Source organism: Candidatus Ichthyocystis hellenicum, from assembly GCF_001460935.1.
Classification (GTDB): domain Bacteria; phylum Pseudomonadota; class Gammaproteobacteria; order Burkholderiales; family 2013Ark19i; genus Ichthyocystis; species Ichthyocystis hellenicum.
In genome coordinates, this window is sequence record NZ_LN906597.1 from 416,439 (window position 1) to 474,109 (window position 57,671).

A 57,671-nucleotide genomic window follows, 5' to 3' on the forward strand; every position below is an offset into this window, starting at 1 on the left:
CATTCTCATTCCTTCCATTGGTTACTATTGAAATAACAACCATTAATAAATAGAAGGTTCTTATCTTATCTTTCTTTCGTTACTTGTTTTTTATTTATTTATAGAAATACTAATGATAATAGTATCCCTAAATCTGTATACAATTACATTGTTATTTTATTTATTAAGTACTTAGTATATGCATATGCTTGTTTATTTATGCCTATTTTTCCTGTTATCAAAATTTAACAATATTTGGACCTTCTAATAAATCTAGGTGTTGTTAACAGAAAGGACCAAGATACTAACTGATTTTTTGTAAAGCATTGCTCATATGTGGAAAATTCTATGAATAAACTGCCCATAACTGTTGATAAATGGGTGTTTTCTTTATGTGATACACTGAGTTTTATAATACCCACAGTCTGTTGATAAGTATATATGCGTTACTAATGTGCTGTGTGTGTAAGGGTTGTAAATTTTGCACAGTTTGCTGTTTTGTTGCCTGTAGCAGGGCTTCTGTTGCGGCAATTATCTGAGCTATAATGGTTTAGTAGTTTTTATGGGTTAATATTTGTTTTTATGTCTTTTGTCGTTTAGGCTTAGTTGTTGTTTTTTTAGGATGATATTTTATATGACTGCATCTGGAGTTTATGAGATTAATAATCTAACTGTTCCTTCCTGGGTGGAAAGTGAGGGGCTTGTATCCTGGGTTCGTGGGGTTGTTTCTGTCGTACAACCTAGATCAGTTCATTGGTGTGATGGCTCTCAGCAAGAATATGATGCTTTGTGTAAGTTGCTAGTTAAATCAGGTTCTTTTATTCCTCTCAATGATAAACATCATCCTGGTTGTTTTTTGGCTCGTTCTCACCCTGATGATGTTGCTCGTGTTGAAGATAGAACATTCATTTGTTCTTCAACTGAAGATGAAGCCGGTCCCACCAACAATTGGTATGATCCTGATGAGATGAAGATTATACTCGGTGAATTGTTCAGTGGATCTATGAGTGGAAGGACATTGTATGTGGTTCCTTTTTGTATGGGTCCCATTGAGTCTCCTTGGTCTGCTGTAGGTGTGGAAATTACCGATTCTCCATATGTTGTAGTTAGCATGAGAATAATGACGCGTATGGGTATTGCTGCTGCTAGGAGGCTGGGTAGCAGCGATTGTTTTGTTAAATGCCTGCATTCTTCTGGCTATCCTTTGGTTGACGGTCAGCAAGATGTCTCCTGGCCATGTAATGATACTAAATACATTACCCACTTCCCTCAGTCTAGGGAGATAATTTCGTTTGGGTCTGGATATGGCGGAAATGCCTTGCTTGGCAAGAAATGCTTTGCTTTACGTCTTGCTTCTTGCATGGGAAGGGATGAGGGCTGGCTGGCTGAGCACATGCTTATTCTTGGGTGTGAATCTCCTGAGGGAGACAAGCACTATGTTGCTGCTGCTTTTCCGTCTGCTTGTGGAAAAACTAATTTCGCTATGATGTTACCACCTGATGGTTTGGACGGATGGAAGTTTACTACTGTTGGGGACGATATAGCGTGGATTCACGTTGGCAAGGATTCACGTTTCTACGCCATCAATGCTGAGAATGGATATTTCGGTGTTGCCCCGGGGACGTCTCCCAAGACTAATCCTTGTGCTGTGGATACTTTGAGAAAAAATACTATCTTTACTAACGTAGCTGTTGATGGTGATGGTTGTGTTTGGTGGGAGGGGTTGACCGATGAACCTCCAGCTTGTTTAACTGACTGGCAAGGTAATCCGTGGAAACGTGGTGATTCTAGGGCAGCTTCCCATCCAAATGCCAGATTTACTGCTCCTATTTCCCAGTGTCCGAGTGTTGATTCAAGCTGGGAGTCACCTAATGGTGTTCCTATCTCTGCTTTTATATTCGGCGGAAGGCGTTCTACTACGATGCCACTAGTTTTTGAGACGGAAGATTGGGATTCTGGAGTTTACTTTGCTGCTACTATGGGATCTGAGACTACTGCATCATCTTCTGGTGAAGTTGGTGTGGTTCGTCGAGATCCTTTTGCTATGCTTCCGTTCTGTGGATATAACATGGGTGAGTATTTCCGTCATTGGCTAAGTATGGGTAAAAAAGTCCCTTTAAGGAATCGTCCTCCGATATTTTTTGTCAACTGGTTCCTTAAGGAAGATGAGAGGTTTTTGTGGCCTGGTTTTTGTGATAATGCTCGCATTCTTAAGTGGATAATTCAGCGCTGTAAGAAGGATGTTGGAGCGGAGAGAAATGAGATTGGTTTGGGGCCGTCATACGATGATATTGACTGGACTGGGATTGATTTTTCGCGCGACCATTTTGATAAGCTGATGGGTATCGATCCGTGTTATTGGGCTGAGGAGATGCAGCAACGTGACGAGTTTATTAAGAAGTTTGAAGATAACCTGCCTTCAGTTATAGTGGACTGTCATCGGCTGTTGATGAAAAAGTTTGTTCAAAAGTAGCCAATTGTTTTGTAGAGTGCACTACTTTTTCTACCTATGTTATAACGAGGTGTTATGACATATTTTCGCGACAGCCAATTGTCTACCATAAGTTTCAGGATAGTTGTTGTAGCCATTTCCCTGTTTTTGTTTGTTGCTATTGTTGTTGTACACCTTTTTGACATTCAAGTGCTTAGGCATTCTTTCTACAAAAAGTTGGCGGATGATAACAGGATTGTGTTGATTCCTGTTCAGCCTAGCAGGGGGCTTATCAAGGATCGGGATGGAAGGGTTGTTGCTGATAATAAGCTTCACTACACGTTGGATGTTAAAAGCAACTATCTTGCTTCTCATCCTGATTTGTTGGACCGTTTTTCTCTTTTTTTTCCAATTACTTCCGAAGACAAAAAGGCTATATTTGCTGCACTAAGAGGTTCTCAGCATGGTGATCAGTATATAACTATAAAGGAAGATTTAACTGATTCGGATGTTTCCAGTTTTTCTTCATATAGGTTTTTGTTTCCATACATTTATCTAGGTACTCACTTTTTTAGGTACTATCCTTATGGTGATGTTGCTTCTCACCTCATGGGGTACATGGGAAATATTTCTGATAAGGATTGGAAAAATCTGGAAGAGACTAATTCTGCTGGCAATTACCGTGGAACTATGTTTATAGGGCAGCAAGGAGTTGAAAAACAGTACGAAGCATATTTGCACGGATTTACTGGTTATTCAGCATCAGAAGTAACCGCGGCAGGACAAGTTGTCCGTCCAGTAGGGAATCATCCACCACAAGATGGTTCTGATATCTATCTAACCATAGATTTTCCTTTGCAGCAATTTGCGGACAGCTTGATGAAGGGTAAGCGTGGCGCCATAGTAGTTTTGCAGCCTAAAACAGGGGAGATTTTAGCCTTATCTAGTTCTCCCAATGTTGATCCTAATTTGTTTTCTCGGGGAATTGATTCTAAGCACTGGAAAAATTACATTCGCAATGTTAATCACCCACTTATTAATCGTGTTACCAGTAGTTTGTATGCTCCAGGTTCAACTTATAAACCTTACGTTGCTCTTGCTGCTCTGATGCTTGGATATAGAACGCAATATCAAACAATTGATGACACTGGATACTTTATTCTTGGGAACCATAAGTTTCGTGATGATACAAAAGGTGGACACGGTCGTATTAACATTTCGGATGCAATCGCTCTTTCTTGTGATGTGTACTTTTTTCAGCTTGCTCATGAAATGGGCCCAGATGTTATTCATGATTTTAATAAGCAGTTTGGGTTCGGCGATAAAACAGGCATTGACCTTCCGTATGAGCTTTCCGGGATTTTGCCATCACGTTCATGGAAGAAGTCACATATTCATCAAAATTGGTATGATGGAGATTCAGTGAGTTTAGGAGTGGGTCAGGGCTACAATGCATTCACACCGATTCAGGTAGCTCAAGCTGTTCAGGTTTTGTCAAACCACGGTGAAATGATGCAGTTGCATATTGTTAAAGCTATTCAAGGTCAGGATAGAGTGGTTCCTATTTTACCAATAAAGAAAAGGGTAATGAAGTGGGATGATAAGGTAGGAAATGTCATTATCCAGTCTATGAGGAGAGTATGTAAAAGTGGGACAGCTAGGGATGTATTTAAGAATGTTTCCTATTCTGTAGCAGGTAAAACAGGCACTGCTCAAGTAGTTAATATGAAAGGAAATTATAATCCTAATGAGGTTGATGAGTTTGAGAGAGATCATTCTTGGTTCATAGCGTTTTCACCTGTGGACAATCCTGAGATTGCTTTGGTAGTTTTGGTTGAGAATGGAGGGTGGGGGGCCAAATCAGCGGCACCTGTTGCTCGAAAAATTATGGATTTTTACTACTACCACCGTGATGATACTTAAAGGCTTCAGGTGTATTTATGGTTGATCATAAGTGGTACAGCGTTATTGATTTCAATTTGCTTGTTAATGCGCTTTTCATTTGTTGTGCCGGACTTCTTGTTGTTTTTTCTGTTAATCCTAGCAAGTTATGGTCTGCTTTTTTTCACATAGGAATTTCATTGGTTCTTATGTATTGGGCAGCAAGTCAGCCCATAAATAATTTACAGAAAATTGCGGTAAAGTTGTACTTGGTGTCCCTTATTTTGCTGATAGCTGTGTTTTTTGTTGGCGATGTTTCTAAGGGTGCCAGAAGGTGGCTTAATTTTGGAATTTTTAGACTTCAACCGTCAGAGCTCATGAAATCTTCTATTCCATTGCTACTGTCTTCTATATTTTCTCAAAAGGAAGGATGGAACGATGTTAGGACGCACGTTACAGCTGCTATTGCTTTGATGGTGCCAGTTACGTTGGTGCTTAGACAACCTGACTTGGGCACCGCTTTGCTAATTTTTTCATCCGGGTTTTGTGTTTTGGTTTTGGTGGGACTAAATTGGAAAATTTTGGTATTAGGTGCTGTTGCTTTGGTGTCAATTTATCCCTTTTTATGTGGGGTTCCTCTTCCATCATTTATTGACCAACCATTGTTGCACCCTTACCAATGCAAGAGAGTGATTACTTTTTTAGATCCTTATGCTGACCCTTTTGGTTCAGGATATCATACCATACAGGCCACAATAGCCATTGGTTCAGGCGGGCTGTGGGGAGAAGGGTGGCTTCGTGGAACTCAGTCTCATCTTGATTTCATTCCTGAAGCTCATACTGATTTTGCATTTGCTGTTTTTGCCGAGGAGTTTGGATTTTTTGGTTCTGCAATACTAATATTGTTATACGGAAGTTTGATTTTAAGGAGTTTCTGGATTGCTTGTGGGGCTCAGTCTGTTTTTTCTCGTCTGTTGGCAGGTAGCTTGGCTTGTACTTTTTTGATCTATGTATCTGTTAATATTGGTATGGTTACCGGTTTGCTTCCAGTGGTTGGTGTTCCTCTACCATATGTTAGTTATGGAGGCTCATCTATGATGACATTGTTTTTTTCTTTGGGATTACTTATGAGCATTCATAGGCAGCGCCATTTGGTTTCAGTGTGAGACATTAGTGTTATCCAATTGATTTTGTATTTGGTGTAAACTTGTCCGGGCCTTTTCTATTTCCTCATCGCGGAGGATATTTTACTTTTTCACGCTAACTTTTGAAGAAATTTATGGAAGTTGAAACGACGGTTCAGGGGTTTTGGTCTTTTTGCTTGGATAAGCTCCGTGGTGAGCTCCCAAATCAGCAGTTTTCAACGTGGATCAATCCGCTTTCTGTCGTTGATGACGGACAGGGATCTTCTGATGTTGTGTCTGTGGTTGCCCCGAATCGTTTTGTTTTGCAATGGATAAGAGAAAGATATCTTCCTCGTGTTCAGCAGTTGGCAGAAGAGTACTGGGGAGACTCTGTAAAAGTTGTTCTTGTTTTGCCAAAAACATCTTCCTCTAGGCAGCCTTCGTCCTTATCGGTTAGTGTGGCAAGCCCCACAAAAGGTGGTGATTTACGTCGAGACGATGGTGTAGTAGTTGCCTCGACAGAGTTTCCTGCTCCGGTTGCTTCTTCTGATCATTCGCGTAGTGCTTACGAACGTACACGTTTGAATATACATTTGAATTTTGCTGAATTAGTGAGGGGGAAGGCAAATGATTTGGCTAATGCTGCTGCTCGTCAAGTTGCTCAAAGCCCTGGTTATTCTTATAACCCTCTGTTTATTTATGGGGGAGTTGGCTTGGGCAAGACCCACCTTATACAAGCTATAGGCAACGAGGCTTTCAGAAACAATTCAGCTAGAGTGGTTAGATATATTCATGCCAACGATTATTATGCTGATGTTGTTAAGGCCTACCAACAAGGGTCTTTTGATTCATTTGCTAGGTACTACAGATCTTTGGATGTTCTTTTGATTGATGACATTCAGTTTTTTAATAATAAAACGAGGACCCAGGAAGAGTTTTTTCATGTGTTTAATGCACTAATAGAGTCAAAGAAGCAAATCGTTATTACATGTGATACCTATCCTAAAGATATAACAGGACTAAGTGATCGCTTGATTTCTCGTTTTGACTGGGGATTGACGGTTGCTATTGAGCCTCCGGAACCGGAAATGAGAGTTGCTATTCTTATGAAGAAAGCAGAGTCAGAAGGGATTATTCTTCATGAGGATGTGTCGTTCTTTATCGCTAAACACCTTAAGTCTAATGTTAGGGAGCTAGAAGGGGCGCTAAATAAAGTTTTGGCGTATGCTCGTTTTCATGGCAGAGACATTACTCTTGAGTTGGCGCGAGAGGCTTTGAAAGATCTTCTTAACACCTATAATAGACAAATTACCATTGATCTTATACAAAAAACTGTTGCTGATTACTTCAAGATCAAGGTGTCTGAGCTTTATTCTAAGAAAAGATCTATTGGTATTGCAAGGCCGCGTCAGATAGCTATGGCTTTGGCAAGGGAGCTTACACCTGCCAGTTTGCCTCTAATAGGAGAAGCTTTTGGTGGACGAGATCATACAACTGTACTTCATGCTTGCAGGCATGTTGCCAGTTTGCGCCAAAAAGATCCGCGAATAAATCACGACGTTCACGTTCTGCTCCAGGTTCTCAAAGGATAGGACTATATGGGGGTCTCGTTTGATGATGTTGGCTTAAGCTGAGGGGATAGCAGTATGCTGGCGAATACGGGGTACATTGCTGCTGATACAATTGGTGACACTACTATACCTATTTGTTGGTATTTGCCAGCAAATATTATGAACATTATTGCTGTTAATGTGTTTTTGATCGATAGTACTAGCAATATAAGCAGAGCTTGGGCCCTTAGTGGTAGAGATAAGAAACGCACCGATATTTTATTTGCAATGGCAGTTGTTACCGTATAGCAAAGGGCGTTCTGTCCAATTGTTGTGTTGAAGTAGAGGTCGGTCAGAATTCCAATCAAGAATCCTGTTCCTGATTTGATGATTCTGTTTTCGCGCAAACACCAAAAGAAAAAGACTGTGTCTAAAATATTTATGAACTCAGCGGCTTTTCCTATGGATAAATTGATCAAAAAAGAAGCTATGATGGTGGATTGAACAAATAATGGATTAACTGGGAGCAAAATTGTATGTTTTCCACGAAGAAGCGGCATTTTGTTACACCTCTGTCATTGTCGATAGATAGATTTTTGGGCAACGTAGAGTTTTTCTTCTCCTAGTTGTATTACCTTGCGCGAAGGAATTACTATTACATATGGCGATAGTTTTTCTGTTGCGATTGGCTCAGTTGTTGCTTCCACTGTGTTTGCGTTGCTATTTTTTACGACGCTTATTATAGTTCCAACGCGAATGTGCCTCGGGTACAGTCCATCTATTCCTGATGTAACTACGGTATTTCCTGGCTCAATGTTGCTGTTCTGAGGCATCAATATTACTGATAGTGATTTACCTCTACCAACTGTTATTCCGGTAACTCCGCTAGGAAGTATCTCCACAGGAGTTTCCTGGTTGATTGCAGATAAGAGAGTTACTTCTGCATAATGCTGATACAGTCTGGTGACTTGACCGATTAGTCCTTGTTCATTTATTACTGGGTTGCCAAGCGCAATGCCATCGGATAGTCCCTTATTAAGGGTTAATTCAGTTATAAAAGGGTTTAGCCCCACTTTTATGATTTGGGCTGTGATCGAGTGCAGGTAATGGTTTTCATTATTTAGTTTTAGAATCCTGGATAAATTGTCGTTCTGTTCTTTTAGTGAACTGGTGTAGGCTTCTTGTACTTTTTGTCTAGATAACTCCCTGGATAACTCTGATACTTTTTGTGCGTTTGTCATGGCATTAGCAAATGCCGATGAGACCCTATATGGAAGCTCCAAAAACTTCATAAGGGATTCTTGAAATGGCTTCACGCAAGATCCTACAAAGAACTTTACCTCCTCCAGCCTGTGAAGTTTGTAGTCCAATGTCATTAAGCTCAAAGAAAGAACCACGTAAAATATGACCCACATTTTCTCATGCAGCTCATTTCTCCTGAAGAAAATTCGTTCTTTCTCAATTGTTACTTTTTCAGGACAAGACATTGTTTACTCAGACGCAAATACACCGATCATTTTGTCCATGCGTTCTAAGGCGATCCCAGACCCTTGAACCACACAAGTTAGAGGCTCTTCTGAAACGAATACCGGCAGGCCTGTTTCTTCAGTTAGTAGCCTGTCTAAGTTCCTCAGAAGAGCTCCTCCTCCTGTTAGGATCATGCCACGATCAGCTATATCAGCTCCAAGTTCAGGAGGGGTTTTCTCAAGCGCAATTTTTACTGCCCCAATGATACTGTTTAAAGGTTCTGATATGGCTTCCAGTATTTCATTTGATGATATGGTAAAGCTTCTAGGTATTCCTTCGGCAAGATTTCTTCCTTTTACTTCAATGTCACGTACTTCGCGACAGGGGAAAGCGGAACCTATCTGTTTTTTTATGAGTTCAGATGTGGCTTCTCCTATTAACATACCATAGTTGCGGCGTATGTAATTGATTATTGCTTCGTCAAATTTGTCTCCACCCACACGCACCGAACCAGCGTAGACCATTCCACCTAATGAAATTATTCCGACCTCAGTTGTTCCTCCTCCAATATCAACCACCATCGATCCAGTTGCCTCCTCCACTGGAAGTCCAGCTCCAATTGCAGCAGCCATCGGTTCTTCGATTAGGTAAACTTGAGATGCTCCAGCTCCAAGAGCCGATTCTCTGATTGCACGTCGTTCTACCTGTGTAGAACCACAGGGGACGCAAATTATTATTCTAGGGCTCGGGGTAAAAATAGACGTTGGATGTACCTTTTTTATAAACTGTTTAAGCATTTGTTCTGTGACGGCAAAATCAGCTATGACTCCATCCTTCATTGGTCTGATGGCAACTATATTTCCTGGCGTTTTACCAAGCATCTGTTTTGCTTCTGCACCAACTGCTTGCACAGAGCGCTTTCCATTAGGTCCGCCTGCTTGTCTTATGGCGACGACAGATGGTTCATCTAGCAGGATGCCTTTACCTCTGACGTAAATAAGTGTGTTGGCAGTTCCCAGATCAATGGCAAGGTCGTTGGAAAAGTAGCTCTTTAAACTCTCAAACATAGAAAATAACCCCTGGCGAGATACATCGTTTCACTCGACATTATTGCATAATTGATTCTGTTTTTTGTAGATTACCTTAGATCTGATAAATATCTATTTTTATTTAATATATGCAGAAGGATATATAGGTGAGGTTTTTTGTAAAAAGTATTTTTACGGATTTTTTGTTAAGAGCTAATTTTCTGGTAGCATCGACTCGGTTGAATCTTTGCTTGCGGGATAGAGATGGAGAAAAAAGTTTCCATGGTAGTAACAGATGAAGATGTCTATGATCTGGCAGCAGTATCCAGGATTAGTTTGTCTGAGACAGATTGCCAAATTTTTAGGGATCATTTGGCTAATATTTTTTTGACTATAGATGAGTTGTCAAGGGTAGAATGTGATGGTGATACCGAGCCGTTAATTTACCCTCTAGGGGATGGAATTGAGGTCAGGGACGATGTTTCCTATGTATGTGACTGTAGTTCACAGCTAGGGAGCAAAGCCCCCCTTTTCGATAAAGGACTATACCTTGTTCCTCCTGTTATTTCCAAAAGATGAGTTCCATGTTTTTTAAATCAGCAGTTGATTTGTCCAAAGATCTTATTGAAAGAAGGGTGTCCTGTGAGGAATTGGTTTCCTTGTTTATGGATAGAATAGAGCAGCTTAATCCGATTGTTAATGCCGTTATTTCATTTAATCGAGAGAAGGCTTTGCAGAAAGCAAGGATCATAGACAATAAGCGCCTTAGAAAGTCTGAGGTTGTTTCGCGGTGTGCTGGATTGCCCATAATTCATAAAGACATCTTGTGTACCGTTGATTTTCCGACTACTTGTGGGTCGAGGATGTTAAAGGATTTTGTTAGTCCTTATGATGCTCATGTTGTTTCTGTGCTTGAGAAGAAGGGCTTGGTTTCTCTAGGAAAGTCAAATATGGACGAGTTTGCGATGGGGGCATCGAATGAAAACTCGTTTTTTGGTCCGGCCTGCAACCCTTGGGCTCTTGATCGCGTTCCTGGAGGTTCATCTGGTGGTTCTGCTGTTGTTATTTCGGCTGGGTTGGCGCCGCTTTCTACAGGCACAGATACCGGGGGCTCAGTTAGACAGCCGGCTGCACTTACAGGGGTTACTGCACTTAAACCAACTTATGGTCTGGTTTCTCGTTACGGACTGGTTTCCTTTGCTTCTTCTTTTGATCAGGTAGGTCCTATGGCCCGATCGGTGGCAGATTGTGCTTTTATTCTTCAGGAAATGGTGGACTATGATAGTAGAGACTCAACTCAGTCTAATAGGCCTCCGGTTAATTATTTTGATGACTTGATGGCACAGGGTGTGGACTTATCCGGCATTACTGTTGGTCTTGTAAAAGAATTTTTTCCGCCGTCGTTAGATGCGGATGTCCTTTCAGTGGTTGAGTTAGCTATTGATGAGTTACGCAAGATGGGGGCCAATGTTAAGCTGGTGTCGTTACCCAAGGTTGGTCTTTCTGTGCCTCTTTACTATGTACTGTCTTCTGCTGAAGCTTCCTCTAACATGGCTCGTTTTGATGGGGTTAGGTATGGATTTCGTTCTACCTTGCCGTTTAATTCTTTGGATGAGTTCTACTCCAATACGCGGGGAGAGGGGTTTGGGGTTGAGGTTAAGCGACGCATTCTTACCGGTAATTTTGTTCTATCTTCTAGCAATTATGAGCGTTATTATTTGCGGGCCCAGAAAATTAGGCGTCTTGTTTCACAGGAGATTATCTCTGTTCTCTCCTCGTGTGATGTTCTTGCGGGACCAACCTCTCCTACAGTTGCTTTTAGAATAGGAGAGAGGGCCGAGAATGCTATAGACATGTATTATTCAGATATTTTTACTATCCCGGCAAATTTGGCAGGTCTTCCTGCTATTACTGTTCCTTGTGGTTTTTCTAATAATCTTCCTGTTGGTTTGCAATTTATCTCTAGTCACTTTGGCGAGCCGTGTTTATTTCGTGTTGGCCATGCTTTTCAGTGTCGTACCGATTATCATAAACAATATCCCAATATTATCTCGTAAACTGATATTAATCAGCAATATATAAATGATAAATCCAAATTTAGTTGGCGAGTATTAAGTTTATGTGCTTAGTTGGTCTTTTTGTTTGATCATATTATTAACATTAAACATGAATTTAATCTTTTGACCTTGTGTTATTGTTTCGGTGATCTATTTATTTTTATTCTTGAGCCGGAAGATGTTGTTGTGACAGCGTGCGATTTATCTGCGGATGTAGTTTTACTTATATTTAAGGCGACTAGTAGCAGTAGGTGATAATTAAATTTTTCATGCTGCCAATGATAGATAATAGTTAATCAATGGCTGTTTTTATGCCGATCACTTGTGTGATGTTCTTCGTCATGAATTATTGAAGGGGTGATTCATGTAGATGAGGAATTATTTAGTGCTGAGTGGTTTTTTGTGCGGCAGAGAGCTATTTTTAAGTATAGCTTTCTACAAAATGATGTTTTCCTGTTAGAAAAGCCGGTACTAGACCCTCTAGAGTTAATACGTATTTGGTTTTGGCATAGGAATTTATAACGAAGGAAAACGGTTGTTTTTTGTAGAAGAGGGTTTTTGTTATCACTATGTGTTGATGTGGTGTTTTTGGTAAATAGGCGCTGTTGGGTGTTGTTAGTTAAGATTTAAATTACTATTGGTGAATTATATAACCAGGAAGGTATATTTTGTTGTTCCTGGTGTATTTATAGATTGTGTGTTTGCTGAAATTATTATGACAGGAAGATATTTTGATGAAAGCCAGGCATGAATTTATATTTTCTTCGATTGAATAATATTTTTGATACTCTCGTGCCACCCCCCCTGTCGACTTTCTAATAATAGATAGAAGGATGTAAGTGCTGCGGGCATAAACCCACAGGCCTTTTTACTACCCAAGCAAGATTGTCAGGACCTCCTGTTATATTTATGTGTGCTTAGGTGGGCTATTCCCATTTCATGTTGTGCGCATACTTAAGTGTTTCGTTGGGTACCGTAAGTGATGTTATGGCGAGGCAATAATTAAACTAATTAGTGAAGTGCACCGTAGCAATGAGTAATACTTATTTGGTAATTCTTGGTCATAAGTTGTAGGGTTGTTTGTGTAGTTGTAACAAGTGAGTTTTTAATTATATTGACCAAATGTGATTTATTTTTTATTTAATATAATTTACGGAATTATAACAGCATAAAATCTATTTGTAAGATCTATTGCTTTGTATATTGAAGGGTGAGCATTATGTCGAGTGTTAAGGAAGTGCCTTTTGATATTTGTGATAGTGATTTAATGCAGGGGGAAGGTGTTTTTTCTGATCTTTATGCGGACCTTATTCAGGAGGGCAGTAGAGGATTGGGTATAATTACCGGATATGTAAATAATGAAGGCGAGGGTCAGGGTTTGGTATCTGCTTGTAATGAATTGTCTGGAGTGGAAGGAGTTGTGGTCTTAGAAGGTGAGGAATTGTTTGCTGAGTTAGTAATAGAAGGAGATAGAGTAATAATCGACGGAGATAGGATAATTATAGAAGGAGATAGGATAGTAATAGAAGGAGCTGATGTAACAATAGAAACTGAAGGGGCTGAAGTATTAATAGAGGGTGCGGATGTAGTGTATGAAGAATCTAATCTCGGAGGGATAATAGAAAGGGCCGTTGGTTATTATTGTGATAATGTTGATGTGGGATCCCTAGTGAAAAAAATAATAAGAGATGTTTTGATTAGGTTTACTAGTGAAAATATTTGTGAGTATGAGTATAAGCAGATAGGCTCTTTATCTGGAGCAATTGGTGGTTTTTCCGATTTCGTATTTGATGCTGGTGGTGTAATAGAATGCCCTAGCCAGGAAGAAGTAGTAGATGCAATTCTTCGTGTGGCAGTTAATATTGTGATAGGAGTAGATGCTGGTTGTGGCTTTTTATCAAATGCCTCTAAGTTAGTGAGATTGTATTTTACATATAGTTTGGGAATTAGCGCTGGCGACTTAATTCGGACATTGGTAGATGGTGGAGAGGGAGGAGATGTTTATGTCCTTTCCGGGGAAGGATTTGATGTTGATACCGCTGGGCTGTTATATCATTTGTTAAGATTGGGGTTTAGCCAAGGAGAGGCATATAGTATCGCTTCAGACGTGGTGGTTCATTGGTTGGAGGATTTTAGTTTTTTGGTAAAAGTCATGGCGGGCACAGATGTTTGTTGTTGTAACAATAGGTATTTTGAAGACGTTTACTTTAGGTCTACTATCAACCCTGACAATGTAGCTATGTTACTGGGGGGGATTATCTCTTTACTGATTTTATTCCCAGAGGTGCTGCATCCAAACTTTGTGTGGGGCGAGATAGACGAGGAATTTTTTGGGCGCTGGTTTGCTCCAGAAGGATGTTGTTCCGTGAGGTGCGAGAGAGAGGGCTAGTTTTTATAGTCCGTATTCTCAGTTGTTTTGAAATTAATTTCTAGGTTCTTGTTGTGATGTGTCTCTATTTTCGGGGGGCTATTCCGTGAGAAATTAAACAGTGGCATCCGTTATCTGGTAAAAGTAATGGCGGGCGCATGTATTTATTGCAGCGGCAATATGTGTTTTATGGATGTTTTGTTTAAATCTTTTCTTAACGTGTATCTATGTTACTGGATCTAATTGTATCTCTGCTCGTTTTTTTCCCAGAGGTATTGCCTCCAAGATTTTCATGGATAGATATAGATAAAGAATTTTTAGCTCCTAGTTTGCTTTGGGTAGTTGTTATGTGAAGAGCTAGAGCACACACCTGAAAATAATCATAATTAACTAATTATAACTGCTGACTTATGTTTCAGACGTTGTTTGTTAACTGAAGGAATGGTATTCCATGAAGTTTTTCATAGTGTGATATGTACTGTATTTGTCTTTGCGGAGTGGAGGGAAGATATAGATTTTGCTATTATGACGTTGATTTTTGGCAAATTTGTTCTTTGTTATCCTGGATACTTGCAAAGCATGATCTCGGCGGTATTTTGTCGCTAACGGGGAGTGTATTCGCCCACTAGGGCGCGTTGGTTCTTTCTATTACAATGCTGCCTTCAGTTGTTTTAGTGTAAGGAAATTATTTTCTGTTTTTCCATTGAGTTGCAATTCATTTCTAGGTGCTTGGTGAGCTGTGCTTGTTTCTGGTATGTAGTGTATTATTTAGTGTAAAGTTAAGCAGTGATGCGCATTAATTATTAATGAATAATTGGTTATTATAAAACCTTAAATAAAAAAATTAATTTTCAATTTTAGATGTGAGGTGTGTTTTTATCATATATTTTTTCTTTTATTTGAGACAATCTCTCAGCCATTTATTTGTTTTTGCTAATGTTTATTGAGGGGGTGGTTTTTGTGGCTAATATTCGAGAGAGTTATCAGTATGTTGATGATAGCGACTGCTTAGAGGGTGGTGATTTTGCTGAAGCTCTTTGTCTGGGGGCGAGGAGGCTGAGCTATTTTTCTAGTTATAGTCCTATTGGTAGAGGAGCGCTAAGCCAGGCATCCACTTTTACTCCTAGATTGTCAGACATAACAGGTGTTGTTGGTGAAGAATATGAGCATTCCAGTCTTGATGAAATTATAGAACATAACGTTACTTCTCATTTTGAGAGAGGTAATTTTGGTTCCTTAGTAAAGGATTTGGTAAAGGGGGTTTTCCTTAAGTTTATTGGTGTAAATATATGCGAGCATGAGTATAAGCAGTTTATTTCGTTATCTAGTTCTAGTGCAGGGAGAGATTTTATACTTGACAGGGTGATAGGAACTGGCGGGGAGGCAGGATTACTTGCCCGTGAAGAAATTGTGGACCTAGTTCTTAGGGTGGCGGTTAATGTTGTGGTAGGGGTAGATCTGGGTTGTGATTTTTTATTAAGTGCATCAAGGGCAATCGTACAATATTTTATGTCTTGCTTGGGAATTAGCGCCGTTAAGGTAACTCGTGTATTTTTAAAAGCTAAGATGTCCGTAGGAGATGTCTCTGGTTTTTATGTCGGAGAAAAGGGTTGGAACGTCTCTGATTTTTTGGCTAGTCTTTCAAGGTTGAGGGCAGGAGATAGAGAGACATCTGGTGCTGCTTCAGAACTTGTAGTTGGCTTGTTGGCGGGACTTTTTTCTCTGGTAAAAGGGGTGGCTGGCACAGATGTTTGTTATTGTGATAATAGATATTTTGAGGATATTTCATTTAGATCTTCTCTTAATCCTGCTCATGTAGTTATGCTACTGGAGAAAATAGTATCTTTACTTATTTTGTTTCCAGAGGTGCTGCATCCAAAGTTTGTGTGGCGAGGTGGTATCGATAGGAAGGCGTTTTGTTCTTGGTTTACTCCTGAGTGTTCAGTGAAAACTCAGGCTCAGTTTCCATTATTCGATAAAAAGGGATTATTTTCTGGCATAGTGTGTGCAAGTGGAAAACATGAAAAGTTATCGCTGAGTGAGAGAATAGAGAGCACCCTTGCTTGTTATTTTGAGAAAGATCTTTTTGGTTGCTTGGTGAGAAAACTCATAAAAGATGTTTCGGTTAAGTTTACTAGTTGTAATATGTGTGAATGGGAGTATAAACGTGTCAGTATATTATCTGGGGAGAGGCATGATTTTGGCCCTGAAATGTGTTGTGTAATAAGATGTCCTGACCAAGAAAGAGTCGTGGATACTGTTCTTCGGGTGGCTGTTAATATCATGGTAGGGGTTGAATCAGGTTGTGATTTTTTATTAAATGCATCAAGGGCAGTTAAGAGACATTTTGTCTCTAATTTGGGAGTTAGCGTTGGTGAAGTGGGCCGCATACTGTTAGAAAGCGGGATTAATAAGAGAGATGCTTCAGGTTCTTCTGAATTAGCGCTGGATCGTCGTGTTTCAGAACTTTTAATTCGTTTGTCAGGGAGGGTAACGGCATCATCTCTGGAAGATCTTAAGAACGATTCTTCAGAGCTTTTGGTTCGCTTGTCAAGGCTGAGAGTAGGAGCTAGGGAGTCGATGGGTGTTGCCTCAGAGCTTGTGTCTTTTTTCTTGGGTGATGTTGCTTCTCTGGTAAAAGACTTTGCTGGCACCGATGTTTGTTCATTTAACAATAGGTATTTTAAGGATGTTTTATTTAGGGCCTCTCTTGATCCTGTTCGTGTATCTAAATTTCTGTACAGAATTTTATTATTGCTTGTTTTATTCCCAGAGGCTCTACATCCAAGATTTGTGTGGAGAGTGAAGCTCGCCCCAGAATTTTTTAATTCCTGGTTTACTCTGGAGGGGCGGTGTCCAGTGAGGTGATAGTAGAGGTCGCCCTGCTCTTGTTTAAAATTGACGCCCAAGTTCTGTGTTACAGAAAGAAGAGTCCTTCGTTTCATTGGCTATACCTGCCAACTGATTCTCTAGAAAGAGTTCCGTTAAGGCAAGCAAGGGATTTCCTGGGGCTTGTTATCATTGGAGCGATGTTGTTTTTCCGATATATGACTAAGGCCCGCCACCTGTCTTCAAATTTCTCGCAAGGATCGGTACCAATAAGATTATCTGCCCGCGGTTTGTTCACACAAGCGCGGGCTTTATTTCATGCCATCATTTGACATATTTTTGTAGTGCGTCACAAGCATTTTCTCCTACTGTAGCCGCATATATTGATTTGATTCGCCACGAAACTGATTAAACACAAATTAGATTTCCAGCTTGATGTGGTTTTTTTAACATGTAGTTTTTTGTTTATTTGAGATAGTTTCTCAATTTAAGTCAGAAGGTAGTCTGAGCTCTAGTGTCTCTGCTTATATTTTATTGCTGCAATTGAAATAGGAAAATTATGTCAAATGTTCAAGAACTTTGTCATGGAGATGATGATACATCTATGGAAGTGTATGATTGTTCCGAGGATGTTTTTCAGGAAGAGGGGGGGGGGTTACTCTCCAGCAGAAGTGGCAATGAAATCGATGGTCAGATTCTATTGTCATGTTGTAGCGAATTGTCCGGAGTAGGAGAGGGTGCTGTTGGTATTACAGGAGATAGTGCCCTGAAAGAAAATGAAGATCTTGTCGATATTTGTTGTGCGGGCAGTTCAAATAGTTTTGTTTCTGAACTAGAACTCGAGTCTGTTATGGAGGGTGTTGTTTGTAGTTACGGGAGGAATGATGAGTTTTGTTCCGTACTGAAAAGTTTGATAATGATAGTTTTTGATAATTTTCTCTGCCATAATGTGTGCGATTGTAAGCATAAACAGAAAAAATTATTCTTATTGTCCCGGCTGGAAAGTGATGTCGGTATTTATCGAAATCCTAGTCTAAAAGAGATTTCAGACCTTGTTCTTGGTGTGGCTGTGGCTATTGTTATGGGGGTGGAGGAAGGTTGGGATCTTCTACTAATGTCGTCTGATGGAATTAAAAGGTATCTTTTATCACATTTGGGTCTGGATAGTAAAAGTCTGACTTGTGCGTTGTTGGAGAGTGAGCTGGGATTTTTCGTCTACTCTGAAGAAAGTTTAAGAAAGGGGATTGTATCTACAGTTGTTAGTTTGTTAAGGGATGTGTCTGTTAAGTGTTGTTATCTAAGGAACAATCGGTTTTGTGATGATATTAGATATAGGTCTTCTCTTAATTTTTGGAATGTCGGTATTTTTTTGAGAAAAGTTATTGTATTACTTGTTCTGTTTCCAGAGAGCCTGCGTCCTGAAATTATTCATAATAAAGAATTGAGCGAGGAAAATTTTGATGAGTTTTTTCCTCCAGAAGGACGTAGAAGTTTGGAGTCCAGTGCGAGAGGGCTTTATAATTCTGATGAAAATGTTTTTGACGATTATATGTCATTCATTGCAAAGCGTGAGGTTAGTTATAGTGAAGATGAGGATGAAGCTCCAGAGTTGCCAGAGCCTTCTCCTCCGTGGAAAAAGCGTCGCGTGGAGTAGTCTTCAAGGAACTCGGGGTCTTGCGTAGACCTGTTTGGGGGAGCGCAGGAGGGATGGCTCCTCCGTTCCTGTTTTTGCTTTAATTGCTTTGCATTTTGAGTTGCATGAATTATGTCGACATGTTGCTGATAGCGATCAGTTGGTAGATTGCTTTCTTATTCTTCTGTCTCTGGAATCGAAATAGCCATGAACTGGTTATTTCTTCTACTCTCTTCTACTATTTGTTTACATAAAAAGAATAAGGATCAATGTCTGTTTTATGCAGGGGCTGTATTTTACTTGTTAAGATAAGATCGACGTATTTCTTAATTTAATGCTATCCTAATACCTGTCCCGTCAAATTAAATTCTCGGCTTAATCTATTTAACAAGTGATTGAGTATCTATCTTATTGTGTTTTTGCTCAACTTAAGGGTGAAGATTCGCTGTCTGATTTTTTTGCTTTGTATAGTTTATAGTTATTGGGAGGAGATCATGGATCGTGTTCGTGGGAGCCGTGAGTGTGTTGATGATGATGGTTCGTTAATGGATGCACTTGGGTATACTGGAGATCTTTTTCAGGAAGAGGTTGGTGATTCAGACGATTTCATTAGTTTTAGCAGCAATGAAAGTGATGACCAAAGTACTGTATTTGATTGTAACGATTTATTTGGAATGGAGAGAAGAATAGAACGTGCTACAGAAATAACAGGGGCTTGTGCTCAGAAAGAAAAAGGAGGTTTGGTTGACATTTGTTGCGAAAGCAGACCAAATAAACCAATATCTGAACAGGAGCAGGAGTATGTTATGGAAGGAGTTGTCTGTAGTTATGGGAAGAATGATGAATTTTGTTCCGCACTGAAGAATTTAATAATGACAGTTTTTGGTAAATTCACTGACCATAATATATGTGAAGATAAATATAAACAGAAAAGTTTATTCTCATCTGGATTGGAGAGTATTGTTGATGGTGATGAAGTTCCCTGCCTAAAAGAGATTGAAGATATTGTTCTTCGCGTTGCTGTAACTAGTATTATGGAGGCAGATGAGGGTCGCGATTTTTTATTAAAAGCGTCTAGCAGAGTAAAAAAATATCTTGTGTCACATTTAGGTCTTGGTGGGGTAGGGTTTGATGGTAAAAGCTTAACTTGTATTTTGTTGGAGAGTGAATTGGGCTTTTTTGTTTGCTCAGAAGAAAGTCTAAAGAAGGGAATTGCATCTACGGCAGTTAGCTTGCTAAAGGATGTGTCTGCTAAATGCCGCTATTTCAGGAGTAATCGGTATTGCTATGATGTTCAAGCTAGATCTTCTCTTAGTCCCTGGGCTATTGGTATTTTCTTGAGAAAAATTATTGTATTGCTAGCTTTGTTCCCAGAGGCTTTGCGCCCAGTAATTATTAATAATAATCTATTGAGTGAAGAAAATTTTTATGAATTTTTTCCTCCGGAAGGACATGGAGATCCAGAAGCCCACGTTATAGACATTTGTGATTCTGATGAAGATGTTTTTGACGATTACTTGTCATTTTGGGAAGAGGCGGGTAGTAGTTGTGATGAAAGTGATGATGACGATTTGGAGCTGGAGGAAATTTTTCCTACTCAGGGTCACGGCTTTTGGGAATAGAAGAAAAGTGGGTTTGGTTATTTTTGATCATCTTGGTGTTATTTGTGTTTTTGCATCTGTGGCGGGTAGAGTTTATTTTTTGCTAGGATTTGATTAGTAGCAGGTAGGGATTTTTTTATTGTGATTGCAGGAGGCAGATTTTATCTGCGTTCCTAATCTTTGTGTCCAGACAATAATATTGCTATGGGGTGATTTGGAGTTTGTGAGAAAATTTGCAGAGGTTGCTTCCTCTTGCAGTAAGGGTTTGAGAAATAGCTTTGCTAATGTCTGAGTGTTTTGCCAAACATGCATTTATAATATGAAGGCATTGCTTTTTCATGGCCAAGATAACTTTACCATTAGTTGTAGGTGTGATTCAGTGTTGTGTTTATTACAAGATTAATATGCATAAGGTTATATAACAACATTTATTCGATATAGAGGTAAATGTTTTTATCTTGTTGCGGGGAGGGTAAGTGTTGGTTTAATATTTTTCCAAAGCAAACTTTGATGGGTCAGTTTCACGTTTGTTTATAGGTTGCTCTGATGTGCTTTTAATGGTTAAGTCATCTTTTCTTGAGATATGTTTGATTAAACCGAATGAAGATGGAAACAACTATGTTTTCTTCCTATTTGTAGGAGATGGTTATGTCTAGTGTTCAAATGTATTACGTGTTCAATGGCAGTTCATTAACTGAACGAGAGGCAAAAGGTGCAAATAGTTCTGGCAGTGCTATTCGTCAGGAAGAAACTGAAGTTGAGGGCGGTTTTTCTAATTTCAGTGCCAATGTGCAGGGGGGGCAGGGCATAGGGTTTTCTTCTTGTGGGGAAGTGTTACCTGTGATGGCGGATGAATGGGATTTGCTTGTTTCCAGTGATCCAGTATCCGAATCTGGGGGGGTTGCATCTGACCCAGAACAAAAAGACGAAGCAGAAAGTGACTGGGAATGTTTGTCTCTGACAGATGAGTCTTTTTCCAGCGAACTAGCGACTGAATCTTGTGTGGTTATATCTAACCCAGAACAAAAAGACGAGGCAGAAAGTGACTGGGAATGTCTATCTTTGACAGATGAATCTTTGCCCAATGTAGATAAAGATGCCCATGGTATAGACAGTATGGTTGATAAATATGGTGTTGTTTCCTCCATGGAGGAGTTAATAAAAGCCATCTCAATAAAATTTACCAGTTGTGATATACGTGAGCATAAAAACAGAGAAACTGTTTTTTCTTTGCCTGCATTGAGAGGTGATGCTGAGATTAATGAAGAACCTACCCAGCAAGAAGTGGTAGAGGTTATTCTTGGTGTTGCATCTAATGTTGTTTTTGAGGTAAATGATGATTGCGATTTTTTACTAAAGGCATCTGACTTAGTTAAAAAATATTTTGTGTCAAGCTTGGGGATTAGCTCTAGAGAACTGACTCTTATTTTGCTTACTAGGGAGTTGGGTGCTCTGGTTTCTTCTGAAGAAGATATAAAGAGTATGAGGTCACATATGGTAATTAGTTTGTTAAGGGATGTGGCTGCGAACTGCTTTTATTTCAGAGACAGCCGGTATTATGATTATCTTCCCTCTAGAGCTTCTCTTGATCTTTGGTGTGCTGGTCTCTTCTTGAGAAAACTTACTGCTTTGCTTGTTTTCTTTCCAGAAGCCCTACATCCAAGGTTTGTGAGTTATGGGTTTAGTGAGCATTTTTTTGATGAATTTTTTACTCCGGAAGGACGTTGCAGCGTAAAATAGAGACCGAGGTATGGTTGGTTATTTAGTTTATGTGTCACACATATCGATGTGCTATATTTCTTGTATTGCGGATTATCTGAGTTCGTTTATCTTTGATTGAGTTTATTTGCGAATTTGTGCGAAGTCAGTAATAATTTGTTTCCTGTTAAGCGGTTCGGTTGGCGATTGGTTAAATGGAGGTAACAAAAATTAAGTTTAGTTGCTTCTTATGTGAGGTTTTTTGTGCGAATGTTATAGTTCCCGTCTTGATCTTCCGCGAGAGTAGTTGTTCCCCTGGGTAGTATTTCATAATAACGGTGCGGGTTGTTACTGGCATAGGTGTCGATGTTTTTCGCCCCCCATCTTTATATAACTATCGTTTCAGTGTAATTCGATGTGAGAGCCTAAATAATGATGCTTCTTCCGGGTTTAATTGACAGTTATTTGTTCCGGGGCGGTTATGCACATTACATGTGTGGGATGCCTTGTGACAGATCAACATTAAATCAACATATTTGGCGTGCTCTTTTTAATTTAAGGCACTTTCTCTTTCTGGGATACTCTCTGGGGTTAGTGAGGAGGAAGGCGTCATATCTCTTCATCCTTTTCGTTTGTTAAAGGGGGCGGCATGTCTAGTGTTAATAACTACAGTGAGGTCAGCAGTGATTTATCAGCTGAAGGGGAAGCAGAAATAGAAAATAATTTGGGTTCTCAGGAAGGTGCTATTGCTTCATGTAGTTTGCCTAGTTGGGTTGCAAATGTAACGGAAAGTTGGGGCGCAGTATCTATGTCTTCTCCTTCTTGCAGTGAATCTTTGAGTGGACTAGAAGTGGCTGTTGGCACTTCTAATATTATCTCTATTTTGGAATTGATTGTAGAAAGGGCTTCGGTAGATTTCGTCCAGAGTAATATATGTGAAAGTGAGTACAAGAGAGGTATTTTTCCCTTACAGGAAAGAGGTGAAGTTGGAGCTTCTGGATTTCCTAGTCTTGAAGCGGTGGTAGGTGTTGTTCTTCGTGTTGCTGTGAATCTAGTGGTTACGTTAGATGATGGTTGTGATTTTCTATTGAACTCATCTGATACAGTCAAAAGGTATTTTGTATCAAATTTAGGAATAGGAGAAAGTGAAGTAATTAGAACCTTGATAAACACGGTGGCATTTGCCGGTTTTTTGAACTATTCTGAGTCGCATATAAATAGTATGTCTTCATCTTTGGTGGTTGGCTTATCACGAGATATAGTTGGGGATCTTTTGTATTTCAGGGATATTAATTATTATCGCAGTCTTCAAGCTAGGTCTTCTCTTGATTTGTGTCGGGTTAGTATGTTTTTTAGGAAAATTGTATCGTTGCTTGTTTTCTTTCCAGAAGTTATGCACCCAAGGTTTATGAATGCTGAGTTTAGTGAGGAGTTTTTTGCTGCGTATTTTACCCCAGAGGGTCGTTGCCATGTGAAAGTAACTCCATCTAACGCAATAGACCCGTCAAGAAGCGGCGGAGATTCTTATGAGCCGGGGTCTAACATTTCTGTCGCTATTTCTAACTTGGAAGAATATTTGTTTGGCGTGAGTGCGGTTGGTGAGTATGATAGTGAAAGTTATCTCTGCCTCTAAAAAGATTATCTCTGCCTCTAAAAAGAATGTAAAGAATGTAAAGATTGTTAGAGGTTCTTATATTCCTGGATTTTTTCGGCCCTCTTTTTTATTTGACAGTGAACTTAGTGATATAAGTTTTTCTATGTATTTGGTTTGTCTTTCAGTTGTCAATTGTGATGGTTTTTAGTTAATGGAAAATATGCGCCTAGATCGGGGGGGTTCCGTTCGAACGTGTTGCAGGGGGGGCTTTTGTACATTTTTTACTTCAGATAGATGTTGCTATCCAAAGTACAATGATTGTACTATGACAAGCTCAGAAAAATGATAATGACAAATGAGAAGTGGCAGGTGCTTTAATAAATGGTTCTCTTAAAGCATCCGAACGGGAAATGCATTCAGATATATTTTTGGCGAAGATCATTATGATGAGTGTTTGGATATGGTTTCGCGCAAATATGCTGTTTCTTAGGGAGGGCCGGTTCTTATAGTGGGTGTTTATATGGGATTGGTAAATATGAATTGTTGCTAATGTTTGCGTTTGTGTGCTTGAGGATCTTTGTTCCATGAGGGGGCAAGAAAGGAAGAGCGTGTCTAGTATTAGGGAAAGCAGTCGGTATGTCGGTGATGCTAGCGATTTGCTAGTGATAGAAGGTGAAGATGGTGCGGTGTTTCGTCAGGACGGAGTTTCTCGTTTAGATGCTCTTCCTAGCTGTAGCAATGATGAAACAAGTGGTCAAAGTTTGTCATGCCATGGTGGCGAGTTGTTATGCATGGGGGGTGCGGTTGGTAATTCTGATGGAGTTAATGATTGCCAGTTGGAGTCTGAGTTCGGAAAGATTATTTCTGACTTGGAGGGAGGTGTGCGTGAAATAGAGTGTGTTTTAGGTATTTCTATTGGAGGCGATTATGATAATGATGTGCTGGCAATTAGAGGTGCTATTTGTGTCCTGAAGGATTTGGACCATAGGTTAGAAGTTGCTTTTACTGGCCATAGTGAGTCCAATTTGGCTGGTTCCATGTCGGTAATTTTTGATGTTGATAGAGCTATTGCTTTGCTGAAAGAGGGGCTAGATTTAATAAAGGCGGTTGTTGATGATTTTGTTGCCGCTAGTTACTTTAATATTGATTCTCAGTTAGAAGCCAAAGTGAGGGGCTTTTTTTTGAAGAAGACGAGTGAGCTTTTATTTGTAAACAAAATTGTTCGGATTGAGGGTGATCTTCGTGTTTTTCGGGTCCAGAAGGAACAAATGTTTTTGTCTAGCCGCAAAGGTGTGGGGGTGGATCCTGAGGGTAAATCCAACTTGGACGAAATAGTAGGGAGTGTTGTTGGTAGCTGTGGAGGGAATGCTGAGTTTAGATCTGCACTAAAAGCTTTGATCGGTGGGGTTTTAGTTAGGGTTACTAATTGTAATGGAGGTGGTGTTGATGGATTTGGTGGTGATCATGCCTTGGAAGAGTTGATAATTATTATTCTTCGTGTAGCGTCTAGCATAGCGATAGGTATAGATGAGGGCTGTGATTTTTTGTTAAAGTCTTCTGATAAGCTTAAAGGATACCTTGTGTCAAAGCTGGGAATGGATGCTGCTGAAGTAGTTGGTGTTTTGTTAAATGATGATGTGTCTGTTGATGTTTTGGGGCTTTCTGGAGGAGAATTGAAGGGTAATGCCCCGGAGTTAGTTTGTGGTTTGTTAGAAAAATTAGGTTGTTTGGTAGAGTCCGTGGCGGCAGCTAGGATTGTTTGCTACGACAGTTTGGGGAATAGCCTTTTTAGATCTTGTGCTAGTTCTGGCTATGTGGCTGATTTCTTGAGAAAGATAATCTCATTGCTTGTTTTTTTTCCGGAAGCTTTGCATCCTGGGGTTGTTTGGTCATTCGACAAGAGGCTTTTTAATTACAGATTTACCCCAGAGGGTAGATGTAATTGGAGACATGGCGGAGGTGGTGGTGCGGCGGTTTAGTGATTTGTCTTCTGCGTGTGCTTGGGTTTCGTGCTTTCTTCTTTTTCGCCGCCGTGTGTGATGACTTGCGCAAGCCCCAGATGAAGCGTTTTTATTTGAAATGGCATGGAGCCATAACTATGTTTCGGTAGGATGCTCAGGCGGAATTCCGTTTTCTTTTTGGTACCTTATTAGAGATTCCAGGTGTTTATGCAAGCTTGGGGATGTTTTCGCAAGATCTATAATGTCGCTAAGCGATATTAACGAGTCAATGTATATATCGTGTTTTTCCATCAACTCATCCCTAGCCAGTTTGTTGCTGTTGTTGCCAACTTCTTCCCGGTCTATGGCAACGACGGCACCGATGACGTGGCCTCCAGCTTCGGTAATGAGTTGGTTTGCTTCTATGACCGAGATACCCGACGAGAGGACATCGTCAACGATTAATACTTGCTTATTGTTCATACATCCGCCTATCAATCGGCCTTGTTCCCCGTGATCTTTGATTTCTTTGCGATTGTAGCAAAATTCCACCGCTAATCCTAACCTGTGAAGAGCGATGGCGGCCGAAACCGATAAAGGAATTCCTTTGTAGGCAGACCCGAATATGACGTCCGGCTTTTTATCCATCAAAAGAATTCTTTGAGCATAATACATGCCCAGCGTTTCTACGGATGCCCCAGAAGAAAATTGCCCAAAGTTGAAAAAATATGGAGACCTTCGTTCCGCTTTAGTTATGAATTCACCAAACAAAAGGGCTTCATTTTTTTGGCAAAATTCTATAAAATTCTTTCTGATCTGGTTAATCTTTCCTCTTGCGTGTTCGACGAACATAAACTCCTCTTAGAATGAAATCATTGTGAAGGTTGCAACTCTAAATCTTAATGGACTGCGCTCTGCCTATCGTAAGGGCTTGTCAAAGTTCATCCAGTGTACCTCTCCTGATGTTTTTTGTGTACAGGAAATTAGAATAGATCCTGCAGCAATGAGCTGTGATCTTTTTTTCCAAGATCAATATAGATCTTTTTTTTGTCCATCATCTAGAAAGGGCTACAGTGGCGTAGGGATCTATACCCGTTTTGATCCTGTTAATGTAATAACAAAATTTGATAATGGTGAGTTTGATAGAGAGGGACGATGTATCGGGGTTGAGTTGGAAGCTTTGTGGGTTTTTTCTGTATATTTCCCGTCGGGGTCTAGTTCTTCTTTAAGGCAAGAAGCAAAATTTAGATTTTTGACGGCCTTCTCTCGCTTTTTTGAGAATTTTGAGGACTTTGCTCGTAAGCCGGTACTGCTTTGCGGTGATTTTAATATTGCCCATCAGCCCATAGATTTGAAAAATTGGAGATCTAATCAAAGAAATCCAGGATTTTTGCCAGAAGAGAGAGATTGGTTGACTCAATTTATGAAACAGAGAAAAATGTTGGACGTTTTCCGTTTTTTGTATCCAAAAACAGTTTCTTATACTTGGTGGTCTCAGCGAGGCAAGGCAAGGGAGAAAGACGTTGGATGGCGTATAGATTATCAAATTACTAGCTGCGCTTTGGCTGACAAAGCGAATTCGGCCTATGTTTATGTTGAAAGCAATTTGTCAGATCATGCCCCTCTTGTTGTGAATTATGATTTGTAATTCTGATGTCCCAGGTTTTTCCTTACGTATGGTATGAATAGGTAGGCAGGAAAGCATAGTAAAAACGTTAGGAAAAAATAAGTGCTATATCCCAATGATTCAGCTCCTATTCCTCCCAACCATCCGGAGATGGACCTTGAGAAGGCAAATATAGAGGTAAGAATGGCATATTCTGATGTTGCGTTTCTTTTGTCAGTTATTTTCATAAGATATGACATAAAGGCGGCGGAGCCTAGTCCGCCGCTAAATGAATCAAAAGCACTTGCTGTGTAAACTATAGCACGAGTGGTGGTTGATATAGGTATTCCAGTTATATGGGGGAGCGCGATGAAGGCTGCGATGCCGTAAAGAATGTTGGCCATTGCAGGTATGACTCCAAGTACCCACAGAGACCTAATTGTACTGTTGTTATCTACGTACCATCCTCCTACTATTCCGCCAATTATGGATAAGGCTACGCCGAGGTTCACCGAAAATAAACCTATCTCTTGGCGAGAGAAACCTGCGTCCATCCAAAAAGGTTTGATCATGAACGCAGATGCAGATTCTCCTATACGGTACAATAAGATAAATGCGATTGTGCCCAATATTCCTGGTTTTTTTAGTAAACTCAATAAAGAACCAAAAGCAGGTCCTAGTTGCAATGAAGAGCTGGATGTGATGTTTTTTGATGTTATGGTTAAGCCAATACAGATAATAAAAATAGGCAATAACCGATATATATGCGACGACTGTTCCAGTTGCTGAATGGCAGGTATTAGCTTGCTAATCGCCGGCCATATTAAGCCAGTGATTAATATGGTTATTCCAATCAGTATTTTTGGGGTTGACAGAAGAATAGACAACTCCTGAATGAAAGTCACTTCTTGTTGTGATTTTGTGGGATGGGGATAATTTGGCATGGCGAGTGAGAGGCAAGCGTTGAGCCACAGAATGATTCCGCTTATCACAAATGTTTTTCCCCATCCAATTGTATTACTTAGGGCCAGTAATATTCCCGCTACTATTAATCCTATGCGGTAGGATATGTTCCTTACTGCATTTACCTTTCCTAGTTGGTTGCTACTGCTTAAGGTTATGGTTATGCCATCTATGGCTAAGTCATTAGTGGCAGAGCAAATGACATAGATGAAAAGGGTCGCCCATGATACTGCAGAAACGTGATTAAGGAAGGAGAAGAAAACTAAACACGCTCCCATGATTATATTGGCGCTGAATATCCACCATCGGTGATGCGAAAAACGATCAACAACAGGGGCCCACAGGAACTTCATTGACCAAGCTAATCCGAGTAAAGAAAGTGTTCCTATCTTTACTAAGGATAGGTGAAGGGAGCGAAACCACAACGGAAATAAGTCGAAAAATAGCCCAAAAGGTAATCCTTCAGCAAAGTATAGCAACCCTACCCAGGATAGCACCTGAAAGTTAGTCCACTTTTGATGTTGCATCAACTATTTCCAAATAATCTAATACCTCAGGTAATTATATATTATATATCAGGTATCGGTTTACAAGTAGTAGTAGGCCTTTTGTGGACACTCAGCTTTGGAATTTTTTTCCACTATGTCGAAGTTCTGTGGGCGGTTCCACCAAGTATTAAAATGCTTCTTTTGCATTTTTTTTAAATTAGCGTCTTTATCCGTTAATTTTTTTAGAAAAATAGTAATGTCAGATTGATATGAAGACATAGTTTTATCCTTTAAGTAAGTGATTATTTTCTTTCGGACTGAGTGGTGCGCCAAACTTTGGTAGATTCAGGTATTATCCGAACTTTGCGAAATATGGCTGCCAAGTGTTTTCTGTCGTAAACACTCAAAGAAAGGTGTATCGTAGCGTTGTTGTCGCCAGCATCTTCCATTACTACACTGCTGATGTCAGATCCTGTTTCCGCTATTTTAGATGTCAACTTGCCTAGAACCCCGCGACGATTTTCTATCAATACAGCTATTGATGTGGAAAACATTTTGTGCTTAGTATTGCCCCATTCTATGTCTATAGTTTGGGCACATTTGTTGCTGATTTGTTTTCTGGCTACCGTGCAGTCACAGGTGTGTATGGTTAAGCCTTTGTCATTTCCTACTATGCCAACAATTGTGTCCCCAGGTATGGGGCGGCAACAATCTGCTGTTCTAATGGCAATGTCACCACTGTATGGTAGTGTGGGGTGCTCAGGTGGTGAGTTTTTATCAATTATTTCTTCTTCTACAAGTGATCTAGCTACTATAGTGGCAGCACTTTTTCCTAATCCTAGGTCAGCGAAAGCACTCTCTTTTGATGTATACCCACTGCGCTTGAAGTAGTTTTCCCAATGCTTGTCTGTTATGTTTTTTGAAAGGGAAATGCCAAGGCTGCTTAAGGACCTGGCTAAAAGACGTTCTCCCAGTGCAATTGATTCGTCATATTGGCGGGTTCTGAGGAAATTGCGAATGGACAGCCTAGCTCGTGCAGAACGAACGTAGTTCAGCCATGATATTTTTGGATTGGATGTATCCCCAAGGATGACTTCTATCATGTCGCCGCTTTTTAGTTCAGTCTTTAGTGACCCACTAAGACCATTAATTTTGCATCCTATAGCTTTGTGGCCGACATTTGTGTGGATGTTATAAGCAAAATCAATGGCAGTCGCTCCTTTTGGCAGGGTTTTTATTTCTCCCCTGGGGGTGAATACATATACTTCGTCAGGGAATAGATCAATTTTGACATACTCTAGGAATTCTTGTGCGCTGTTGGATGAACGTTGTATTTCCAGCAAAGATTGTAGCCAAATGTGAGTGTTCTTTTGCAGTTCTGTTAGCTCAATTGGGTTGCTCTTATAAAGCCAGTGGGCAGCTAACCCAGATTCGGCTACATTCTGCATATCTTGTGTGCGGATTTGTATTTCAACTTGATTTCCATGTGGGCCCATGACAGAGGTGTGCAGAGACTGGTAGCCGTTGTTTTTGGGTAGGGCAATGTAATCCTTAAATTGTCCTGGGAATGGTCTAAAAATATTATGGACCTCGCCTAGGCAAAGGTAGCAATCTCTGACCGTCTGGACAATTATACGTATCCCGAAAATATCAGTTACTTGAGAAAAGGATAGTTTGTTGAGCTTCATTTTATTATAAATGCTATAAGGATTTTTTTCTCTTCCAGTAACTATATGAAAAATCTTGGATTTGTTGAGTTGTTCAGTAATTTTCGACACCATACTCTCAATGATTTTGTTCTGGTCGCTCATGGAGATATCTACTGCTGTGCGGATAATGTTGAACCGCCAAGGGTATAGAAACTGAAAAGATAGGGTTTGAAGCTCTTGGAAAACATCATTCAACCCCAATCTATGTGCAATAGGGGCATAGATTTCCATAGTTTCCTTAGCAATAGATTTTCTTTTTACCAGGGGCATTGCAGACAGAGTGCGCATGTTATGGAGTCTGTCTGCTAGCTTAATCATGATGACACGCATGTCCCTAGCCATTGCCAGGAGCATTTTGCCGAAATTCTCTGCTCTTTTGTCCTTAGTTGCTATGGTAATTCTCGTGATCTTGGACACGCCGTCAACTAGCTCAGCTACACTGAGACCAAAAAGTGACCGAATCTGTTCGAAAGTAGCCCCTGTATCCTCTATTACGTCATGTAGGATCGCTGCAGCTATTGCTTGGTGATCCAGCCTCCAGCGGCATAGAACCTCTGCAACGGCTACAGGATGAGTAACGTATGGCTCCCCACTTTTTCTTTTTTGGCCTTGATGTGCATCGTAACTGCACCTGAAAGCCTTATAAACGAAACTTATCTCCTCTTTGCCGAGATACTCGGAAAGCTCCTTAGATAAATTACGAAACATCATATCGGGGTTACTGCCGAAACGACCATTACCTGTATGGTTCTTCTTTGCCATTCACAGTATATGCCTAATTATGTGTGGAACTATTTTTTAGTATGCTCTCGTCGACTAGTCCTGCGGCAATCTCCCTTAGGGCAGTTACCCCCGGTTTGTTCTTGGAGGTTACTAGAGGCTCAGCTCCTTGAGCTAGCTGTCGCGCACGTGCAACCGCAACAAGAGTAAGAACAAAACGATTTGTAATTCTTTTAAGCCCATCTTCTATGGTGACTCGTGCCATGGTTTCCCCCTAAGGTAATTGCCTTGATATTTGCGAGACCTCTTTCTTTTGACGCCTCGATGTTAGCCTAACTGATCTAATAATCGCCCTAACATCCGCAACAGCGATGTCAAGGTCATCGTTTATTATAACGTAATCGAACAACAACGCCTGTAACATTTCTACTTTTGCGTTTTTCAACCTCTGCTTAATTGACCCCTGAGAGTCAGTTGCCCTCGTAGTCAATCGTTCTTTTAAGATATCTAAGTGAGGGGGTACAATGAAGATGCTTACAGATTCGGCTATTTTCTCCTTAACTTGCTTGACTCCCTGGTAATCTATTTCCAGGACAACACTCTTAGTTTTAAGCTTTTCTTTTAGCCAAGAAAGAGATGTACCATAAAAGTTTCCGTGAACTTCTGCCCATTCTATGAAGGCCTCATTACCGATCATGCTACGAAACTGGTCCTCCGATATGAAGTGGTAGTCTACTCCATTTTTTTCTTGTCCTCTAGGGTTTCTGGTGGTAAATGATGTAGATAGGCTGAGATTCGCATCAGAGCTTATAATAGTTCTCACTATGGAGGTTTTGCCTGCTCCTGAGGCCCCACTTATTAGAAAAAGGTCGTTTTCTTGCATTGGCAAACCAGAGTTGTTATTCCACATTCTGTGCTTGTTCCTTCATTTTTTCAATGATGACCTTGATGTCTATTGCTAGATTAGCTGTGTGTCCAGTAAGTGATTTTGACAACAGCGTATTGGCTTCTCTCCCCATTTCTTGTACAAAAAACTCTATTCTCTTTCCCGTTGGTTCATCGGATGTTTGAATGACGTTAGTTAGGGTTTGGATGTGGGATGATAACCGACTTATTTCTTCATCAACATCGAATTTGGCCAACCAGTTGGAAATGATTCTATTTTCTTGGTCAGTTTTTACTAAATCTGTGTCTAGTGCTTGATTGAGATTAGTCCAGTGCTCTTGTAGTTTTCTGTGTGCGTTTTCTAGCTCTAACGTAAGCAACGAGGATAACTCCTGTATCTTGCATGACAACTCTCGGCACAACTCAATTAAGCAGGAAGCTATGCTTTTACCCTCCTCTTTGCGGCTGCTATCGAGAGTACGTATAGATTCCTCAAACGCAGAAATTATGGCACATTGGTTTTGGCTGTTGGTCTTTTGTTGTGAATGCCACTCTCGTATTACCCACTCAACCGAGGGGCGCTGAACATCAGGTACGAATGATTTTATCCTGTCGTACTTAGTTTGTATTTCGACCCAATAGTCGCTACTAGCATTGTCAGATTTGTAAGGAGCTGGGTGACAAGCGTTCCATACACATGAGGCCCTGATCTCTATTTTTCCGCGATGAAAATTTTTTTTGATCAGGGTTCGTAAGTCGATTTCAAATGGTTGTAGCTCTTCAGATAGTTTGAATGACAAATCTAGAGCACGGCTATTTACGCTTTTCAGTGCTAATTCTATGGTGAGATGGTTGTTATTTATCGTTGCATTGCCATAGCCTGTCATACTCTTAATCATATCTACCCATTAGTTAATAGTGGCGAAACATGCGTAAGCAAAAGAGTAAGCCCCTTCCTCATCAATACCGTTTGTTGGACTATACGATACTGGAAGTTTTGTCAACGGGAGGCTTCTCTATCGTTTATCTAGCTAAAGATAGGCGAGGGTCACTCGTAGTTATCAAGGAGTATGTTCCTGCTAATTTCGCCTATCGTCAAGTTGATGGAAGTGAAATTGTTATTGCAGCAGGAAAGGAAAAATCATTTAAGTATGGCATGAGATGTTTTTTCCAAGAAGGACATGCTTTGGCAAAATTGTCACATCCTAATGTTGTTCGTATACTGAACTTCTTTCGTGCCAATGGGACGGTGTACTTGGTATTGCGTTATGAAGAGGGACAAACCCTTTACAATTATATCAAAATGAGGGTTCCTCATGGATTTATCTCAGAGCAATTTTTGCTTAAGGTTTTTATTCATCTTCTGTCAGGGGTGAGAAAAATCCATTCTTGCCGTTTTATCCATTTGGACATTAAGCCGGCCAATATATACCTGCGCAAAGACGGGACGCCTGTTTTAATCGACTTCGGTGCATCTAGGACGGCATTTCCAGTGATTTCTCCAGAGAAGAGAGGGGTGGTTCCTATGTATACACATGGATATGCTTCTCCAGAGCAGTATAACAAATCTGGACTGTTAGGGCCCTGGAGTGATTTTTACGCTTTAGGTGCCTCTTTGTACGCCTGCATGGGCCTTAAAGCGCCGCAAGCGGCTAATGAAAGGATGAAGGAAGACAAGCTAATTCCTGCGAAAATTTTGCTTAGTGGTAGGTACTCTGATGAATTGATTGATTTAGTAGATAGATGTTTATCTCTTGACACTGTTGGTCGTCCTGGGTCCGGTCGTGAAATACAGTCCATACTGATATCTATTTTGCGGTGCCAGGAGAGAGCTAAAGTTGTAAAGAGTAGGTATGTTCCAATTGTATGTTAGCTATGTAGCTACTGTACGGAAGGATCGGGCAGAGATGATATTTTCTATTTTCCACGAAGCAAGGGTCGGGGGGCGCACTAAAAATGAAGATTTTTGCGACTATACCTACACAGATGAATCCCTGTTAATGGTACTGGCTGATGGCATGGGGGGGCATCTTTATGGAGAAATAGCTTCTCGCCTTGTTGTCTCTCACATGATGGAGTGTCATCGTGTGAGAGCAAAGCCTGTTGTTAGCGATCCATATCTTTTTTTAAATGAAATCTGTTCTACTGCCAATAATGCCGTTTTAGAATATGCAGCAGTGCAGGATTTATTAGAAATTCCGAGAACTACAGTAGTGGTGGGTTTGATTCAGGGTAATTGTTTGTATCACGCCCATATGGGGGATTCTCGTTTATATGTTTTGGATAACAGTGGGGAGGTAAAGAGACAAACTAGGGATCACACTAGGATTCAGTATTTGTTGGATCGAGGGGAAATTTCTCCGGAGGAAATTTTGTTTCATCCTGATAGGAATCGGGTATACAACTGTTTAGGTTTGTGTTTGCCGACAGGTCCTTGCGTCGAAGAATTGTGTCTGGAAAACGGAGATGTAGTTATTCTTTGTTCAGATGGCTTATGGAATTATGTGTCTGAGAAAGAGATGTGGGATCATGTTTCTGGTGTTCCTATTGCTACCATGGGGAGTCGGCTTATGGACCTAGCAGAGTGTCGGGGAGGTGTTAGTAGGGATAATCTAACGTTAATGGCTCTTCTTTGGGAAGGAAGCTTTCACGATGATCCCACTATTTTGTTTTGTGCCGATACCATTCTGTCTAAGGATGAAACTCAGAAAAACTTTTGTGATAGTGAATCGTGGGTAAGTTTAGATGATAGTTTTTTCGATAAATTGGAGGAAGAAATTGTCTTAGATTTGTAGGGCGGGAGGTTTATATGGAGCATAACAAATGTAAGGTATTGTTGTTGCTAAAAATAATGACTATAATCTACTGCCTGGTTATTATGCTCCGCCTGTTTCTTCTTCGGCATCTGATACTAGTTCTCCTTTTTTTATGTTCCTATGGAAGAAAAAATTGCCTACGAATATCTGTTGGGTGAGCAATTTGTGCGCGATATTGCTTGGATGTAGGAGAATGGTCCTCCTCGAGGAACTTTATGTGCAGTTCTGTTTGTTGGGTAAAGAGGAGTTGTTGTGACAGAAACGGTGGGTGTCAATTTTACTCGGCGAGTTTTGCCGCCGCTTAGTCTCTATATCCACTTTCCTTGGTGTGTGCGTAAGTGTCCTTACTGTGATTTTAATTCTCACCAGCTGCAGTCAGATCTGCCAGAAGATGCCTACATCGATGCGCTAATTCGTGATTTGGAATTTTCTCTTCCCATAATTTGGGGTCGTCCAATACGATCTGTTTTTATGGGGGGGGGCACGCCGAGCTTGTTTTCTTGTCAGTCAATGGCAAGATTGCTATCTGCCGTTCGTGCCCGAGTTTTCTTGTTGCCGGATATAGAAGTTACTATGGAGGCAAATCCAGGTGTGTTGTTTCCTGAAAGGTTGGGTGGTTATCAGGATGCTGGTATCACCCGCGTTTCTTTGGGGGCGCAAAGCTTTTCCTCGATACTGCTGAAAGCTATTGGTCGTATTCATAGTGTAGGCGATATAGAGAAAAATTTGAGGGCATTATCTAGTACTACCCTTATATACAACATCGATTTAATGTATGGGCTGCCTGGACAGAATGTTGGAGAGGCACTGTTTGATTTGGAGTTGGCTCTGAGTTTTGATCCCCACCACCTTTCTCTGTATAACTTAACCTTAGAGCAAGGAACATTGTTTGGCGTTTGTCCTCCAGATGGAATTCCGTCTCATGATGTGTGTGCCGATATGCAGGCTGTGCTTTATCCATATTTGTCAGACCGGAATTATGAGCGTTATGAGGTATCAGCTTTCTCACGCTCGGGGTACCAATGTCAGCACAATTTAAACTACTGGATGTATGGGGACTACATTGGCATAGGAGCCGGAGCTCATTCCAAGTTGACGTGTGAGCAGAAAATTATTCGCCAAGCTCGTGTTAGGGGGCCAAGGAAGTTTATGGAGCAAGCAGGATCATGTAGGGTATTGGAATCTAATGCTGAAATTTCGACTAAGGATCGTCCTTTTGAGTTTTTCATGAATGCTTTGCGCTTGAAAGACGGAACTACCTGGAGTTTGTATGAGGAAAGGACAGGTCTTAGTAGAATGACAGTTTTATCTAAAGTTGATGAATTGGTTGATAAGAAATTGATGATGAGGGATGCGGTTAATGTTCGTGCTACATCACGTGGCTGGGACTTTTTGAATGATATTTTGACTATCTTCTTGCCAGAGAAGGAAGTGTGATAATGGCCCTGCAAAATGATCTTTTTTTACGTGCTGCTGCGGGGCAGATTACCGCTGAAGTTCCCGTTTGGTTGATGCGTCAGGCGGGACGATACCTTAAAGAGTACAATCAGGTTCGTTCTCGTGCTGGCTCATTTATGGACCTATGTTTTAATCCTGAGCTGCTTACTGAGGTTACCCTTCAGCCTATTAAAAGGTTTTCTTTGGATGCGGCGATTATTTTTTCAGATATTTTGCTAGTGCCATACGCTATGAATATGGGCTTAGATTTCGTTGATCACATCGGTCCAGTTTTCAATAAACCGATCACATCTGAAAAAGATATTGATGACCTAAGTATTACATCCGTATTGGAATTGTTGCATCCTGTTTATGAAGGAATTAAGTGCTGTAAGAAAGAATTAGGGAATAGTATTCCCTTAATTGGGTTTGTAGGGAGCCCGTTTACATTGTCTTGCTATATGTTGGAGGGAAAGAGCTCTAGTGACTTTATGCATATTAAGAAGTTTCGCTACGGTTCCCCTAGGGGGCTTCTCCATCTTCTCGATATTATTAGCAAGGCGGTGGAGATCCATTTGTTGGCTCAGATTGAATCAGGGGTTGATGCAGTGATGATATTTGATTCATATGCTGGTATTTTGTCTCCTCATGATTACCTAACTTTTTCTTTGCCATTTATTCAGAGACTAATTAAGTCTGTGAAAACACATTCTCCTGACGTTCCGGTGATAGTGTTTGCAAAGGGAGGAGGAGGATCACTGAAAAGTATAGCTTTATCTGGCTGTGATGTAGTTGGTCTAGATTGGACGGTTGATTTAGCCTCGGCTTGTGAGATAATGCGCGATTTTTCATGTGCCATACAGGGCAATCTTGATCCTCTGAGTTTGTTGGGATCTCCAGATGAAATAGCCTCAGAATTGATTCGTATTGTCAAAGCAGTTAAAGATAAGGTCCCGTACATTTTTAACCTAGGACATGGTGTTCATAGGTTGACCCCCGTTGAAAATGTTGATTTCCTCATTAGAAAAGTACGAGAGTTGTTTTTTGTTTATGATTGATGGGTCTTATATGCGCTGCTCTAAGTTATTTTTTCCGACGATGAAAGAAGTTCCTGTTGATGCTGAGATAGTTAGTCATCAACTTATGTTGCGTGCTGGGTTCATTAGGCAGGTAGGCTCTGGTCTCTATACTTTTTTACCCCTTGGGGTTCGTGTTCTTATCAAAATACAGGCTGTTATTCGCGAAGAGATGGCTGCAATTGGTGCTCAAGAGATTATTATGCCGTGTATTCAGCCAGCGGAATTGTGGCAACAGACAGGTCGTTGGGAAGATTTTGGGCCGCAAATGCTAAAAATAAAAGATCGACATTTAAGAGAGTATTGCTTTGGCCCGACTCATGAGGAGGTTGTTACGGATCTAGCCCGCAGAGAGATAAAAAGCTACAAGCAGTTGCCTTTTGTTGTTTTTCAGATGACGACTAAATTTAGAGATGAGATTAGACCGCGTTTTGGCATTATGCGCGCTAGAGAATTTTTGATGAAGGATGGGTACTCTTTTGATAAGGATGAGGAAGGCATGGGTGTTTCCTACGATAATATGTACTCAGCCTATCGCAAAATATTCGATCGTTTAGGTCTCAAATATTGTGTTGTTCGTGCAGATACAGGTGCTATCGGGGGTAGTTGTTCTCATGAATTTCATGCTATGGCAGATTGTGGCGAGGATATAATTGCTTACGCGGAGCACTCAAATTATGCGGCCAATATTGAATTAGCTACTTGTTCTTATAAACGTTCTGATAGAGTTGTACCTATTAATGACCCAGCTAAGAAGCCAGCGGATCAGGTTGGGGAGGTTACGGTAAGAACGTATGCTGTGTTGTCGGGTGAGAGATGGTTCTTTTTAGTTATATCAGCTGATGATGAAGTGAATAATACTAAAATTTCTAATCTTAAAGAATTTAAATCTGGTTGGAAGTTTTTGTCTCCTGAAGAAGTTCAGGATAGGTATTCTTGTGCTTGCGATGATATCGGGCCTTATTTGGCCCCGGAAGAGGTTACCGTTATTTTAGATAACAGGTTGCTCTATTCTTCTGATTCAATAATCTGTGGGGCAAATGAACAAGGCTACAGATGGACAAATATCGATATTCAGAGAGATTTTTCTGGTGCTATGTTTTCTGATATTAGAAAGGTTGTGGCGGGAGATTTATCCCCTGATGGAGGCGGGGACCTTCGCCTTTGTCGGGGAATAGAAGTGGGCCATATTTTTCAGTTGGGCAACAAGTATTCTAAGGCGATGTCTTGTTCCTTTGTTAATGAGGGACAAGGTAGGACTGAAGTTTTTATGGGTTGTTATGGAATTGGAATTTCTCGCATTCTAGCGGCAACTGTTGAGCAGTGTCATGACGATAAAGGAATTATATGGCCTAGGGAAATTTCTCCTTTTCAGATAATTATTATTACAATAAACGCCGATCAGGATAGTAAGGTTTCTGAGATGGCAGAGAGATTATATAAAGAGCTTATATCTTTATCTTTGGATGTTTTATATGATGATAGGCCTTTGAGGGCAGGCTTTAAGCTGAAGGACGCAGATATTATTGGCGTTCCCGATCGATTAGTAGTTAGTCCCACTACGGTTGGTAATGGTGGGGCAGAATACCAAAATCGCTCGTCAGCTGACAGGAGACTTATTTCAGCCTCGGAGGTAGGGCCTTACTTGCTTAGTCTTAAAAGGCAATATGAGTTTTCTTAAACGCAAAATAATAATATGTATTGATTCATTAATTGTCTTTATAAAAATGTTTTTGCTTTCGTTTTTTTTGTGGCCATCTGCAGTTTTTCCATATACACGAGAGGAGTTATTGCCCAGTTACAATGAAATTGATTCTTTTAGCTCTTATGCACAAAAATGGTCGTGGTTGATTGATATGTCTGTGCGATTGCGGCGCTGGATTGTAAATCCGGAAGAGAGAATACAGTTTCTAACCGCTGTTCATAAGGAATCAATTAGATTTGGACTTGATCCTCAGTTCGTTTTGGCTGTAATTCAAGTAGAAAGCGGATTTAAGAAGTATGCAGTATCGTCAACTGGCGCCCAAGGATACATGCAAATTATGCCTTTTTGGAGGAAGTTTATAGGCAGCAGTAAAGATAATTTGTTTGATCTTCATACATCGATTCGGTATGGCTGCTTGATTTTACGCTACTACATAGACCAAGAGAAAGGTGATGTATTAAGGGCGTTGCAGCGTTATAACGGTAGTAAGGGTAGTATTGATTATCCATATCGTGTGTGGAGTTCGTGGGTGATGTTTTGGAAATAGGAACTGTTTGGAATTTATGTGAGTTTAAGTGTTTATGAAGAGATTTTTCTTGATTGTAATGTTTCTATTTTTGCCGTCAGTGCTGCATGCTGCACATAGTGTTACTAAATACGATAACTATCAAATTAAATTGATACGTAGAGCCTATATGCACAGCAATTACATTGGTAATTACGTTAAAAAAAAATATCTTCTTGAAAAAGATTTTGCTGATCTCAAAAATAGCGAGTTGAGAATTTACCCTTTATTTTGGTTGATATCTAGTAACATATCTGCGGTCGTATCAAGTGATGTTGATTCTTTCATTCAGTCTTATCATAAAGATTTTTTAACTCAGGATCTTATTGATTTGTGGTTAAAGGAACTGTATCGACGAGGAGCATATGATAGCAAAATGGGCTCTTACTACAAGCGACTTCGGTCACCATCATTTGGTGCTCATTGTGTTTATTGGGAATGGAAGGTTAGGTCAGGAAAGGCGTCCTATTCTAATTTCATATTGCCGATAAAGGAAAAAATTGTTTCTAGTGAGTTGGATAAAGAGTGCTACTATTTCGTTAATGTTTTTTTGGGTACCAATTCTATCCGCTTAGATGATGCTTGGACTCAGGCTCATATTCTATTTGAGGAGGGTAATGTTGAATTGTTAAGTAATTTCCTCAGCACAGTTCTAGGTATAACACTTTCTGTTGATCAGATAAAAAAAATTCGCAGCTTTCCTGGTACTTTCTTGATCCAAATGTTGTCAGAAATGGGAGAATATTCTCGAGCAGAAAAAGAATGGATACTTATGGCTTTGAGTTATTTGTCTAGGAAGAAATTTAACCAAGCAGTGTACTTAAAAGACAAATTCTTATTACGTACCGCGTTTACACCATCTCAGAGTAATTATGTAATTTCTCAATTGAGTTATCAATCTTCTCGCCAGCACCGTAATGATTCTATGTTTTGGCTAAAACAGGTTGTTTTACAGAAAAATTTGTTGCCATACTTACAGGAGTGGTTGGCTCGTACGGCTCTACGTAAACGGGATTGGAAACAGCTGTTAAAGATAGTGAATAATATGCCATCTTATTTGGCAAAAAGTGAGACTTGGGTATACTGGAAGGCCTATGGATTAATGTCTTTGGGACATAAAAAAGAGGCTGAAGCGCTATGGAAAAGCATTGCTGATCGCTACGATTATTATTCATTTTTGGCTAGAGAGGAACTTCATCAAGATATTTCTTTGCCTACTAACGAAGAGGAATCCTACGATAAAAAAGCATACGATAGATTGCGAAATAATGTTTCTTTAAAAAGAGCTATTCTCTTGTATAGGGCAGGATATTTTTTTTTGGCAATGAAGGAGTGGAATTGGGGAACACGGTTTTTATCTGATAAACATTTATTGGCAGCCGCTCATTTTGCCCAAGACCTCGGTATGTTGGATCGATGCATCTATACTGCTAGCAAGGTTAGTTCTTATAGAGGATTTTTGTTGCAATATCCATTGCCTTATTTGAGCACAGTAGTTTCTACGGCCAAAAGATTTCAGCTGGATCCCTCTTGGATTTATGGTGTGGCTAGACAAGAAAGCAGATTTATGGAGAAAATAACGTCTGGTGTTGGTGCTTCAGGATTGATGCAGCTTATGCCACATACAGCTTCTGTTGTATCGAGGAAATTTCATTTGTTTGAGAAAAAATTTAAAAGTGAAATTGTCGATCCGGCTGTTAATATAGTATTGGGATCTGCTTATCTTCAGTGGGTTTATCGTGCTTTCTCTAAGTCACTTATTTTAGCTGCTGCTGCTTATAATGCTGGACCAGGAAGGGCTGATTTGTGGCGTGATCATGATGCGTTATTACCTGCTACGATCTATGTTGAAACTATTCCTTTTTCTGAAACAAGGCAGTATGTGAAAAAGGTACTAACTAATGCCTGCATTTACAAACTTATTTTGAGCAAAAAGTTTCATCATAAAAAAAGATCAGTTAAGATTAAATCACTGATGAAAGATGTTCCTTCTGTGGTGAATTTTCAACCTTATTTATCTGAAGTTCCATAAGAGTAAAGTTGGATGTTATCTTCCGCCCACTTGTGGGCCTTTTGGGCGTCGTGTACTCGAGAATAGGTGGACGGCGACCCTAAAATTATGAATGTGACGTGGTGTCCTTTTACTAATGATGAAAATGCAAGGCACTTTCCAGATTCATTTATGAAGCCGGTCTTGGATATAAAAAAAGGCCAGGTATGGGTTTTGACTAAGTAGTTTGTGTTGGCGAAAAAATGACTATGATTACGTATTGGTATTTTTGCGCCTGGTGTTGTGGAAAGACTCCTAATCATGCCATAGCGTTCTGCTTCCTTAACGATTCTTACTAATTCTTCAGCTGTTGAGACGTTATATGTTTGGGATCCGGCTGGATCTTTGTAGTGAGTTTTGCTTAGGCCTAGTGATAAAGATTTTTGATTCATGGCTGTTATAAATTTTTTGTACCCTATTTTCGAAGATCGTGCTAGGGCATGGGCAGTTCTGTTATCAGATGCCATTAAAGACAACATGAGCGCAGTTTTTTTAGTCATGATGGTGTTTTTTTCTACGTGAGATTTAGAGTGGCGGATGTTATCGTAATCGTCCCGTGTTATTTTTATTTTTTTATTCAAGTTTTCTTTGCTATCTAGTACGACAATAGCCGTCATAAGTTTTGTAAGCGATGCAATTGGCAGTACGAGATCTTTATTTCTGAAGGCTAATATTTTGTCAAGAGTTTGATCAAAAATAATATATGCTTTAGCTTGAATAGAGGTTAGTAACTGGTCGCTTGATGGGTGGTATTTCGAATACTCGTATGCTGAGTTGTTATTGTCCTGATATGGGTACAAGGGTACAGCCTTGGCAGAAAAATTAATACAAATACAGATAATTACACTTAAAGTACTATTAATTAGTTGCCAATAAATAAATTTGTGATTCCTAAAGCGATCGTTGTGCTTGATGTTTGTCAACATATATTTTGATATCTAGGGTACTGCCCGGGTAGTAGGATGCACTACTTATCGAGTTTCTTAATTCAGTTATGGTCTCTCTCTTTATTTTTGTGCCAACCCAAATGGAAATAGCTTCTGCGGCTTGTTCAATGCATGACCCAAATCCATCACTAGTTGTTGCTTGTTCGTTTTTTGCTGCTTCTAAAAAATAATTGGGAATCTTATCGGAAAAATTTATGTCATAAACTAGAGATTCTTTTGTCCATGGTTTTGATACGAAGGGGCTATTCTTTTCTGAGAAAATCACGTTGGTTGTATTTATTATAATGTCAAAGGCGTTTTCTATATCATCAATATGTTTTGAAAAGATGCTTGAGGACTGCTGATTATTTTCCTCTAGTAACTTTGATACTTTCTCCGGTGATCGACTTGCCAGGTAAATGTTTTCGAAGGCTACTTTTTTCATTTCATGGATTATGGCTGAAAATATGTTGTTATTGCTAGATATTATAAGCAATTTCTTTCCAGCAAAAGTAATACCTATGTTATTTTCAATGTCTGAAACGATGCTATAGCCATAGGTGTTGTCACCGTAGATTCTACCAGAAGAAAAGAGCAATGTGTTGGCCATTTTGCACGAAGTGGCACGCTCAGTTGAAAAATCAGCCAATAGGAAAGCATCATCTTTGAATGGCATAGAAACTAAAGCACCACAAAAATTATCCCCCCTTAGGGAGCCGATTAAATCAGAGAAATCCTTTTTCTCGCAACTTATATTTTCTACTAAGATATCCAGATCAGTTTTACTAATTAGATAATCAAATATTATTTTCTGTCTAGATGGTTTTGTTGCACTATCTATGATCGCGAACTTTTTTTTCATAATAGTTAGCTCTCGCTTAGCGATTGTTGGGAGATTACTCCGGATTCCATAAGACTATCAATAGCTTGATCCATAGTTTGCATGCCATACTGTTGTCCAACTTGCATCGCTCCAATTATTTGGGATACTTTGCTCTCGCGAATAAGGTTCTTAACTGCTGAGGTTCCTATAAGTATTTCCTGAGCTGATACCATTCCGGACATGGCCTTATTCTTAATAAGCTTTTGTGAAATTACCGCTTTTATGGATTCAGATAGTATAGTTCGTGTTACGGATTTTTCTTCTGCAGGAAAAATATCTATTATACGATCGATGGTTTTTGCAGCTGAGACAGTATGAAGGGTTCCCATAACTAGGTGACCCGTTTCAGCTGCAGTCATGGCAAGGCGAATTGTTTCAATGTCCCGTAACTCACCAACCAATATAACATCAGGATTTTCCCTAAGGGCTGCTTTTAACGCGTTGTTGAAGGAAAAAGTATGAGTTTCGAGTTCTCTTTGGGAAATGAGAGATTTTTTATGTGGGTGAACGAATTCAATTGGATCCTCAATGGTTAAAATGTGGGAAGGACGATTAGTATTTATGTAATCAATCATGGCTGCTAGCGTAGTTGATTTTCCTGATCCGGTTGGTCCAGTTACTAGTACTAGTCCATTTTCAGTAAGAGCTATTTTTTTAAGCACCTCGGGTGCATTAAGATCCGAAAGGCTTTTAATTTCCGTTGATATGCTTCTGAAAACAGCTGAAATTCCTCTTTTTTGCATAAAAACATTGACGCGGAATCTTCCTATGCCCTCTACTTCATAGGCAAAGTCAAGTTCAAGGGTTTCCTCAAATTTTCTTCTAAGTTTTTCGCTCATGGTGTCGTAAATTATCTTGGTTGCTTCCTCACTACTCAACCTATCTACATTTATTCTTTTGATGTCGCCATTTATTCTAAGAATTGGCATATCACCGGATGAAATATGCAAGTCCGATGCATTGTTACGAACCATGAAATCAAGAAGATCAGAAATTTTCATTTTATTTTTATTTTAGGTTGAACACCTCGACTAGGGTATCTTGATCATTGTTGAAATTCTTAAAAAGCACAAAATAAATAGTGACTTTTATTTTATTATTTTTTTAGCGCCATTCTGTTGTAGTTTGAGTGCTTAGGTAGGTAAATTTCCAATTTCTATAGGATGATGAGTGACTAAAGGATGAATTTTCAGCAGAAAAATTATCCTGTTTTAAGGGTTTTTGTGTGCTTTTAGAGTAAATACCTACAATGCGATTGTTTTTTCTTATCTCTCCCCAGTCCTGGCTTCTAGTAAAAGGGTCGTAGTATAATTTTCTCCAGTGACTGATGGGACTAAGAGGACGGCTGTCTAGTACTAAGTCTTCTAAAGAAGATGGGTACTGATGTAATCCATTCCATTCGTAATATTCTTTCAATCCTTTGCGGAATTGTTTGCCGATGAATAATAATTCCATTTCCTTTTCTCTTTTTATCCGTTGGGATGTAACTCTATATATAGATTCAGATATGATTGCTATTATAGTTATGGCAATTAGTAGAAAGATGTATATAGTTCCCCTTTTAATAGTCGGCGTATGAAATTCCTTCATATGATTTTCCTTGAGCACGACTCCTAACATCTTTAATGCCAGAGTTAATATCGTTATCGTCTCTTATTTCTTCCCATAGCCTATCCTTAGTGGTTGGATCTATGGGTATGGATCGAATATAGCTTTCTTCTTGCAAGGATTCCAGGCTTTTTGGATAAAAACCCTTGTCAGAGTAGTATTCATCTATTACCTTTCGTAAAATAAATAGGTCTTGCTTAAGTGTACTGATTTTGGCCCGTTCTATGGCGTAGTGGTATCTAGGAACGGCAATTGATACCAGCAGCGAAATTATAACCATGACTGCGATCAGTTCTATAAATGTAAATCCTTTTTTCATCTTACCAATCTTTATACGGTATGCCATTTAGTCCTATATTATCGCTTTTAGAAGAAACATCATAAACATCATTTCCTTGAGAAAAATCACCTGGTGGAGAGGTGTATGAGCGGATGTTCCAGGTTTCTTCCGCTGCTTCTAGCGCATTGTTACTGAAAGGATCCCTTGGGATTCGACGTAAGAAATATATTTTTTTCCCATCAGATGATTTTACTCCTTTTACCAGAGTGCTTAGGGATGGGGGGTATGGTGCTTGTGTAGCATCCTGAATAATTATTTTTTTGTTAACTGCATCCCTATAGTCATCTATTGCTTGACGAATTTGTTTTAATGACTGACGCAATTCATGTTCCTTCGCTCTTTTTGATGAATTTTCTTTTTGAGCCATGACCATGCTTGCCATAACTCCAAGTATGAGGGCAGTGATAATTGCCTCCACTAGAGTAAATCCACTCCTATTCTTGGCCATTTACAGTCGCTTCGTCTATTTTTATGTCGGAATTGCAGATGGCATTATCAAACTCTATTTGAGCAGCTAATCCAGAGCGAGGGAAATAAAATCCATCTATAGAAGAAATATTAATTCGTAGGGTATCTTTGTTATTTTTAATTGTAGGTTCTTTCAGTATAGCTAAGGATCCAGGTAAAAGTTTAACGAAATTAGATTTCTTTCTGTCAAGTTTTATATTTATCAATAACCCCTTGGTATTATTAGCAATGTTTACTAGCATTAGATCCCAAATATTACTGTTGTTGATGGTTCTTTTGAGAACAATTTTGCTGCTGTCGGAAATGTGGTAGTCGACAGAACATGTTTTATTAAGTGGAGATGTATGGTTGTAAGGAGAGAGAATAAAGTCATTGTTAGTATGAACAGGGTCTGTGTGGTCATATGATGTCATTGTCAGCGAATTGTGCTCATTCTTCGCAGGTGGTAGTGACCTAGACTTAGTATCTTCTCTGGAAGGTGTTTGCGTTGATGATAACGGGGAGATATTGTATTTAGGTGACTTTAGTTGTACATGCTCCTCTGTTCCAGAAAAGAAATTTTGATCTCGTTTGTCCATGGTCCTTACTGGATGTATTATATGTGGTGTGATAGCCAGAATGATTTCGTTTTGTTCCGTATTGTACGATTTTTTCCCAAAAAGATATCCGAGTAACGGTATCTTGCTTATTCCCGGTAGTCCTGAGTTGTCACGAGAGTTTGAATTTCTCAGCAAACCACCTAAAATTTGAGTTTCGTTATTCATTAGCTGCAAGGTTGTTGACACGTTTCTAGTTCCGATATCGTAGCCTATTAATCCATTACCTAAGTCTTGTTTTGAAATCATACTACTAACTTCTAATTTCAAATTGATAGTTACTTTCTGATCAAATGATATTTTAGGCTGAACGTTCAGCTTGAGTCCAACATCGACATAGCTAATGGAATCAGATACTATTCCAGTTGAGGTTGTCGTGGAATTTTTTAATGGCAATTTCTCACCTATTTGTATCTCTGCTTTCTCGTTATCTCTAACTCTAATTCTTGGATCTGCAAGCAAACTTGAATGACTAAAGGACTCTTTTGCAGCTATAGATCCGGTTAATCCATTAACTAAAATATCGCCTTTTCCTAGATCAAGAAGTTTATCAAGGGTTGTTGCGGCTGTAGTTCCTGTTGATATGACTGAAAAAGAAAGATTACTTGGCCATTCAATTCCTAGAGCATGTGCATCACTGTGAGCTACTTCTAGTACTTCTAGGTCTAATTCTACCTCTGGGGTTTCCTGATCTTCTATTGATATGAGATGTTCTACTGCACCAATGGTGTCTGGGGTTGCTCGAACGATGAGGTATCCTGTTTTATCATCTATGCTAATGTCCCTGACATGTAGAATGGTGCGAATATTTTCAGCTATCTTAGTTATGTTTCCTTTTGTTATGTGAAAAACTCTGACAGCTAGAGTTTCATATTTTCTGATTTTATTTGGTAAATCGGGAAAGAAAATAATTGAATTTTCATTCAATATTTTCATTCTTAGATTATGGGAAAGACAGATAATAGAAAGCGTATCTTTGATAGAGTTATCTTTAGAAATAACAGTTACGTTATCATTTAGCCGTGCATCTTGGTCGAAGAAAAAGTTGATGTTGGTTATGTCAGATAATGTTTTAAGTATAGTTTTCAAAGGGATGCTTTGGTAATCTACGCTTATTTTTTTTTCAAGTTTTTTAGCAAGATTGACTTCTTTATTGCCACGATCAAAAAGAATGCTTTGTGTTTTTTCTAGCCACATCCTAGTTTGGTCATCATCAGGTGAGTTGTATAGTAATTGATAGAAAATTTCATAAGCTTGTTCATATTGTTGGGAATTAAAAAGTTTTATTCCGTAGCTACGGGTTTGATCATTGTCTTTAGATAATTTAAGAAATTGCACAATGTTTGATAATTGAGGATAGGCAGGGTATATTTTTTTTATTTCCTCAATTTTAATTTTTGCCTTGTCGTATTGTTTGGTTTTTATGAGTTGAAATGTCTCTTGCGTAGATCGTTTGGCAAACCGGTCTATTTTGTCCCAGTATATTTCTCTAAGTTCATTATTGTCGGGATTTTTATCTATTAATTTTTTAAGTACCAGTATGTTATTGTCTTGATTCCTTGAAAGAGATATTGTATTTTCTTCATGTAAGTGATTGTTATTTGCGCTATTAGTTACACATCCATAAGTTAGCAGAGGTAGAAGCAGTGGCAAAAAATTTCTAGCTGCTGATTTTTTCACGGTTCGGCTCCGACAATTATTTCGTGTTTTGATTGATTACCCATATCTGTAAACATAATCTTATTTTTGTCTAAGTAATCGTACCTGTAATTTCCAGGAAGAACCTTTCCTTTTTTTGCAACTATTGTTTGATCGTTATACTCAAGAAAAACATACTGCGTGTTATCGTACGTCATTTTTCCTATGTACTTGTAGGGGATCTCGTTCTTAACAACATTGTCTTGAAGATGATTCGTGTCTTTTTCTACACGTTGAACATTTTTGGTATGATTGGAAAAAATATTGAGATTGTTAGACCATGTTGAAGTAACAGAGGGTTCTTTTCTCTTTTGAACCACAGGATATTTCTCCTTTTTGCTTATAGTACTACTTACTGATTTAATATTATGATCATATACAAAATAAACGATTGCTACAGTTATAATAACTAGTAATACAACTTTTTTCATACTTTAAATGATCTGTTTGTAATGAGCGTTAAATCCATTTTGACATTGATCTGCGGATTGTCGTCAAAACGATTACTAGACTTGCTGAAGTAGATTGTATTAAGAATGATTAAGGGGGAAATGTTAAGTATGGTGGCAGCAATTTTTTGCGCATTTTCTGCCGATGTTTCAAAGTATATACTTGCCTCAGTTGTGGCATATAGTCGGTTGTGACCTGTTTGGTAACTATTTGAGTTTGACAATTTTTTGACATCTATGTGGGTATAGGCAAGGAGAATCTTATTTATAAGGTCATTTTCGTCTTTGGTACGTATAAAATCACGGAAGAAATGGTTTCTAATGCCGATTTTTCTGTTGAGGGGTTTTGTGGTAAATACCGCCTTTTCTTCATGTACGCTAAAATAGACAGAAGAGGCAAGTATAATTCCTACGGATAGCAATAAAATTACTACTGTTACCAGGGTGCTTTCAGACCATCTTTGCCCCTTTAGTCCTATTAGCCACATAAGGTAGTTTTTTGAGAAGTTACTCATTCCGTTTTCCTATGCTTATTGCAAATTGGCGTGAGCTCTCCAATGAGTATTTGTCCAATTTAACTTTCAGTTGAGGAAATTGATATTGAAGTTGATTCATATACAAATTCAGATTATCTATAGATGATGTTGTTCCCTCTATATGGTAGAACCCAGGGTTGTGTATGCTTAATTTTTCAATGAAAATCTGTAAATCATTTTTAGGGTTTATCTTTTCATATATGGATAGCAAATCGAATTTTGACCTCGTTCTCCATGTCATGATTTCTTTTTCTGTATTTGTTTGTTCTCTCATGTCTGGAGCTGAGTCGGCAATTTGGGTGTTTACTAAAAGAAAGTAGGTTCTGAGCGCGTAAGGATATAAAAGAGACAGCGCAAGTATGCTTATTGCAATCATGAATGTTATCATTCGTCTTTTGGCTTGTTTTGTGTTATATATTCTGTAATGAGGAGGTATGTTTTTTTGCGACAAGGAATTTATTTCGTGAGTAAATGTATTGGGGGTTGCTGTTTCTGGGCTGAGTAGGTAATTATGCTGGTAGTATGAGATGTGGATAGACTCAACTACTAGTTTGGTCTGTATTTGTAAGAATGACCTCCTAATAAACCATGCTATGCCATCAGTTGATATAGGCGTTGATATTTTTTCTTGATATGTTTCCACAATATCGCCATTTTTCCAGAAAACAGAGGTCAAGGTGTCTTGTTCTACTATGACGGATAGATGTTGTTCCTTGACGTGACATATACTTAGCCAAGATAAATATATATTTTTAATGTAAAAATTTTTATCGGCCAAGATCTGTGATAGCTCTTTTTCAGCATCGTAGAAGAATATACTCTCTATCGGCTCTTTGTAATTTGGAGTGCGGATCTTTTTTTGGTAACTGGTAAGCTTCCTCTTTTGAGACAGGTAAAAACTATCACACCATTGCGGAATTAGTTTGAAAGTGTTTTTTTCAACTGATGATACCCACGGAATGAAAACTTGCTCTGATAGATCAGCTCCAATGATAATGTCTACTTGACGTGTAGATTCAGATCTTTCATCTATGAGTTCAGCTAGTAGTTGTGCTAACCCTTGGTTATCTTTCTCATAAATAACATATCTGTCAGTTCCTAGTACATGCGCCATTCTAGATGAAATATAAATAGTCATTATATCAGAAGACACGGCTAATCTCTTTGATAGTTGTATTTCCAGAATTGAGGGCTTTTATTGCCATGTCTCTTACACTCAGAAATTTGTTTTCTTTAGCAGCTAATTTGAGCTCAGAAATAGAAGCTCGGTTTATAATTAGATCTCTAATGTGATCGTTTAAAATAATTCCCTCTGCTAGTGCATATCGTCCTTTGTATCCAGACCCTCGGCATTGATTACAGCCGATGCTTTTGTATAAAGGGCACGATATGTCATTTATTGATAATCCAATTTGTTCTAATTCAGTTTCTTCGGGTATATATAATTGCTTACACTGAGGACAAAGATGTTTCACCAGTCTTTGTCCTATCATGCCGTTTAGTGCTGTTGCTAGACTGTAGCTATCTATGCCCATGTGAAGAAGGCGACTTAATACATCAAAAATATTATTGGCATGGACCGTTGTTAGGACAAGATGCCCTGTAAGTGCAGCTTGAATTGCAATTTGAGCAGTCTCTTGATCTCGTATCTCTCCTACCATTATTATGTCAGGATCATGTCGAAGTATAGATCTTAGCCCTTTGGCAAATGTTAGTCCCTTTTTCTCGTTTACTGGTATTTGCAACACACCTTTTAATCTGTACTCGACGGGGTCTTCAATCGTGATGATTTTTTGTTCGCTATTGGCTATTTCCGTTAATGAAGCATATAGAGTGGTTGTTTTTCCGGAACCAGTAGGTCCTGTAACTAAAAACATCCCATATGGTCTTGATCCAAGTATATTAATTATGTCTATGATCTCTGTTTCTAGCCCCAAACTTTTTAAAGATATTCCAGATTGGTTTGATTTAAATCCACGCTTGTCTAGTATTCGTAGCACAGCATCTTCACCAAAATGGTTGGGCATTATTGATACCCTGAAATCAACGTTTTCACCCTTAACACAAGCGCGTAATCTTCCGTCCTGTGGTATTCTTTGCTCAGTTGTATCAAGATTGGATAAAATTTTGACACGAGCAATCATTTGTCGAGAAATTTCTAAGTTTTCTAAAAAACCTACTTGTATTAGTGATCCATCGATGCGGAACCTAATTGTCATGCCGCTTTCATTAGACTCTAGGTGGATATCACTAGCAGATAAAGATAAGGCATCATAAAGAGTGGAATTTAGTGTTCTTACTGTTAAGTTTTGGTCTTCTGTTACCGAGGACAGTGATAAATTGACTACGTAGCTGTCCTGATCTGTTGCGTGTGGCGAGTCTGATACTATGTCTGTTAGTATACGTAATTCGCTTTCGCACCAGTGTAAGTAGGATCTCAGGTCGGTTTCTGAAGCAATCAAAATTGAATAATCAGGAAGGTAGTAGTGCACCCAGTTAATTAATTCTCTGTCGAAAGGATTGAACAAAATCAATCTCTTTTCTGGTGCTTTTTGAGGTATGCATCCTTTTGAGCAGCATTGAGAAAAGGGAATTTTTTCAAAATCTGGTTCACCGGTTTTTATGTCATTAAAGACTATTACTTTATATCCAAAAAGATTGCCTATATTATACGCAAATTCATTAGCATCTTTGCTGGTGTACTGGGAATTGATAGACTCCCAGTCTAATTTTGACAAATTCATGAGTTCGTCAAGATCTATGATCATCTTGTTCATAAGAGCTATGTTATTGATCCTGCCAAATCTAATATTGGCATGTACATTAAGATAAGTATACCCCCTACCATAACACCCAGTACGCTCATTATGATTGGTTCGGCAATTTTGGTTGCTCTGTCGATCCAACGTGAGAAATATTTTTCGTTAAATATTGCAGATTTGAGCAACATTTTTGGCAAGGATCCGGATTTTTCTCCAATTGAGATAAGTGAAGATGTAATTTGATCGCTTAGATTGTGCTTTTCTAGAGACGATGATAGCGTATTTCCCTGTTCTACCTCTTCTATGACGAGAAAAAGCTTGTCTTTTTCTTCGTGACAGAGAATATCGTTTGATAGCCGCAGGGATTGTGGCAAATCGACGCCTGATTCTAAAAGCATGGCAAGTGCCCGGGAAAATCCAGCACGCCTGTATATCGTAAATTTTTCATCTATGAATCTGATGCTCATTATGCGGGTAAGCAATCTCTTTCTAAATGAAGAGTTTTGTATGATAGCTAAAATGAACAAAACAATAGCAGCTATGCAGCTATTGACGATGATCCAGTGATTATGTACAAAAGTTCCTATCGTTACTACCACTATTGATGCCCCAGATACTTGGGCAGATCCTTCATTAATGAGCACAGCAAATTTAGGTATGACGTAGCTTAACAAGAAGAGAATAACCACAGAACCTATTGATAAAATTGTTAATGGATATATGCTGGCTGATTTGATCTTTGTTAAAATTTCATCTACGTTGTTTCTGTAATCAATATACTTCATGAGAGTTTCATTAAGGTTTCCTGTTTTTTCTGTAGCTCTAACTGAAGCGATTAGGATACCGGAAAAAATATAGGGTTTTTTTTGCAAAGCAGCGGATAGAGTTGCCCCCTGAGATAAATCTTCTACTATGTCCTGTATTATACGTTTATTATAGGATGATTTTTCTTTAAGACAAAGCGTTTGCAATCCCTCTTTTAGTGTCAACCCGGCATCTATTAGAGTTAGCAATTCCTCACAGAAGAGACCGACATCAAAGTTTTTTGTCATTTTTTTCGATGAGTTTTGTTCCTTTGGGGAGGCAATGGAGAGAACCGTTAGTCCTTTCCTTTGGGCATGTAAAACTGCCTCATATTCGGAGGAGGCAAGAACTGTGCTAGTGTTGATTGAAGATCCAAGTTTGAATTTTATGATGAATGGTTGCATTTGTCCTACTGATAATATATTGCGCGATTAGTGTTTTGGTCACTATTGGTTGCCTTACCTCCTGTGGAATACAGGTTGAAGTCTTCATCTGATGTTCTTTCATAAATATATCTGTTTCCCCAGGGGTCTGAAGGAATGGCCTTTTTAAGATAAGGGCCAGACCATGTTTTTAAATTTGCAACATTTTTTTCCAGGGCGTCTAAACCTTCTTCTGTAGAGGGGTAGGTTCCGTTATCTATTCTATAGGCATCTAATGCTTCTCCAAACGCTTGCAGTTGGGCTTTAGTTGTTTCACGCTTAGATTTTTCCAATTGAGAAAAATACCGCGGCCCAACGTAAGCAGCTAGCAGACCAATGATTACTATGACAACAAGTAACTCAAGAAGTGTGAATCCGGCCCTAGCTTTACTTGATGGATGTTTTTTTGACATATCGATTTACCTCCGTAACTCAATAATGCGCGGTTATGTAATCAATTAATACAAGATCATATACCAGATAACGGCTAGATAGCAGGTTTTAATTTAACCAAAATAACTATGGCAACAAGAAGGAGGGTTGGTATTTCGTTGAATATGCGGTAGAAACGCTCCGAATGTTTATTTTCCTTGCGACGAAATCTGTGCATGAAGATGACACACAACCCGTGATAGCCGCTCAGCAATAGTACCAGCAACATTTTTGTATGAAACCAATGGTAAGGCCACCAATTTCCAATCCAAGCAGCGTACAGTCCGAAGACCCAGGTGGCTATCATGCTTGGCAGGGAAATAATGTTATGTAATCTTCTTTCCATCAGGATGAAGCGATTATGTCCTATGTCATCTGTTGTGGTACTGTGGTACAGGAATAGCCTCGGCAAGTAAAATAGAGATGACATCCATGCTATGACCGCAATAATGTGGAATGAAACTATGAGTTCGTATTTCATGGGTGTGGTTATCCTAGGTGTTCATTGATAAAAGATTGTAATATTATCTGTGCCGAAACCATATCAACGATGAATTTGTTGTTTTTGTTTATTTTTATTCGTTGTTTCAGGTAAGATTCTGCTTCCCACGAAGATAAATCTTCTTCGTGAATAAGACATTTAATTTTGCACCTCATTTCTATGTCGACAGCAATCGATCGACAGTGGTCAGCCATCCTTGTGTTAGAGGAGGGACAGCCAACAACTATCAGCTGAGGCTGCCAAATCTTGATTAAACAATCAAGCTGATCAAGGAACCGATTTTTGTCCGTATGCCTAATGGTCGTTAACGGAGAGGTTGTTTTGGTTAAAGCATTTCCCAGACATACCCCGGTCCTTTTTAGGCCACAGTCAATTCCAATCATGGTATTGATTTTAGGCAGATCAAGCATAAACATGGGTTTTGAGCAAGTTGGCAATGGTGAATAGGTTTTCCGTAAAAATCATAGATATTTCAACTTTTTGAAAGTAGATGAGGAAAGTGCAAAATACCGTTTCCCAGTTCTGGAGTCACTTCAGATTGTTGCAGTATCATTCTACCGGTAATGAATGAATTTAATCAATAAAATAAGCAATTACTGGTATTGTCAGAGGAGAACAACATAGTCAGAAAATTTTATTCTTTTGCCGGGACGGTTGATTCTTTTCTCGTTCCGCGGGGTTGAAAGTATATCGTACGAGTCATATCAATAGCGAAGTAATCCTTCCTTATCGCGGCAGGAAATGGTTCAGTAGGAAAAGCTCGGCTGATGGTGTCCAAGGCGGATTTATCTAGGGAGCTGATACCAGACCCCTTATCTACCTTAATTTTCTCTAGGGTACCATTTTGGCGTATAGATATGGTTACAATTATGCTAAATGGGTGATTAAGGGCATGTTCTGGAAAGTGTTGAGAGCCTATTCTCTCAATTTTTTCCGCAATTGCATTTGTGTACTCGGCATGAGCTGTTTTTTTTGCGGCAATGCCGATAAATAATCTCTTTTTTCCGCTTTGTTCTGTTTGCATAAGTTTATGTAATTGTGCTCTCATTGCATTTAGAAGTTTTTTTAGATCTTCCTTTTGGTGGCCATGTCCGTTTTGTTGATCATGTGGATGGGGAGATGGAGAGATAAAAAATACACTTATGCTATCGGATCTTGTAATCCAGCGAGCTAGGTTTTCTTTGACGGTTGATGAATTTTCTTGTTTTCTGTGTAGTCCTTGACTGGTTTTGCGGTCGTAGACGGTGAATGATCGAACAATTTTGTTTTCTTCTGTGGTTGAACCGCCGCCGTGGCTGTTGTTTTGTGCTTGGAATCGAGCTGTTAGGGGTGTTATGGGGTTACTCATAGTGTTTACTATAAGTGCTTCAATTGAATGAAACCTTTGTTGAGTACTTCCTATGACAGCGGTTCCTATGGATAGAAATATTATGTGAGTTGCTATGGAAATAGCTGTTGATAGATGTAGTCTTTTGATACTTGTAAAAAACTTTACCGGTCTTGGCATATCGGTACTCTGTTTGCAGCGCTGTTGTCTCAGTGTTTCTCATTATTTAACGAGAGAGAGTATATTACTTTTGATATGTATAAGGTTAATCTTGGAAAGAGGGCATGAGTATTTTATCAGAATTGTTGCCACCAGCTAATGTTTTGGTTGACGTGGAAGTTAATAGCGTCAAAAAGCTATTTGAGTTGATGGGTGTGTTTTTTGAGAATAGATATAGCTTATCTAAAGATGTTGTATATCAGGCACTGTTTGCTCGGGAAAGGTTAGGGTCAACTATGCTTGCCAAGAGTTCTGGATGGGCTATGCCGCATGCTGTTATTACATCTATTTCTGAGGTATTGTGTGGTCTTGTACTGCTCAGAAATTCTATTGTGTTCGATCAAAGAGGTTGGCGGGCATCAGTTTTTCTGTTTGTCCTTATTCCCCCTTCGTGGCGGGATAGGGTTTCTTGTGTCTATAATGAGTGGCGCCTTTTGTCTGAGCAGAAAGATGTCGTTGAGACTGTTGAAGGCATGGATAATCCATCTGCTTTGTACCAGTACCTTTTTCACTTTAGTTCCAACTGAATTTTATCTAATGAAGAAATTACGTTCGTGTGTTGTTTTGGTGTTTCTTTTTTTCATTGCTGGTTGTGATTCAGATAATATTGTTGAGAGGAAATCCTTTGTTTTTGGAACACTGGTAGAAATAATTGTTTACGGGGTAAATGACAATCAAGCTAATAGAGCTATAGATGAAGTGATGCATGATTTTGATTATCTTCATCATAAATTTCATCCTTGGGATAAAGCAGCCGGAAGTGAGTTAGTGTTACTTAATGAGCATATCGCTTCTGGCAAACCGCTTAAAGTGTCTGCTGATATGGCATCGATGATTCGTGACATGCAGTATTATGAACGAGTGACTCAAGGATTTTTCAACGCAGCTATTGGGCTTATTGTTGATCTGTGGGGTTTTCATGCCTCCCATTTTGTTTCTCATCTGCCGGCTCCCGAGGATGTAAGTTTTTTGGTTTCCCAAAAGCCGTCTGCGCAAGATTTAGTAATCGATAGCCAAGGGTACGTTCGCTCTAGTAGCCGCTTTGTTTCTTTGGATGATGGCGGGTATGCCAAGGGATTGGCTTTGGATAGGGCGGTTGTGATTATGAAGCGCCATCACATCAAAAATTCACTAATCAATATAGGTGGCAATGTCATAGCTATGGGCGGTAAGGGTGGGAATGGATGGTTGATTGGCATACGTGATCCGCGTTCTTCTCATGCTTTTGCTGTTATCCAACTTCAGGATGGAGAGGCTATTGGTACCTCCGGGGACTATAATCGATCTTTCTACTATAAAGGGGTAAGGTATTGCCATGTCATAAACCCTTTTTCCGGTTATCCGCCTGGTGGGGTTGAATCAGTAACTGTTTTGATTGAAAAAGGTCGTCGTGCTGGTGTGGAATCGGATGTTATGTCCAAACCGCTGTTTTTATCGCCACCAGCAAGATGGTTAGAAATGGCTCGATCGTTGGGTATCAAGTTTGCCGTTCGAGTTTACAATGGAAAGTACGAAATGACTTCTGATTTAGCGAAAAGGGCTATATTTATTGATCCCAAGGTTAGCGTTGTTGACTTGCAGTAATATATGGGTCTGCGGAAAATGGTAACATTTTGCTTAAATATAGTATTTGCTACAGAGCTTGGGGTTATTTTTTGTGGAGCGTATTTTGAAGCCATCTCATAATGTTGATTGCATTGAGTTTAGGGGGTCTTCTTTAACGGTTGTGACCGCTGTTTTGAAGACTACTGATGTTGTGTCTTTGGAATCGTCGCTTGTTCGTAGGTTATCGAAAATTCCGGACTTTTTTTCGGATGAACCGACAATCATTGATACATCACGTATTGACTATCAAACTGATATTAATTGGTCTGCTATCGTAAGGTTGTTATGTTCTCATGGGCTAAAACCATTTGCTGCAAAAAGTGTTCATCCTAGTCATTGTGTTTCAGCTGTTCGTGCTGGTCTTTCTGTTATAGGAAATGATTCAGATACTAAGGACTTTATCAAAGATCAGAGTCGAAATGACAGTGAGGTGGGAGTTAATACGACGGTATTAGGTTCTACCAATGACCGTGATCTTGTTGTGGAGAGTTTATCTATAAATTATCCAGTTAGGTCAGGGCAGCAAATTTATCACAGGGGAGATATTGTTGTTTTGAATGTCGCTAGTTCAGGTTCTGAGCTTATTTCCGATGGTACTATTCACGTTTATGCACCCTTGCGAGGACGGGCTTTGGCTGGTGCATCTGGAAATGTTGCCGCTATGATATTTACAACATGTTTTGAAGCAGAACTAGTTGCTATTTCCGGTGTATATAGGAATTTTGAAAATGGTATTCCCCCCCAGATAATGTCAAAACCGGTAAAAGTTTCTTTGGTTCAAAAAAATCGTGACGGTCACGATATTTCAATTGACGTACTGACAAATTAACTGTTTTGAACAATTTTTGTGTTGAGGTGAAGGAGATATTGTGGCTCAGATTGTTGTTGTCACTT

57 protein-coding genes (2 of these 57 cut by a window edge) are annotated in these 57,671 nt (G+C 39.4%); 29 read left to right on the forward strand and 28 right to left on the reverse strand.

Features of this window, described 5'->3' with window-relative positions:
* A protein-coding gene (gene dnaN / locus Arg41_RS01915; RefSeq protein WP_157722231.1) for a DNA polymerase III subunit beta crosses the window boundary here: on the reverse strand, positions 1-3 show its start. It extends 1,113 nt beyond the left edge of the window; only the first 3 of its 1,116 coding nucleotides appear in the window; its start codon is at positions 1-3; its stop codon lies off the left edge, out of view.
* Positions 4-613: 610 nt separating this feature from the next.
* Here dnaN and Arg41_RS01920 point away from each other — a divergent pair.
* The 4 genes from Arg41_RS01920 to dnaA all read left to right on the forward strand — a co-directional run bounded on the left by Arg41_RS01920 (position 614) and on the right by dnaA (position 7,007).
* Entirely contained in the window at positions 614-2,452 is a 1,839-nt protein-coding gene (locus Arg41_RS01920) for a phosphoenolpyruvate carboxykinase (GTP) (RefSeq protein WP_092342156.1), read from the forward strand.
* 54 nt (positions 2,453-2,506) lie between these two features.
* Positions 2,507-4,333, forward strand: a complete 1,827-nt coding sequence (mrdA, locus tag Arg41_RS01925; protein WP_092342154.1) for a penicillin-binding protein 2 — start codon at positions 2,507-2,509, stop codon at positions 4,331-4,333.
* A 17-nt stretch (positions 4,334-4,350) separates the two neighbouring features.
* Positions 4,351-5,457 (forward strand): rod shape-determining protein RodA, encoded by a 1,107-nt coding sequence (gene rodA, locus Arg41_RS01930; protein ID WP_092342152.1) that lies wholly within the window; start codon positions 4,351-4,353, stop codon positions 5,455-5,457.
* 113 nt (positions 5,458-5,570) lie between these two features.
* Positions 5,571-7,007: a chromosomal replication initiator protein DnaA gene (gene dnaA / locus Arg41_RS01935; protein WP_092342150.1), complete on the forward strand. Its 1,437-nt coding sequence runs from the start codon at positions 5,571-5,573 to the stop codon at positions 7,005-7,007.
* Between the two features lie 2 nt (positions 7,008-7,009).
* On the opposite strand, the gene mreD is transcribed toward dnaA, so the two are convergent.
* Genes mreD through Arg41_RS01950 form a run of 3 tightly spaced genes read right to left on the reverse strand, consistent with a single transcriptional unit; the run spans position 7,010 to position 9,499 of the window.
* Positions 7,010-7,525 (reverse strand): rod shape-determining protein MreD, encoded by a 516-nt coding sequence (gene mreD / locus Arg41_RS01940; RefSeq protein WP_092342148.1) that lies wholly within the window; start codon positions 7,523-7,525, stop codon positions 7,010-7,012.
* Positions 7,526-7,540: 15 nt separating this feature from the next.
* The gene (mreC, locus tag Arg41_RS01945) at positions 7,541-8,452 is read right to left on the reverse strand and encodes a rod shape-determining protein MreC (protein WP_092342146.1); all 912 of its coding nucleotides are present in this window, start codon (positions 8,450-8,452) and stop codon (positions 7,541-7,543) included.
* Positions 8,453-8,455: 3 nt separating this feature from the next.
* The gene (locus Arg41_RS01950) at positions 8,456-9,499 is read right to left on the reverse strand and encodes a rod shape-determining protein (protein ID WP_092342144.1); all 1,044 of its coding nucleotides are present in this window, start codon (positions 9,497-9,499) and stop codon (positions 8,456-8,458) included.
* A 225-nt stretch (positions 9,500-9,724) separates the two neighbouring features.
* Between Arg41_RS01950 and Arg41_RS01955 the strand changes: the two genes are divergently transcribed.
* The 5 genes from Arg41_RS01955 (at position 9,725) to Arg41_RS01970 (ending at position 16,753) form a co-directional block, all read left to right on the forward strand.
* On the forward strand, positions 9,725-10,039 hold the full coding sequence (locus Arg41_RS01955) for an Asp-tRNA(Asn)/Glu-tRNA(Gln) amidotransferase subunit GatC (RefSeq protein WP_092342142.1): 315 nt from the start codon (positions 9,725-9,727) through the stop codon (positions 10,037-10,039).
* A gap of 5 nt (positions 10,040-10,044) precedes the next feature.
* Entirely contained in the window at positions 10,045-11,517 is a 1,473-nt protein-coding gene (gene gatA / locus Arg41_RS01960) for an Asp-tRNA(Asn)/Glu-tRNA(Gln) amidotransferase subunit GatA (RefSeq protein WP_092342140.1), read from the forward strand.
* Between the two features lie 1,219 nt (positions 11,518-12,736).
* On the forward strand, positions 12,737-13,906 hold the full coding sequence (locus tag Arg41_RS01965; protein WP_092342138.1) for a hypothetical protein: 1,170 nt from the start codon (positions 12,737-12,739) through the stop codon (positions 13,904-13,906).
* Between the two features lie 206 nt (positions 13,907-14,112).
* Entirely contained in the window at positions 14,113-14,238 is a 126-nt protein-coding gene (locus Arg41_RS08410; RefSeq protein ID WP_278183665.1) for a hypothetical protein, read from the forward strand.
* 607 nt (positions 14,239-14,845) lie between these two features.
* Positions 14,846-16,753, forward strand: a complete 1,908-nt coding sequence (locus Arg41_RS01970) for a hypothetical protein (RefSeq protein WP_092342136.1) — start codon at positions 14,846-14,848, stop codon at positions 16,751-16,753.
* A 73-nt stretch (positions 16,754-16,826) separates the two neighbouring features.
* On the opposite strand, the gene Arg41_RS07860 is transcribed toward Arg41_RS01970, so the two are convergent.
* Positions 16,827-17,012 (reverse strand): hypothetical protein, encoded by a 186-nt coding sequence (locus Arg41_RS07860; protein ID WP_141663154.1) that lies wholly within the window; start codon positions 17,010-17,012, stop codon positions 16,827-16,829.
* A gap of 261 nt (positions 17,013-17,273) precedes the next feature.
* Between Arg41_RS07860 and Arg41_RS01980 the strand changes: the two genes are divergently transcribed.
* The 8 genes from Arg41_RS01980 (at position 17,274) to Arg41_RS08415 (ending at position 25,350) form a co-directional block, all read left to right on the forward strand.
* A complete protein-coding gene (locus Arg41_RS01980; protein WP_092342132.1) occupies positions 17,274-18,368 on the forward strand; it encodes a hypothetical protein in 1,095 nt (364 codons plus the stop codon).
* A gap of 34 nt (positions 18,369-18,402) precedes the next feature.
* On the forward strand, positions 18,403-18,552 hold the full coding sequence (locus tag Arg41_RS07865) for a hypothetical protein (RefSeq protein ID WP_157722232.1): 150 nt from the start codon (positions 18,403-18,405) through the stop codon (positions 18,550-18,552).
* Between the two features lie 289 nt (positions 18,553-18,841).
* Complete coding sequence (locus Arg41_RS01985; RefSeq protein ID WP_092342129.1) at positions 18,842-19,969, forward strand: hypothetical protein; 1,128 nt, start codon at positions 18,842-18,844, stop codon at positions 19,967-19,969.
* A 627-nt stretch (positions 19,970-20,596) separates the two neighbouring features.
* Positions 20,597-21,688 carry a hypothetical protein gene (locus tag Arg41_RS01990; protein ID WP_092490448.1) on the forward strand — a complete coding sequence of 364 codons (1,092 nt, stop codon included), beginning with the start codon at positions 20,597-20,599 and terminating at the stop codon, positions 21,686-21,688.
* Positions 21,689-22,295: 607 nt separating this feature from the next.
* Positions 22,296-23,279, forward strand: a complete 984-nt coding sequence (locus Arg41_RS01995) for a hypothetical protein (RefSeq protein ID WP_092486447.1) — start codon at positions 22,296-22,298, stop codon at positions 23,277-23,279.
* Positions 23,251-23,448: a hypothetical protein gene (locus Arg41_RS02000; protein ID WP_139057341.1), complete on the forward strand. Its 198-nt coding sequence runs from the start codon at positions 23,251-23,253 to the stop codon at positions 23,446-23,448. Before Arg41_RS01995 ends, Arg41_RS02000 begins: the two co-directional genes overlap by 29 nt.
* Before the next feature lie 355 nt (positions 23,449-23,803).
* The gene (locus Arg41_RS02005) at positions 23,804-25,219 is read left to right on the forward strand and encodes a hypothetical protein (protein WP_175330362.1); all 1,416 of its coding nucleotides are present in this window, start codon (positions 23,804-23,806) and stop codon (positions 25,217-25,219) included.
* A complete protein-coding gene (locus Arg41_RS08415; RefSeq protein WP_278183666.1) occupies positions 25,219-25,350 on the forward strand; it encodes a hypothetical protein in 132 nt (43 codons plus the stop codon). The genes Arg41_RS02005 and Arg41_RS08415 overlap by 1 nt, the downstream gene beginning before the upstream one ends.
* On the opposite strand, the gene pyrE is transcribed toward Arg41_RS08415, so the two are convergent.
* Entirely contained in the window at positions 25,337-26,032 is a 696-nt protein-coding gene (gene pyrE, locus Arg41_RS02010; protein WP_092342118.1) for an orotate phosphoribosyltransferase, read from the reverse strand. The two genes, Arg41_RS08415 and pyrE, sit on opposite strands and share 14 nt — an antisense overlap.
* A gap of 25 nt (positions 26,033-26,057) precedes the next feature.
* On the opposite strand from pyrE, the gene Arg41_RS02015 reads away from it, so the two are divergent.
* Positions 26,058-26,828, forward strand: a complete 771-nt coding sequence (locus Arg41_RS02015; RefSeq protein ID WP_242641374.1) for an exodeoxyribonuclease III — start codon at positions 26,058-26,060, stop codon at positions 26,826-26,828.
* Here the strand turns inward: Arg41_RS02015 and Arg41_RS02020 are convergent.
* Genes Arg41_RS02020 through Arg41_RS02045 form a run of 6 tightly spaced genes read right to left on the reverse strand, consistent with a single transcriptional unit; the run spans position 26,816 to position 32,450 of the window.
* Positions 26,816-28,276, reverse strand: coding sequence for an MFS transporter (locus tag Arg41_RS02020; RefSeq protein ID WP_092486441.1), 1,461 nt, complete (start codon positions 28,274-28,276; stop codon positions 26,816-26,818). The two genes, Arg41_RS02015 and Arg41_RS02020, sit on opposite strands and share 13 nt — an antisense overlap.
* A 60-nt stretch (positions 28,277-28,336) precedes the next feature.
* The gene (locus tag Arg41_RS02025) at positions 28,337-28,516 is read right to left on the reverse strand and encodes a DUF3460 family protein (RefSeq protein ID WP_092342112.1); all 180 of its coding nucleotides are present in this window, start codon (positions 28,514-28,516) and stop codon (positions 28,337-28,339) included.
* A 23-nt stretch (positions 28,517-28,539) separates the two neighbouring features.
* On the reverse strand, positions 28,540-30,708 hold the full coding sequence (locus Arg41_RS02030; protein ID WP_092342110.1) for a RelA/SpoT family protein: 2,169 nt from the start codon (positions 30,706-30,708) through the stop codon (positions 28,540-28,542).
* A 13-nt stretch (positions 30,709-30,721) separates the two neighbouring features.
* Positions 30,722-30,931, reverse strand: coding sequence for a DNA-directed RNA polymerase subunit omega (rpoZ, locus tag Arg41_RS02035; protein WP_092342108.1), 210 nt, complete (start codon positions 30,929-30,931; stop codon positions 30,722-30,724).
* A gap of 9 nt (positions 30,932-30,940) precedes the next feature.
* Complete coding sequence (gene gmk / locus Arg41_RS02040) at positions 30,941-31,576, reverse strand: guanylate kinase (protein ID WP_092342106.1); 636 nt, start codon at positions 31,574-31,576, stop codon at positions 30,941-30,943.
* Complete coding sequence (locus Arg41_RS02045) at positions 31,566-32,450, reverse strand: endoribonuclease YicC domain-containing protein (protein ID WP_092342104.1); 885 nt, start codon at positions 32,448-32,450, stop codon at positions 31,566-31,568. The genes gmk and Arg41_RS02045 overlap by 11 nt, the downstream gene beginning before the upstream one ends.
* A gap of 29 nt (positions 32,451-32,479) precedes the next feature.
* Here Arg41_RS02045 and Arg41_RS02050 point away from each other — a divergent pair, with 29 nt between their 5' ends.
* The 7 genes from Arg41_RS02050 (at position 32,480) to Arg41_RS02080 (ending at position 41,182) form a co-directional block, all read left to right on the forward strand.
* Positions 32,480-33,424: a serine/threonine protein kinase gene (locus Arg41_RS02050; RefSeq protein WP_092342102.1), complete on the forward strand. Its 945-nt coding sequence runs from the start codon at positions 32,480-32,482 to the stop codon at positions 33,422-33,424.
* The gene (locus Arg41_RS02055) at positions 33,405-34,346 is read left to right on the forward strand and encodes a PP2C family protein-serine/threonine phosphatase (RefSeq protein ID WP_092342100.1); all 942 of its coding nucleotides are present in this window, start codon (positions 33,405-33,407) and stop codon (positions 34,344-34,346) included. The genes Arg41_RS02050 and Arg41_RS02055 overlap by 20 nt, the downstream gene beginning before the upstream one ends.
* A gap of 273 nt (positions 34,347-34,619) precedes the next feature.
* The gene (gene hemW, locus Arg41_RS02060) at positions 34,620-35,804 is read left to right on the forward strand and encodes a radical SAM family heme chaperone HemW (protein ID WP_092490449.1); all 1,185 of its coding nucleotides are present in this window, start codon (positions 34,620-34,622) and stop codon (positions 35,802-35,804) included.
* Positions 35,805-35,806: 2 nt separating this feature from the next.
* Complete coding sequence (gene hemE / locus Arg41_RS02065) at positions 35,807-36,862, forward strand: uroporphyrinogen decarboxylase (RefSeq protein ID WP_242641375.1); 1,056 nt, start codon at positions 35,807-35,809, stop codon at positions 36,860-36,862.
* Between the two features lie 10 nt (positions 36,863-36,872).
* On the forward strand, positions 36,873-38,561 hold the full coding sequence (locus Arg41_RS02070) for a proline--tRNA ligase (RefSeq protein ID WP_092342172.1): 1,689 nt from the start codon (positions 36,873-36,875) through the stop codon (positions 38,559-38,561).
* Entirely contained in the window at positions 38,548-39,132 is a 585-nt protein-coding gene (locus Arg41_RS02075) for a lytic transglycosylase domain-containing protein (RefSeq protein ID WP_242641376.1), read from the forward strand. The genes Arg41_RS02070 and Arg41_RS02075 overlap by 14 nt, the downstream gene beginning before the upstream one ends.
* A 148-nt stretch (positions 39,133-39,280) precedes the next feature.
* The gene (locus tag Arg41_RS02080; protein WP_157722233.1) at positions 39,281-41,182 is read left to right on the forward strand and encodes a lytic transglycosylase domain-containing protein; all 1,902 of its coding nucleotides are present in this window, start codon (positions 39,281-39,283) and stop codon (positions 41,180-41,182) included.
* Here Arg41_RS02080 and Arg41_RS02085 read toward each other — a convergent pair.
* The 16 genes from Arg41_RS02085 to Arg41_RS02160 all read right to left on the reverse strand — a co-directional run bounded on the left by Arg41_RS02085 (position 41,161) and on the right by Arg41_RS02160 (position 55,133).
* Complete coding sequence (locus Arg41_RS02085) at positions 41,161-42,000, reverse strand: serine hydrolase family protein (protein ID WP_157722234.1); 840 nt, start codon at positions 41,998-42,000, stop codon at positions 41,161-41,163. The two genes, Arg41_RS02080 and Arg41_RS02085, sit on opposite strands and share 22 nt — an antisense overlap.
* A 91-nt stretch (positions 42,001-42,091) precedes the next feature.
* A complete protein-coding gene (locus Arg41_RS02090) occupies positions 42,092-42,988 on the reverse strand; it encodes a shikimate dehydrogenase family protein (protein ID WP_092342091.1) in 897 nt (298 codons plus the stop codon).
* Positions 42,989-42,993: 5 nt separating this feature from the next.
* Positions 42,994-44,010 (reverse strand): type IV pilus twitching motility protein PilT, encoded by a 1,017-nt coding sequence (locus Arg41_RS02095; RefSeq protein ID WP_092342089.1) that lies wholly within the window; start codon positions 44,008-44,010, stop codon positions 42,994-42,996.
* 103 nt (positions 44,011-44,113) lie between these two features.
* Positions 44,114-44,599, reverse strand: a complete 486-nt coding sequence (locus Arg41_RS02100) for a hypothetical protein (RefSeq protein ID WP_092342086.1) — start codon at positions 44,597-44,599, stop codon at positions 44,114-44,116.
* On the reverse strand, positions 44,571-44,963 hold the full coding sequence (locus Arg41_RS02105; RefSeq protein WP_092342084.1) for a type II secretion system protein: 393 nt from the start codon (positions 44,961-44,963) through the stop codon (positions 44,571-44,573). Before Arg41_RS02105 ends, Arg41_RS02100 begins: the two co-directional genes overlap by 29 nt.
* The gene (locus tag Arg41_RS02110; RefSeq protein WP_092342082.1) at positions 44,938-45,405 is read right to left on the reverse strand and encodes a type II secretion system protein; all 468 of its coding nucleotides are present in this window, start codon (positions 45,403-45,405) and stop codon (positions 44,938-44,940) included. Before Arg41_RS02110 ends, Arg41_RS02105 begins: the two co-directional genes overlap by 26 nt.
* Positions 45,392-47,701 carry a secretin GspD/PilQ domain-containing protein gene (locus Arg41_RS02115; RefSeq protein ID WP_092342080.1) on the reverse strand — a complete coding sequence of 770 codons (2,310 nt, stop codon included), beginning with the start codon at positions 47,699-47,701 and terminating at the stop codon, positions 45,392-45,394. The genes Arg41_RS02110 and Arg41_RS02115 overlap by 14 nt, the downstream gene beginning before the upstream one ends.
* The gene (locus Arg41_RS02120; protein WP_139057340.1) at positions 47,698-48,039 is read right to left on the reverse strand and encodes a hypothetical protein; all 342 of its coding nucleotides are present in this window, start codon (positions 48,037-48,039) and stop codon (positions 47,698-47,700) included. The genes Arg41_RS02115 and Arg41_RS02120 overlap by 4 nt, the downstream gene beginning before the upstream one ends.
* A 107-nt stretch (positions 48,040-48,146) precedes the next feature.
* On the reverse strand, positions 48,147-48,683 hold the full coding sequence (locus Arg41_RS02125; protein ID WP_092342076.1) for a hypothetical protein: 537 nt from the start codon (positions 48,681-48,683) through the stop codon (positions 48,147-48,149).
* On the reverse strand, positions 48,676-49,857 hold the full coding sequence (locus Arg41_RS02130) for a hypothetical protein (RefSeq protein WP_092342074.1): 1,182 nt from the start codon (positions 49,855-49,857) through the stop codon (positions 48,676-48,678). Before Arg41_RS02130 ends, Arg41_RS02125 begins: the two co-directional genes overlap by 8 nt.
* Positions 49,847-51,472 (reverse strand): GspE/PulE family protein, encoded by a 1,626-nt coding sequence (locus tag Arg41_RS02135; protein WP_157722236.1) that lies wholly within the window; start codon positions 51,470-51,472, stop codon positions 49,847-49,849. Before Arg41_RS02135 ends, Arg41_RS02130 begins: the two co-directional genes overlap by 11 nt.
* 14 nt (positions 51,473-51,486) lie before the next feature.
* The gene (locus Arg41_RS02140; RefSeq protein WP_092342071.1) at positions 51,487-52,674 is read right to left on the reverse strand and encodes a type II secretion system F family protein; all 1,188 of its coding nucleotides are present in this window, start codon (positions 52,672-52,674) and stop codon (positions 51,487-51,489) included.
* A 5-nt stretch (positions 52,675-52,679) separates the two neighbouring features.
* Positions 52,680-53,105 (reverse strand): type II secretion system major pseudopilin GspG, encoded by a 426-nt coding sequence (gspG, locus tag Arg41_RS02145; RefSeq protein ID WP_092342069.1) that lies wholly within the window; start codon positions 53,103-53,105, stop codon positions 52,680-52,682.
* A gap of 74 nt (positions 53,106-53,179) precedes the next feature.
* Positions 53,180-53,605: a CopD family protein gene (locus tag Arg41_RS02150; RefSeq protein WP_092342067.1), complete on the reverse strand. Its 426-nt coding sequence runs from the start codon at positions 53,603-53,605 to the stop codon at positions 53,180-53,182.
* 8 nt (positions 53,606-53,613) lie between these two features.
* A complete protein-coding gene (gene ruvX / locus Arg41_RS02155) occupies positions 53,614-54,042 on the reverse strand; it encodes a Holliday junction resolvase RuvX (RefSeq protein ID WP_092342065.1) in 429 nt (142 codons plus the stop codon).
* Between the two features lie 218 nt (positions 54,043-54,260).
* Positions 54,261-55,133, reverse strand: coding sequence for an energy transducer TonB family protein (locus Arg41_RS02160; protein WP_092342062.1), 873 nt, complete (start codon positions 55,131-55,133; stop codon positions 54,261-54,263).
* A gap of 104 nt (positions 55,134-55,237) precedes the next feature.
* Here Arg41_RS02160 and Arg41_RS02165 point away from each other — a divergent pair, with 104 nt between their 5' ends.
* From Arg41_RS02165 to minD, 4 genes are all read left to right on the forward strand, one after another.
* Entirely contained in the window at positions 55,238-55,699 is a 462-nt protein-coding gene (locus tag Arg41_RS02165; RefSeq protein WP_092342060.1) for a PTS sugar transporter subunit IIA, read from the forward strand.
* A gap of 10 nt (positions 55,700-55,709) precedes the next feature.
* Positions 55,710-56,756 (forward strand): FAD:protein FMN transferase, encoded by a 1,047-nt coding sequence (locus tag Arg41_RS02170; protein WP_157722237.1) that lies wholly within the window; start codon positions 55,710-55,712, stop codon positions 56,754-56,756.
* A gap of 73 nt (positions 56,757-56,829) precedes the next feature.
* Complete coding sequence (gene minC / locus Arg41_RS02175) at positions 56,830-57,606, forward strand: septum site-determining protein MinC (RefSeq protein WP_157722238.1); 777 nt, start codon at positions 56,830-56,832, stop codon at positions 57,604-57,606.
* 40 nt (positions 57,607-57,646) lie between these two features.
* Positions 57,647-57,671, forward strand: partial view of a septum site-determining protein MinD gene (minD, locus tag Arg41_RS02180; protein ID WP_092342054.1) — the beginning only. Its footprint extends 785 nt past the window's final position; only the first 25 of its 810 coding nucleotides appear in the window; the start codon lies at positions 57,647-57,649; its stop codon lies off the right edge, out of view.

Bases quoted from the DNA above. Each gene is read 5' to 3' on its own strand.
- mreD (WP_092342148.1), bottom strand. From the start codon at position 7,525: ATGCCGCTTCTTCGTGGAAAACATACAATTTTGCTCCCAGTTAATCCA.
- Arg41_RS02075 (WP_242641376.1), top strand. From the start codon at position 38,548: ATGAGTTTTCTTAAACGCAAAATAATAATATGTATTGATTCATTAATT.
- Arg41_RS02025 (WP_092342112.1), bottom strand. From the start codon at position 28,516: ATGTCTTCATATCAATCTGACATTACTATTTTTCTAAAAAAATTAACG.
- rpoZ (WP_092342108.1), bottom strand. From the start codon at position 30,931: ATGGCACGAGTCACCATAGAAGATGGGCTTAAAAGAATTACAAATCGT.
- Arg41_RS02105 (WP_092342084.1), bottom strand. From the start codon at position 44,963: ATGGCATACCGTATAAAGATTGGTAAGATGAAAAAAGGATTTACATTT.
- Arg41_RS02020 (WP_092486441.1), bottom strand. From the start codon at position 28,276: ATGCAACATCAAAAGTGGACTAACTTTCAGGTGCTATCCTGGGTAGGG.
- Arg41_RS02030 (WP_092342110.1), bottom strand. From the start codon at position 30,708: ATGGCAAAGAAGAACCATACAGGTAATGGTCGTTTCGGCAGTAACCCC.
- pyrE (WP_092342118.1), bottom strand. From the start codon at position 26,032: ATGTTCGTCGAACACGCAAGAGGAAAGATTAACCAGATCAGAAAGAAT.
- mrdA (WP_092342154.1), top strand. From the start codon at position 2,507: ATGACATATTTTCGCGACAGCCAATTGTCTACCATAAGTTTCAGGATA.
- Arg41_RS02160 (WP_092342062.1), bottom strand. From the start codon at position 55,133: ATGCCAAGACCGGTAAAGTTTTTTACAAGTATCAAAAGACTACATCTA.
- Arg41_RS02170 (WP_157722237.1), top strand. From the start codon at position 55,710: ATGAAGAAATTACGTTCGTGTGTTGTTTTGGTGTTTCTTTTTTTCATT.
- Arg41_RS08410 (WP_278183665.1), top strand. From the start codon at position 14,113: ATGTTACTGGATCTAATTGTATCTCTGCTCGTTTTTTTCCCAGAGGTA.
- Arg41_RS02165 (WP_092342060.1), top strand. From the start codon at position 55,238: ATGAGTATTTTATCAGAATTGTTGCCACCAGCTAATGTTTTGGTTGAC.
- Arg41_RS02045 (WP_092342104.1), bottom strand. From the start codon at position 32,450: ATGATTAAGAGTATGACAGGCTATGGCAATGCAACGATAAATAACAAC.
- ruvX (WP_092342065.1), bottom strand. From the start codon at position 54,042: ATGTTTATGCTTGATCTGCCTAAAATCAATACCATGATTGGAATTGAC.
- Arg41_RS01965 (WP_092342138.1), top strand. From the start codon at position 12,737: ATGTCGAGTGTTAAGGAAGTGCCTTTTGATATTTGTGATAGTGATTTA.
- Arg41_RS02000 (WP_139057341.1), top strand. From the start codon at position 23,251: ATGATAGTGAAAGTTATCTCTGCCTCTAAAAAGATTATCTCTGCCTCT.
- Arg41_RS02110 (WP_092342082.1), bottom strand. From the start codon at position 45,405: ATGGCCAAGAATAGGAGTGGATTTACTCTAGTGGAGGCAATTATCACT.
- gspG (WP_092342069.1), bottom strand. From the start codon at position 53,105: ATGTCAAAAAAACATCCATCAAGTAAAGCTAGGGCCGGATTCACACTT.
- Arg41_RS01980 (WP_092342132.1), top strand. From the start codon at position 17,274: ATGTCAAATGTTCAAGAACTTTGTCATGGAGATGATGATACATCTATG.
- Arg41_RS02135 (WP_157722236.1), bottom strand. From the start codon at position 51,472: ATGATCATAGATCTTGACGAACTCATGAATTTGTCAAAATTAGACTGG.
- Arg41_RS01995 (WP_092486447.1), top strand. From the start codon at position 22,296: ATGTCTAGTGTTAATAACTACAGTGAGGTCAGCAGTGATTTATCAGCT.
- Arg41_RS02125 (WP_092342076.1), bottom strand. From the start codon at position 48,683: ATGAGTAACTTCTCAAAAAACTACCTTATGTGGCTAATAGGACTAAAG.
- Arg41_RS02090 (WP_092342091.1), bottom strand. From the start codon at position 42,988: ATGAAAAAAAAGTTCGCGATCATAGATAGTGCAACAAAACCATCTAGA.
- gmk (WP_092342106.1), bottom strand. From the start codon at position 31,576: ATGTGGAATAACAACTCTGGTTTGCCAATGCAAGAAAACGACCTTTTT.
- Arg41_RS02095 (WP_092342089.1), bottom strand. From the start codon at position 44,010: ATGAAAATTTCTGATCTTCTTGATTTCATGGTTCGTAACAATGCATCG.
- Arg41_RS01955 (WP_092342142.1), top strand. From the start codon at position 9,725: ATGGAGAAAAAAGTTTCCATGGTAGTAACAGATGAAGATGTCTATGAT.
- rodA (WP_092342152.1), top strand. From the start codon at position 4,351: ATGGTTGATCATAAGTGGTACAGCGTTATTGATTTCAATTTGCTTGTT.
- Arg41_RS02055 (WP_092342100.1), top strand. From the start codon at position 33,405: ATGTTCCAATTGTATGTTAGCTATGTAGCTACTGTACGGAAGGATCGG.
- Arg41_RS02070 (WP_092342172.1), top strand. From the start codon at position 36,873: ATGCGCTGCTCTAAGTTATTTTTTCCGACGATGAAAGAAGTTCCTGTT.
- Arg41_RS02050 (WP_092342102.1), top strand. From the start codon at position 32,480: ATGCGTAAGCAAAAGAGTAAGCCCCTTCCTCATCAATACCGTTTGTTG.
- Arg41_RS02150 (WP_092342067.1), bottom strand. From the start codon at position 53,605: ATGAAATACGAACTCATAGTTTCATTCCACATTATTGCGGTCATAGCA.
- hemE (WP_242641375.1), top strand. From the start codon at position 35,807: ATGGCCCTGCAAAATGATCTTTTTTTACGTGCTGCTGCGGGGCAGATT.
- Arg41_RS01920 (WP_092342156.1), top strand. From the start codon at position 614: ATGACTGCATCTGGAGTTTATGAGATTAATAATCTAACTGTTCCTTCC.
- mreC (WP_092342146.1), bottom strand. From the start codon at position 8,452: ATGTCTTGTCCTGAAAAAGTAACAATTGAGAAAGAACGAATTTTCTTC.
- Arg41_RS01990 (WP_092490448.1), top strand. From the start codon at position 20,597: ATGTCTAGTGTTCAAATGTATTACGTGTTCAATGGCAGTTCATTAACT.
- Arg41_RS01950 (WP_092342144.1), bottom strand. From the start codon at position 9,499: ATGTTTGAGAGTTTAAAGAGCTACTTTTCCAACGACCTTGCCATTGAT.
- dnaA (WP_092342150.1), top strand. From the start codon at position 5,571: ATGGAAGTTGAAACGACGGTTCAGGGGTTTTGGTCTTTTTGCTTGGAT.
- gatA (WP_092342140.1), top strand. From the start codon at position 10,045: ATGTTTTTTAAATCAGCAGTTGATTTGTCCAAAGATCTTATTGAAAGA.
- Arg41_RS02080 (WP_157722233.1), top strand. From the start codon at position 39,281: ATGCACAGCAATTACATTGGTAATTACGTTAAAAAAAAATATCTTCTT.
- Arg41_RS02100 (WP_092342086.1), bottom strand. From the start codon at position 44,599: ATGAAGGAATTTCATACGCCGACTATTAAAAGGGGAACTATATACATC.
- Arg41_RS02140 (WP_092342071.1), bottom strand. From the start codon at position 52,674: ATGCAACCATTCATCATAAAATTCAAACTTGGATCTTCAATCAACACT.
- Arg41_RS01985 (WP_092342129.1), top strand. From the start codon at position 18,842: ATGGATCGTGTTCGTGGGAGCCGTGAGTGTGTTGATGATGATGGTTCG.